The sequence below is a fragment of the Actinomadura sp. KC06 genome (assembly GCF_004348735.1).
Classification (GTDB): Bacteria; Actinomycetota; Actinomycetes; order Streptosporangiales; family Streptosporangiaceae; genus Spirillospora.
The window spans coordinates 1-50872 of sequence record NZ_SMKT01000052.1 but is presented as its reverse complement, the minus strand read 5'-3'; the positions used below and the strand labels follow the sequence as shown (position 1 = coordinate 50872).

The window sequence follows — 50872 nt, the reverse complement described above, 5'->3', positions numbered from 1 at the left end:
CCCCCGACCCCGTTCCCAGGGATGACCGGCGGCTCCACCCGCACCGGAGCCGGCCCGGTACCCGCCCGCATCTGCGTCTCCACGAACGTGATGTTGACGAACTCCACCGCGACGAGCACCTGCCCCTCGCCCGGCACCGGATCCGGCGCCTCCCCCGGCACCAGAACCTCCGGCCCGCCGAACTCCTTCAACCACACCGCACGCATAAGAACCCCTCCCATCACGGCATTCACCTGAAGCCTGCTACCTCAAGCTCAGTAGAGGTCAAGCCGTCCCCAACGAATCCCTTTTCTCGCCACACGCGCCTCTGTAAGCTTCTGCGCGTATTCCGCCCCGTTGTCGGCTGCCGCTCAGGGATGGCGATGCGCGCCCGGTTGGTCAGAACCCCCTCGCTGGGACTCCTTCTGACCGCCTGCCTGGCCGCCGGGTGCGGTTCGTCCGGCTCGTCCTCCAGCGGCGAACTCGCCCCCAACGGCTCCCTTGACGACGGCGCCGCCCCGGCCCCCGCCGCCGCGGCCCCGTCCGGCATCCCAGAGAAGCAGCTCTACAAAACGGCCCTCAAGCGCTACCGCGACTACCAGGCCGCCTACATGAAGGCGTACGAGACCAACAACGCCGGTGACCTGCCCGCCGTCGCGATGGACCCGCTCCTCAGCCAGGTCACGAGGGACGTGGAGGCCACCAAGGCCAAGGGCGAGATCTGGCGCTTCACCAACACGCTCAACCCCCGCGTCTACGCTCGCGCGAGGGACAGCACGAAGATCTACGTCATCGACTGCGTCCGCACGCTCGCCGCCTACCGCTACTCGGCGAAGACGGGCAAGCGCATCGACGGAGGCCCGGGTACCGCCTACGTGTACCGAGCGACCGTCCAGTACGACTCCGGTGCATGGAAAGTCGCCGCCACCATCCGGGACAAGCCATGCTGACGGTCCGCAGGGAAGGGCACACGATGTCTCCCCACAGCACCAGCCGCCGCGCATCCTCCGCCGCGATCATCGCCGCGGTCCTCGCGACCCCCTTGCTCACCGCCGTCCCGGCCCTGGCGGCTCCCTGCAAGGGGCTCACGTGCAACTGGTCGGACAAGGGCGGCGGTGGGAGCGGCGGAACCGGCGGAGGCGGAACCGGCGGGAACTCCGGACCTGTGGAGCCCCCACCGCCCGAGGGCCTCACCGCGAACGAGGCACAGGGCTTCGTGCCCGTCGACAACGGTGGCGCGCCTCCGCCGGCAGCCGCCACCACCCTCGACTGGGTCGCGGTGGCGAAGAGTTCCGCCGTGCTGCCGACGCCGGTCGTGCACACCGCGCCGGACGGCAAGACCTACGTCCAGGTGCGGACCTCCCTCTGGGTCGAGGGCTTCGACGTCGTCCAGACACGCCCGATCGGCGAGCCCGGCCAGATGATGATCCAGGCCACCGCGCGGCCCTCGTCCGTCACCTGGAACATGGGCGAGACCCAGAAAACTTGCGTCACTGCGGGAAGCAAGGACGGCAAGACCTGCCATTACACCTACAAGCGGTCTTCGGCGGGCCAGCCTGGCGGCAAGTACGAGATCACCGCCACGATCACCTGGAACGTCACCTGGACGTGCGAGGGTCCCGCTTGCGATCCCCAGCAGGGCGACCTCGGAACCATGACCATGACATCGCCGCCCACGCCGCTCGTCGTCAGCGAGATCCAGACCAACACGGGCCAGTGACCTCGCGCGAGCATCGGCTGCCGGGATACGTCGAGCTCGCCGAACTGGGCGCGGGCGCGCAGGGAGAGGTCGTGCTCGCGCGCCACGAGTCCGGCGGCGGCCCGGTGGCGATCAAGTACCTCGCCGCCGACCTGCTCAGCGACACGGCGGCGCGGAACGTCTTCCGGGACGAGGCCGTGATGCTGAAGCGGGTGAACGACCTGCATGTGGCACGGCTGCTCGACTATTTGGAGTCTCCCTGGGGCGCGGCGATCGTCCTGGAGGCGGTGCCCGGCCGTTCGCTCCGCCGCGTCCTGGACGAGCACGACGGGCCGCTGGCGCCCGAAGCCGCGCTGACGACGCTGAAGGGCTCGCTGCTCGGGTTAGGTGCGGCACACGCGGCCGGAGTCGTCCATCGGGACTACAAGCCCGCGAACGTCCTCGTCCAGGACGACGGGCAGAGCAAGCTCATCGACTTCGGCATCGCGGTCCTGACCGGACAGGCCGGGCAGGCGGGGACGCCGTCCTACATGTCACCGGAGCAGTGGGCCGGTGAGCCCGCCACACCGGCGACCGACATCTACGCGGCCACCTGCGTCTTCGTCGAATGCGTCACGGGCGAGAGGCCCTTCCGAGGGACGACTCTCGCCGAGTTGAAGACCGCGCACACCACACGCCCGGCCCCCTTGGAGCAGGTGCCCGAGCCCCTGCACCCGTTGGTGCGACGCGGTCTAGCCAAGCGCCCGTCCGACCGTGTGTGGAACGCCTACGAGTTCGTCAGGGAACTTGAGGCGATCGCCGTCCGGACTTATGGGGCCGGGTGGGAGCGGCGCGGCCTGATCGCGCTCGGCGCCGTTGCCGCGACGGTGGCCACCGCCGTTCCCCTGGCATTGCTCGGCCTCGCACCCGGGGTCTCCTCCACGGCGGTCGGCGCCGCCGCTTCGGGCCTGGCGAAAGCCGGCATTCCCGTGTCCAAGGGTTTCCTGGCCAAGGCCGGCGGCGCGAAGGGAGCAGCGAGCCTCGGAGCCGTGGGGGCCGGCGCCGTGATGGCGGCATGGTTCTTCTGGCCCGGCCCGAGCGTCGGCGGGACGAGCACCACCGCGGTTCACGCGTACTTCACCAAGCCCGGCGTCCTCCTCGGCCAAGCCAACATGCCGGCCGCCGAGACCCCGTACATCGACTTCAAATACACACTCAGCCCCGCCAGAGCGAAAGCCGGGACGGAGGTGCGCCTGGTAGAGCGCTTCCGTGGACGCACGCCCGAAGGCGTCTACTACCCGCCCGGAGGCGGACGCCAATGCTTCGGCGAAGGGACCAGCTCACCCAAGACCCATTTCTACAAATGGAGCATTGGCCTCGGCAGTGGTTTCGAGGGCTCGCAGGCACTGGCCTTCTACCGGATGCCCCCGGTCAAGCGGAATGACATCCCGCAGAAGACGACGGACGCGGTCGTCCTTCCTGCAGGCAGCGAAAAGACGGGCGAGCACCAGCCGTTCGTCCAGGCGGAATGCGCCACCATGAGCAGTTGGACGACGACGTACAGGATCGTCCTCCCGGAGCGAGCGCAGCTGCCACCCGGCAAGTACCTGGTGACTCCGCGCGTACCCATGAAGATCACAACAGCGCTTCGGGAAGAGACCGCGATTCCGCCGGAGTCCGCCGGCGCCACCATCGACGGAACCCTCCCCATGCTCGAAATATTGGACGGGTGACCACGCGCCGCAGGCGGGCCAGCGTGGCTGTCTTAGACCCCGAACCCGGTCTACTGGCTTGCGCTGCTCGCCCTGGTGATCGCGCTGGTCGGGTACGCGCTGGAGATCCCATTGTCGCGCAATGTCGCGCAGATCGCCGATCAGCTTGTCCGCGGCTTCGCCGCCACGAATCCCGGCGGGCGGGTGCCCTGCGGCGGCACCGGGCGCCGGGTCGGATGGCCGGCGTGTGAGGCGCTGTGGCGCGGTCCTGGGGGCGGGGCCGGGACCGCGAGGGGGTCAGCGGAGGCCGTAGGCGCGGGTCACGGTCTGTTCCACCGCGTTTCCGGAGCCGTCGGCGGCCTTGAACCGCAGGGCCGCGTAACCGTTGTGCGTGGACGGATGAGCGACGTTGGCCGTCCACCGGTCGGTGCCGTTGGGGGTCAGCGCCACCGCGGTCCAGGTGGCGCCGTTGTCGAAGGACGCCTCCAGCGACGCCGAGGTCACAGCGGATCCGTTCGCGGCGCGCTCGGCGACCACGTCCAGCGGGAACGTGACGCCCGACGGGGCGCGTCCGGTGCTGTCGAAGGCGCCGGTGATCCGCGGCTGGAGGAGTCCGAGCTGGTCCTCGAACGGGTCGCCGGGACGTTCGGCGGACGGGAACGTCCAGCGCGCGTTGATGCTCGACACGTAGTTCGACCAGCCGACCGAGCGCTGCAACGACATGTCGAGCCGGAACGTGGCCGACTCGGCGGGCACGTCCCAGTTCCCGGCGAGCGGGTTGGTGCTCTGGCCGACGAGCTGGCCGCTGCGGTAGAGACGGACGGGTGAGGGGTCCCAGGTGCGCTGGTAAGATCTCGGCCGATGCGTGGGCGGTGGCGTACGGCGAGCCCAGGTTCCCCGCCCCCGGCGTGACGCGGCCGAGGTCCGGTCGGCACAGGATTCTGTCCGCCCGCACGTCCCACAGTTAGGGTCCCGGTGTTGCTCTCCCCTCTGCTCGACCGCCGTCCCACGGTTGGGGCCGTGGTGGACGCCGTGAAGGGGAACCGGCTGTTCGCGGTGGTGCTGGTCGCCGGCATCGTGCTCCGCGTGATCACCACGCTGGGCTTCCAGGGCGTGCTGTGGTTCAACGACAGTTACGACTTCGTGCGGATCGCGAACGATCCGTTTCCGCATCCGCTGCGGCCGTCCGGTTACGGGATCTTCCTGTGGACGCTGAAGCCCCTCCACAGCCTGGCGCTGGTGACGGCGCTGCACCATGCGGCGATCATCGGGCTCGCGGTGGTCGGCTACCGGATGCTGGTGCGCGACTTCGACGTGCGGCGGGCGTGGGCGGCGGTGGCCGTCGCGCCGATCCTGCTGGACTCCTACCAGATCGTGCTCGAGCACCTGGTGCTGTCGGACACGCTGTTCACCGTCCTGGCGTTCGGGGCGATGCTGCTGCTGGCGAAGCCGGGCGCGACGGGATGGCAGCGGGCGGCGCTGGTGGGTGCGCTTCTGGGCGTGGCGGCCGTCACGCGGACGGTCGGGGTGCCGCTCTTCCTGATCGCGGTGCTGTATCTGCTGGTGCGGCGCACGCGGTGGCCCGCGTATCTGGCGCTCGCGGCGATGTTCGTCCTGCCGGTGGGGGCGTACGCGACGTGGTACCAGCAGGAGCACGGCCGGTTCGGCATGACCGGGGTGGACGGCATCTTCCTGTGGGGACGGACAGCCGCGTTCGCCGACTGCGACGCGTTCACGCCGCCCCCGGACATCGCCAGGCTCTGCCCGCACGGCCCGAAGGACGACCGGCCCGCCTCGTCCCACCAGATCTGGGTGGAGGGCTCGCCGACCGGCTGGACGAACGGCGAGGCGTTCGACGAGAAGACCAACGCGGACGCGCAGCGGTTCGCCCTGTGGGCGATCCGGAACCAGCCCCTCGACTACGCGCGGGTGGTGTCGTACGACTTCTTCGTCCGGACGTTCTCGTGGAACCGCAGCCAGTACCCGACCGTGGGCACCGAGGCCAGGTATCACTTCCCGACGAAACCCACCGCGCGCAAGCCGGACCTGCCGGTGCTCGGCGGCGGCGACCGGCGGACGGTCGTCCGTGAGTATTCGCACGGCACGGGACGCACCCACATAGTGGAGCCGTACGCGGGCGTCATGCGCGGTTACCAGGAGCGTGTGAGAGTGCCCGGCACGGTGCTGGGGGTCGTCCTGCTGGCTGGGGCGGCCGGAATGGTGTGGCGGCGGGCGCGCGCGCGGACGGCCCTGTTCTGGACGTCGAGTGTGACGCTTCTGGCCGTCCCTCCCATCACCGTGGACTTCGACTACCGGTATCTGCTCCCCGCACTACCGTTCGCGTGTTTCGCAGCGGCGATGGCGTGGGGACGCAGCGTCCCATCCGGCCGGTCGAAGGCCAAGCCGGTCAGCGAGACGCCGGACGAGAAGGAACCGCAGCCCGCAACCGCGAATTAAGCACGAACGCGGATACCGCGCGGTGCGCTAAAGGCCGAGGCGGGCGGCGGCGACCTTCTTCGGGACGACCATGCGCCACGCGTCCACTACCAGTTCCCGCATTTCGGGCTCGTCGAGTGCGTCTGTCCAGGCGTGGACCCAGTTGAAGCGCAGGTCGGATTCGCGCGGGAGGTGGAATTTCGCGGGCTCCGACTCGATCAGCGCGGCGCGCTCCTCCTTGGGGAACGCGAAGCCCATCACGGTCTCGTCCTGGGAGAAGGCGACGTAGACGATCGAGCCGACGCGGAACTTCACCTGGTCCCTGATCAGGTGCTCGGACGTGCGCGGAAGCGTCAGCGCGAGCGCCCGCACCTGGTCGACGGTGATCATCGTGTCCTCCTGTGGCCGTGCCCGCGGGTCGCGAACCCCCGGCACAAGCATCACACACCGCATGATCTTGATAGATTTCCGTGACGAGGGGGCGGACGTGAACGAACTGGTGCGCTGGCAGACCGAGAACGGGACCATCGTCGTGGAGACCGACGACCGGGAGCCCGGATTCTCGTCGGTGTCCCGCACCGGCGGGATGATCCACGACGCCGCCGGCAAGTTCGAGGACGCGTTCCAGCACGTCCGGGACGCGGCGGAGACCGCGCTCGCGGCGCTGCGCGGCGGCGAGCTGAACCCGGACGCGGTCGAGCTGGAGTTCGGCGTCAAGCTGAACGCGGCGGCCGGAGCCGTGATCGCCAAGACGTCCGTCGAGGGGCATCTCAAGGTCAAGATGATCTGGGGCCGGCCGGCGGCGGGGCCGGGAACCGGAGCCCCGGAGGAGGCGTGACCGGACGTGGACGACTGGCAGTGGCGCGCCTGGGTCGGCCATCCGGCGGGCGGGAAGCTCGGCGCCGCGTTCCTCGTCACTGAGAAGCGGCTGCTGACCTGCGCGCACACCGTCCACGGGCTGGACGAGGCGCGGGTCGGGTTCCCCGGGCTCCGCGAAGGGCTGACGGCCAGGGTCGTGTGGCGCGGCGGCTGGCTGCGGGAGGGCGACACCGGCGACGTCGCCGTCCTCGAACTGGACGAGCCGGTTCCGTACGCGCCCGCCCGGCTGGCCGCCCCCGACGACCTGCACGAACGCACCGTCGGCGGCCGGACGTTCGGCGTCTGCGGCTTCCCGCGGCGGCACGACCAGAACGAGCGGCACGCGGCCGTGACGACGTCCCCGCACCGCGGCATGCGGCAGGAGTGGTGGGAGCTGAAGACGGGCGCGGGCGAGTGGCTGGAGGAGGGTTTCAGCGGGTCCGCCGTGTACGACACGTCGTCGGGCGAGGTCATCGGCATGGTGACGAACGCCGAGCTCCGGCACGGCGACCGCGCGGAGCTCGGCTGGATGCTGCCCGTCACCAGCCTCCGCGCGCACTGGGAGGAGCTGGACGACCGGCTCCCGCTCCGGTGGGCGACGGCGGAGGCGCGGCGCGAGCTGCGGGAGCTGCTGGACGGCGTGCGCTTCACCGAACCGCTCGGCGCCGACCTGGAACGGGCGGTCGGCCGCCCCCCGCTTGGCGAGTTCCGATCCGCTTGGGCGTCGGTGCGGTATGTGGCGGAAGGGCTCGCCGAGGAGCGGCTCGTCCGGTATCTGGCGGCGCTGGGACGGCGTCTGCCCGAGGCGCGGCGGCAGCGGCTCGCCGCCTGGTCGGTGCGGCATCTGGCCGGCGCCGCGCCCGCCGATCCCGGCCCGGCGCGTCCGGGGCCCGCGTCGGTGATCGTCCGGTTGGAGCGGGTGACGTTCGACAACGCCTTCGACGTCACCGTGCACACCTGGACGGACGGGGCCGAAGGGCCGTCCAGGCCGACCGTGCGCGTCCCGGAGCGGCGGGTCAGGGCGGCGGTCGAGGAGGGCGTGGCCGCGCTCGCGCCGGCGCTGTTCGGGCACGAGTGGATGATCGAGTTCGCGGTGCCGGAGAGCTGGCTCGGCAAGCCGTTCGAGCAGTGGTACGTCGACCCCCGCAACAAGATCCCGATGCGCCGGTATCCGGTCGTCGTGCGGGACGTCGAGCGCCTGCGCCCCGACTCGATCCGCCGCGACCAGGCCCACCATCGCTGGAAGCTGCTGAACGCACGCGGCCGCAGCGATCCGCACCCGATTCCCTGCGACGAACCACGCAAGGGCAGCGAATTCCAAGACTGGCTGGAAGCGCACGTCGATTTCTGCGTGCTCGTCTATGGGTCGCGTCCGGTGAAGAGCCGGTTGACGGCCGCGCTCAACAACGGCATCCCCGTCATGCTGTGGACGCGTACGCCGTGCGACGCGCCGGCCCACGGCGACTGCCGCGGGCATCGGGTGCTCGACGAGCTGACCGCCGCCGTGGGCGACAAACACCCCGGCGACCTGCCCCAGGTGGCGCTCGCCCTGCGCAAGGAGGCGCTCGTCGCCCCCAAGGACAAGCCGCACTGCGGACGCGACCTCACGCTGCTATGGGACGATCCGTCCCGGCTCCCCGATCCCCCGCTCGCCATGGAGGTTTAGGTGCCCGACTGGCTGCTCTACACAGGGAGCCGTCTCCCGCACGACGGCATCGACCGGTTGCCTCCGCCGCCGCCTTGGCGCGCGTTCGACGGCGAACCCGTCCTGCCGCCCCCGCCCGGCTCTTCCGGTAACGCGCACCAGGCGACGACGTACCGTCCGTCGGACGACGCCGTGCAGCAGGTCAATGCCGCGTTGTATTTGCGTCGTCCGCTCCTGGTGACGGGCCCGCCCGGTACGGGGAAATCGACGCTCGCCTACGCGGTGGCCCACGAACTAGGGCTCGGACCCGTCCTGCACTGGCCCATCACCAGCCGGACGACGCTCCGCGACGGCCTCTACCAGTACGACCCCCTGACCCGCCTCTACGCGGCCGGACAGAACAGTCCCCCCGGACAGGGCACTGGGCCCGCCGAGGAAGACATCGGCCGCTACATCCGCCTCGGCCCCCTCGGCACCGCGCTGCTCCCCTTCGGGCGTCCCCGCGTCCTGCTCGTCGACGAGATCGACAAGAGCGACATCGACCTGCCCAACGACCTGCTCACCATCTTCGAGAAGGGCGAGTACGAGCTGCCGGAGCTGACCCGCCGCGCGGACCCGTCCGCCGACGTCATGACCGCCGACGGGCCCGGCTCCCGCGTCACCGTCACCGCCGGGACGGTCCGCTGCCGCGCGTTCCCGCTCGTCGTGATGACCAGCAACGGCGAGCGCGAGTTCCCGCCCGCGTTCCTGCGCCGCTGCGTCACCGTCGAGCTGCGGCAGCCCTCGGGCGAGGCGGAGCTGGCGGCGATCGTCCGCGAGCACCTCGGGCCGCTCGCCGACCAGAGCGAGGACCTCGTCCGCCGGTTCTTCGAGCGCGCCGCGTCCGGCACCCTCGCGACCGATCAGCTCCTCAACGCCGTCTACCTGTGCCGCCACGCCGACACCGAGGACCGCGGGGCCCTGGCCGACCGGGTCATGCCGTACCTGTCGGAGCCCATCGATGACGATTGACCGCCTCCGGGAGGCCCTCTCCGCCATCGGGCCGCCGCCGGACGCGCGCGAGCTGAGCGAGATACTGTGGCTCGCCTGCCACATCTCGCCTCCCGAGGCCGCCCGGCCCGCCCCGCCGGTCGTGGCGGCGGCGCCCGAGGAGCCCGCCGAGCTTCCTCGTCCGGCCGCTCCGTCCGTCCCGGATCCGCGGCCGCCCGCTCGGGAGCCGCTCTCCCGGCTCCATCCGCGACCCGCGCCGGGGGCCGCCGGGCCGGTCGGCGAGGCGTCGGAGGTGCTCGTCCCGACCGCGCCGATGCTGGCGGACCCGCTCGGCGTGCAGCGGGCGCTCCGGCCGCTCAAGCGCCGCGTCCCGTCCAGGCACCGCTTCGAGCTGGACGAGGACGCCACCGCCGCGCGCATCGCCGAGACCCGGCTGTGGACGCCCGTCCTCGTCCCGTCGCCCGAACGCTGGCTGAGCCTGAGCCTCGTCGTCGACACGGGCCCGACGATGCGGCTCTGGCGTCCCCTCGCCCGCGAACTGACCGAGACGCTCCTCCGCCAGGGCGCGTTCCAGGACGTCCACCTCGGCTACCTCGACACCACCGGCGGCATCACCGCCACCCCGGACGCCCCGCGCCAGGCCCCCGGCACGCTCCTGGACGCCTCCGGCCGCCATGCAGTGCTCGTCCTGTCCGACTGCTCCGGGCCACACTGGTGGAACGGGCGCGCCGCGCAGGCCGTCCGCCGCTGGGCGCAGACGGGACCGACCGCGATCCTCCAGCCCCTCGCCGAACGCCTCTGGCGGCGCACCGCCGCCCCCGCCACGCCCGGCATCGCCTCCCTGCCCCGCCCGGCCGCGCCGAACACCGACCTGCGCTTCACCCCGTACGACGGCGCCGCCGCGCCCGGGATCCCCGTCCCCGTCCTGGAGGCGTCGCCCCGCTGGTTCGGCGCGTGGGCCCGGCTCGTCTCCGGTTCGGACCCGCAGCCCGCCGCCATCGCGACGATCCCGTCCCGCCCTGCCGGGACGGCTCCGGTGCGGCGCGAACGCGAACTGGCGATCGGCGAACGCGTCCGCCGCTTCCTCGCCACGGCCTCCCCGGACGCCGCCGAACTCGCCGCCCACGTCGCGGTCTCCGTCCCGTCCCTGCCGGTGATGCGCCTCATCCAGCACCGCGTCCTCGGCGGCTCAGGCCCCGGGCAGCTCGCCGAAGTGCTGCTGAGCGGTCTGCTGCGTCCGGCCGGGGGCGTCCGCTACGAATTCGTGCCCGGCGCCCGCGAGGCCCTCCTCGACACGCTCCCGCGCCCCGAGGCCCTGCACACCCGCCGTGTCCTCGAAGCCGTCTCCGCCGAGATCGAACGCCGCGCGGGAACGTCCGCCGACCAGTTCCGCGCCCTCCTCCCCACCGAAGGCGGCCCGGTAACCCTCACCGCCGACACCGACCACTTCGCCCTCCTCACCCCCCAGACCCGCGCCCAGCTCGTCCCGGAACCACCGCACTCAGATGCCCCCGACCTGCTGGAACTCATCGGCATCCCGGTCGACGAACTCCTCGGCGACGAATGGGACCACCGCCCCCCGAGCCCCATCCCCATCGGCGTGGACGGCAACGGCGACACGGTCTCGATCGACCTCCTCTCCGGCGCGCGGCTGCCGCGCGGAACGATCCTCGGGCCGCCAGCCGCCACCCACCGGATGCTCCGAACCATTCTTCTGAGCCTGGCACTCAACCACTCACCGGAGCGGGTCGCCTTCGCTCTCGTCAACTGCTCCGACTTCTACGAGAGCGACTCCTCTCTCGGGCTTAACCTCCTCCCGCACATCGCCGCCACAGTCCACAACTGGCAAGACCTGGACGTTGACGCGGTCACGTCGATGCTCAGACACGAAAGCCAGCGCCGCGAGAAGCTCCTCAGGGAGGCCGACGTCCAGTCTTGGGACGAGTACCAGGCCGCCATCGCTCGCGGACGCCGGCTCGGCCCGCTGCCCGCACTGGTCGTCGTCCTCGGCCTCAACCGCCCGCTCCCCGGCGCGGAGCGGGACCTGACCGACTACATTGCCCGGGCGTCCGCCAGGAGACAGGACCTCGGCTTCCGGTATGTGTTCTACCCTGCGGAAGCAGGAGGGTTCGACTTCCTGCCCAGATGGCGAATCGCCTTCACCGACGACGATGCCACACTCCAGGACGAGAGGCCGGAGCCCACTCGCTTCCGTCCCGCCCAGATCCCGTCCACGGTCATCGGCCCCCTCCTGACATCCATGGATCGGCGCGGACCGCGCGCCCGCGGACTCACCGTTCACCCGCCCGCGTCCGCGCTCGACGTGCTCGGGCTCAACGGCGCATTGGACGGAGGGTTCGAGGAGGGCTGGGGCCTTCCCGCGTTCACGCCGCGGAATCCGGCTATCGGCCACGACGCTGATGGAAACGTCGTCACCCTGTACCCGCTCGACCTTTCGTCGGGTCTTCCGCATGGGCTGGTCGTGGGCGAGACCGAGGCTCGCCAGCGCGCCGTCCGCGCTACCACCCTCGCGCTCGCCGCGAGTTACTCCCCCCGGGACTTCACATTGATTTTCGCTGGGTTGGGTGAGCATCCGCTCGGCGAAGAACTCGATCTCCCGCATGTCCGCTTCTCTGAAGACGAATTGCTCGGTCAGCCGGAAAGGCTCAGCCAGTTCATCGATTTCCTGTCGGCGGAATTGGACTTCCGGGCGCGCGCATCGTCCGCTGACGTCCTGTCGCGGCTGCTCGTGGTGGCGGATCTGTCGCTGACCTTTCCGTCCAGCAGGCGGGAAGTGGGCGAGACGCTCCTCTCGCTTGCCCAGCGGGGCAGGGCGCTCGGGGTGCAGCTACTGCTCAGCTCTGCCAGCGTGGAGAACACCACGACGTGGAGCCGGTTCCTGCCGCTCCTCGGATGGCGGATCGCGGCGAGCCGCCTGCCGCCCGCCGAACTCCAGCGCGTCCTCGGACGCGCGAACCTCCCGTTCGCGGACGACCAAACCGCGTACCTCCTCGCGGGAGGCGGCACACCGCGTCCTTTCACGGTGGCGCCGGAGCCGCCCGAAGCCGCGCTCGACGACTTCCTCGAACGTGCGAGGAGCCGGTCGGAGCCCGCCCTGCCCACCGACCGTTCGGACGAGTTCGCCGAACTCCGTCGCCGACTCAGCAGCATGATGGCCGAAGCCCGGGACGCGAATGAGGGTCTGCCGGCTCGGCCAGGCGGCGAGCATGAGGTCATCGCCACGTTCCGAGAACTCATGGAGGAGGAGATCGAGTCCCGGCGGATGGGCAGGCGCCCGGGACCGCATCATCTGGTGTTCGAGGGGTCCCATTCCATGGGGGCGATGGCGGCGTCCGCTTGGCTGTACGCGGCGTTGCTCGGCGAGCTGGGCGTGGTATCGCGGGGCAGGCCGAGATCGGCGACCAGCGAGGACTCGCACGGGCTCGACCTGATGAACACCACGGGGGCGGTCCTGGACACGTTCGAGTCGGCTACCGGCTCCGTGCTGTATTTCCACGTCACGGAGTACCGGTCGCCTCGGGAGGGGCCCGACCGCTCGACCATCGGTACCGCGCTGAACACGGCCATGACCGAGTTCGGCGACGATCCGGTGGTCATCCTTTACGGCGAGTCCCCGGTTCTCGAACGCCTCTGGGAACGCACTCCCGGCCTCCGTGACCGCTTCCGCCGCACGATCACCTTTGCCGACGACGAGGCGCGGCCCGAGCCGGACGCCGCCCCGTCCGCGACGGTCGCGGGCACACGAGTCCCCATCGGCGTGGACGCCGATACCGATGAGCCCGTCCTGCTGGACTTCACGGCCGACCGGCATTTGCTGATCGCGGGCCCGTCCGGCTCCGGAAAGGGCGCGCTGATGAGCTACTTGCTGACGCAGCTCACCACGGGCGCCCCAACCGCCGAACGCATCGTCAACGCTTTCGACAGCGATGAATTCTTCTGGACGGACGGAGGGGGCACTTCCTCGGCCGGCAGCGAGCAGGTGTCCTCCGCCGAGCAACTCCGCCGCCGCATCAGAGCGGCAATTGCGAGGGTCGAGCAGCGGCAGCTGACCGGCCAGGGCCCGGACAACTACCTTTTCGTCAGGAACCGCAGACGGTTGCTGGAGGACGATCCCTACCTGCCGCTTGCGCCCCTGCTTCAGTGGAGTCTGGTGAACGGTCTTCATCTGGTGCTGGCGCGTCACCAGATCAGCTTCGGCGAGCCCGCCGACCCCCTGGTCGAGGAGATGCGATCAGCCGGAGGCTCGCTCCTGCTCACGGGGTACGCGGGCGGGCAGGAGGCCGATCTGTGGGACGTGCCGTCCACGCTGCGCGGTCCGATCCGGCGAGGTCAGGCATTGCTGGCGCAGCCCGGCCGGCACAGGATCGTCCAGTTGCCCGAGCTCTCCTGAGCCGTATTGGATCGGACGGTCCATAACGTGTTAGCGTGGGCGCATGGCGCGGCCGAGGAAGTTCGAGGAGGAGCGGGCGGTCGAGGCCGCCATGCGGGCGTTCTGGACGGACGGCTACGAGGCGACCTCCACCCAGGAGCTGTGCGACGCCACCGGCCTCGGACGAAGCAGCATCTACAACACGTTCAGGAGCAAGCACGACCTGTTCGAGAAGGCCCTCGCCCACTACATGGACGTCAAGACGGCCAACATCGTCCAGGTCTTGGAGGACGGTAGCCGTCCGGTACGGGAGCGTCTGCGGACGATCCTGGGGTGGGCCGTCGAACCCGAGCCCGGCGATCCGGCCGGTTGCCTGGTCGTGAACACGATGGTGGAGCTGGCGCCGCGCGACGAGACGATCGCCGAGCGGCTGAAGCGGGACGAGCGGCGGCGGCTGACGGCCCTGACCGCGGCCATCGAGGAAGGGATCCGGTCCGGGGAGATCGACCGGAGCAAGGACGCGAAGGCGCTGGCGCATTTCGTCGTCTCGACGGTCAGCGGCATGCGGGTCGTGGCTCGCGGCGGCGCCGACGGGCGCACGCTCGCCTCGATCGCAGACACCGCCATGAACGCCATCTAAGCCAACAGCGCATATGCCCGTCCGTCCGCACGACCAAGTTTTGAACTGAACCATCCAATACAGAGGAGCGAGACCGATGCCACTGGCCGTCTTCGTGCTCGGGCTGGCGATCTTCGCGCAGGGGACGTCGGAGCTGATGCTGGCGGGGCTGCTGCCCGGCATGGCGGACGATCTCGGCGTGTCCGTGCCGGCGGCGGGGCTGCTGATCTCGGCGTTCGCGATCGGGATGCTCGCCGGCGCGCCGGTGCTCGCCGTCCTGACGCGGCGCTGGCCGCATCGGCGGGCGCTGCTGGCGTTCCTCGCCGTGTTCACCGCGACGCACGTGATCGGCGCGCTGACGTCCGACTATGGGGTGCTGTTCGCGACACGGGTCGTGGGCGCGTTCGTCTACGCCGGGTTCTGGGCGGTGGCGGCGGCGACGGCGATCGGCCTCGTCCCGGCGAACGCGCGCGGGCGGGCGATGGGGATCCTCGCGGGCGGGCTCACGGTCGCGGCGATCGTGGGGCTCCCGGCCGGGACGGTCATCGGGCAGCATCTCGGCTGGCGGGCCGCGTTCTGGACGGTCGCGGCGATGTCGGTGGTCGCGATGGCGGGGGTGGCGGCAACGATCCCGGCCGGACGCTCGTCCGGCGAGGTCCCCCGTATGCGGGACGAACTGCGCGCGGTGGCCGTCCCCAGGCTGTGGCTGCTGTACGGGACGATCGCCCTGGCCACGAGCGGGCTGATGGTCACGTTCAGCTATCTGGGCGCCTTGCTGGAGGAGACGACCCGCGTCGCGGAGGCGTGGGTGCCGGGCGTGCTCGCCCTGTATGGGCTGGGCGCGCTCATCGGCATCACGGCCGGCGGCCCGACGGCCGACACGCGAGGCGTCCAGACCCTGTACGTGGGTTTCGGCGGGCTCGTCCTGGTGTCGGTGGCGCTGGCCCTGACGGCCGGGTCGCCCGCGCCCGCGGTGGCGCTGGTGTTCCTGCTGGGCCTGGTCGGATTCGGGACGAACCCGACGCTCAACTCGCGGGCGTTCGGGATCGTGGAGGGTTCGGCGACGCTGGTGGCGGCCGGGAACGTGGTCGCGTTCAACGTCGGGATCACGGCGGGCCCGTGGCTCGGCGGTCTCGCGATCGACGCGGGGGCCGGGCTCGCGTCCACGGCCTGGATCGGGGCCGTCCTCGGCCTGCTGGCACTGGGCGCGGTCGCGCTCGGCCACGGCCGCGACCGGACCGCGAAGGCGGCCGGAGTCACGCCCCGGACGAAGGTGAACGCATGACCGGAGGGCCGGCGCGCGGAGCTCGGCGCGCCGACCCGGTTCGTGGCGGTCAGCCGCAGGAGTCGGCCCGGAAGCCCCACAGGGCGCGCTTGCGGGCGTGTTCGGCGATCGTCCAGATGCGGTGCTGGCCGCGGTAGCAAGACAGATCCTCGGGCCCGTGCGAGATGGTGCGGCGGGTGACGCGGTTCCACCCGTCCCAGTCCCGGGACGTCATGAGGAGCCGTCCGCGCTTCTGGCCCCTGCCCTGGGTGAACCACCAGCGGCCGTGCGTCCTGACGCCGCCCTGGATCCTGTCGCCCGGCAGGGCGGCGGCCCAGTCGGCGTGGGCGACGCCGCCCCCGGAAAGCGCCCACAGCGGCCAGGTGACCACGCGTCCCTGCGGCGCCTTCGGCTTGCAGTACTCGCCCGCGATGAGGGCGTGCCGCCACGTGGTGCGGTCGACCGCGATCCAGGACATGCGCAGCGGGCCCGAGCCGTGGCATTTGCCGCTGGTGCTGCCGCGAGTGAAATGCCAGCTGCCCGTCTGCGCCATGACGTAGCGGTGGCCGTGGCCGTAGTACTTCTTGCCGTGCAGCCCGACCCGCCCCGCGTGGCCCGTGGACCCGGCCTTGCTCTTGCTCAGGTCGTAGATCTGCCGGATGTCGAATTCGCGGACGCCGTGGCGCGTGTCGGCCACGTACAGCTTGGAGCCGTACCAGGCGATGCCCCCGGCGTGGATGCCGATGTCGGTGTAGGTCGGCCGTCCGCGCTTCATCGTCGGGTAGACGAGCAGGACGTGCCGGTACGTGCGCCTCGCGGGGTTGACGAACGTCAGCCTGACCCTGCCGCTGTCGTGCCACGACACGAGCAGGGGCCTGCCGCCGCCGGGCAGCCGCTCGTTCGCCATCGCGTCCGAGACGCTCGTGACGCCCTGCGGGACCCACTTCCCGGTCGCGCTGTCCGCCCTGTCGAAGCAGTAGACGAGCGAGCGGGCGGGCACGGCGGCCGGCTTCCCGCAGCCGTGGCCGAGCCTGCGCTGCCCGGACGCGGTGAGCAGCGCGTCCACGCTGCTGCGTTCGAGCCTGCCGCCCAGCGTGCGGAGCGGCCCGCCGCGGTCGGAGACCCGGCGCAGATCGAAGTCACGAAGGTTCGGGGCCGCCACGGCCGCCTGCGCTGACGCCTGCGCCGACGCCTGCGCAGGCAGTGCCTGGACGGCGCTCGCCACGAGCACGGCCACCGCGACGGCCACGCCGTCCCGCCGGCGAAGCCCGGTCACTGTACGCTGCAAGATGATCACATTCCGCAACGTATCCCGATCCGGGGCCACCAATGGTGAAGAGATGACATTGGGAGATGCAACTTAGTTTTCGCGCCTCATTACGTCGCGCGAGTGAACCACCGGCCCGCCCCGGGCGTCGCGGACGGGACGGCCCGCGGGAACGACGGACGGGACGGCCCGGAGACCGTCCCGCCCGCGAATCCCCCTTATCAGCGGAGCTTGCACGTCCCGGTGCTGGACTTCGACGGGTCGCTCTCCGAGGTCGCCGTCACGGGCAGGTCGGCCTTGCGATGGCCGCGGCGCGCGGCCTTCGCCCACACCTCGACCTCCGTGCTGCCCTTCGCCTGCGCGGTGGCCAGCTCGTTCGGGAGCCAGGTCGTCCAGCCGCTCGGCGCGCCGGCCTTGAGCCGGAACACGTCGGAGCCGTGGTGGCCGGTGCCGCCCTTGCCCTTGTTCTGGAGCGTCAGCGTGCACTTCATCCAGCCGGCGCCGGTCGGCTGCCCCTGGGCGTTGCCGAGCTGGACGCCGCGCGTCTGCGGTCCGGAGCCGTCCAGCGACCGGATCGCGACCGTGTACGCCAGGATGCCCTTCTGGTCGCGCTCCACGTCCAGGACGTAGAAGTGCAGCCGGTTGGCCTGGTCGACGTACTCGTACTCGCTGCCGGAGTTCGTCCCGGCGTGGAACAGGGCGTCCGAGAGCTGCCGGTAGTCGCCGATGGTCATCTTCACCGGGGTGCCGTCCGGCAGGACGAAGTCGACCTTGTCGATGTCCTGCGGGTTGGCGTCCTTGACCCAGATGAACGGGGCCTTGTCCTCGTTCTTGGTCTTCGCCAGCAGGACGCCTGAGTCCGGGGTGAAGGAGTCGGTGCCCATGCGGTCGACGACCTCAAGGGTGTAGTTGTCGTAGCCGCCCTCGTCGCACAGCGGGTCGGTCTTGGGGTCGCACTTCGGGCTCTTGTCGCCGCCCGGGCCGAGCTTGAGGTTGATGCCCGTGAGGCCGCCCTTGCCGGGCACGACGGACCGGGCCGTCACCCGCGCCACGACGGCACCGGACGCGGCCAGCCTCTCCCGGTCGAGTTGAAGCACGTGGTCCGGGTCGACCATTTCGAGCTTCAGCTTGTTGCGCAGCATGTGCTGCGCGCCCATGGAGCCGCCGCCCGTCGCGGGGATCGTCCACCGGCTGTGGGGGCCGCCGGGCCCGTTGAACGTGCCGCGGCTCAGCATGTCCCAGATGCCGCTGTAGGCGCGGCGCGGCGGGTTGCTGTACGGGTTGTTGTAGTTGTCGGCGATGCCGAGGATATGGCTGAACTCGTGGGCGAAGACCGACATGCCGGAACTCTCGGCCTGGGTGGACGACTCGCCGAAGATGGCGTTCGGCCAGATGGTGGAGCCGGCCTGCCAGGACGTCCACGGGACGTACCGGGTCCGCACCCAGTTCGTCAGGCCCGGGTCGCCGGGACCCCATTCCGCGGGCACGTTCTCCTTAGTGCCGAACTTCATCTCGCCGAACTCCTGCCAGGTGGACGACTCGTCCTGCCCGGCGCTGAGGAAGAACACGAAGTCGAACTTCTTCGCGGTCTCCTCGCCGACGTCGGCGACCCAGGCGGCCCGCGCGTCCTTGCGCAGGTCGCGGTTGCAGGTGTCGCCGGCGGGGCAGCCCGTCCCGCCCTGCATGCCGTCCACGCCGTACTCGTGGTCCTTGGCGGGCATCTTGTAGGCGCCGAAACCGGTGAGGTTCACCCCGAACCGGCCGCCGGAGTCCTCCATCCAGTACTCGTGGAGGGTGTGGCCGCGGTTGAGCTCACCCGGCTTGTTGAGGAACTCCTCGTAGAACTTGGCGACCTTGTCGCGCGGGACGTCGCCGACCCCGACCGGGTTGCCGAAGATCGAGGAGTTCTTCGGCTGCGTCACCACGAACGGCTGGTTGGCGTAGTCGACCAGCACGACGGCGCCGTTGAAGGTCTTGACCGAGCCCTTCTTCGACGGGTCTGCCCAGTTCGTGTCCGGGATCTGCTTGTAGTCGTCCCAGGTCATCGTCTCCGGCATCTCGAAGTTCTGCGGATCGATGGGACGCGGCGCGCCGTGCGCGAAGCTCTGCGGCGAGGGCTGGGCGCGCTGCCACGGCTGCGTCTGCGGCCAGTGCTTCATCTGCCATGGGTTGGCGGTGGGTTTCGGGATGGGCGGACTCGGCGGCGCGGCGGCGGCCGGGAAGGCCGCGAGTCCCACGACCAGCCCCATCACCGCCGCGGGCACCACCAGCATGTTCTTGGCGCGCATGTCTCCCCTGCCTCAAGGTGGGTTGCGGGGAGAAAGTAAAGAAAGGGGGATACGCCCGGCTACGGCCGACTTAGCCGATCTATTGCCGTTTGGCATGGCATGTCGGACGATGCGACCAGGTCAGCCCCCGGATGCGCCCGTGGAGCCGGCGGGTGCCAGGTCAGGCCAGCAGGTCACGCTCGGCCACGACGATCCCGTCCTCGTCGCTGTAGAGCCAGTCGCCCGGACGGAACTCCACGGCGCCGAACATCACCGGCACGTCCACCGCGCCGACGCCGTCCTTGGCGCTCTTGCGCGGATTCGACCCGAGCGCCTTGGCGCCCAGGTCCAGTTCACGGAGCGCCGCCACGTCCCGGACCGCGCCGTTGATCACCACCCCGGCCCAGCCGTTCGCCACCGCGGCCGCCGCGATCATGTCCCCCATCAGCGCGGACGCCAGCGACCCCGCGCCGTCCACGACGAGCACCCGGCCCTCGGACGGCGTGTTGAGCAGCTTCTTCACCAGCCCGTTGTCGCGGTTGCAGCGCACGGTCGTCACCCGTCCGGCGAACGACAGGCGCGCACCGTACTGCCGGAACTGCGTCCGGCAGCTGCGCAGCTCGTCCCCGAAATCGTCGACGAGGTCGGCGGTCGTGAACTTCATGTCCGGCACCCTAGCGACCCCGGCACCCCCAGCGACATCGGAGCACCCCGATGGCTCAGCGGGACGGCGCGTCGATGGGGCGGCCGATCAGCCGGGACAGGACGATCGCAGTCTTCGTCGCCGTGATGTTGTTCTCGCGGCGCAGCCGTTCGAGCGCCTGCTCCAGGTGCTGGATGTCGCGGGCCCGCACGTGCACCAGGGCGCTGGCGTCACCGCTGATCGTGTACGCCGCGACCACCTCGGGATGCCCCCGGACGCTTGAGTAGATCTCCTCCGGGGACGTCGCACCCGTGCAGAAGATCTCGATGAACGCCTCGGTCGTCCAGCCGAGCGCGGCCGGGTCGACGACGGCCGCGAAGCCGGTGATGACGCCGTCCGCGCGGAGCCGGTCGACGCGCCGTTTCACCGCCGGAGCCGACAGCCCGACCTTGTCCCCGATCTGCGCGTACGAGGCGCGCCCGTCCTCAAGAAGCCGTGCAACGATTCGACGGTCGAGCTCGTCAAGACGCAACAAATAACACCCCCAAAGTCGGTTTTCGTCATTGGTCGACGGTCGATCCCGAACATACGCTGGATATCGGACCGGCGGCCACCCGACCCGCCCGGCCCTTCCTCCCCGGCACCGGACGCCGTCCGGTGTCCCAGCCATGCCCGGGTAGACCTGCCGGGCCGAGCCGCGAAGGAGCGTCGTGACGCCGACCCAGAAGCCGCGCGCGGTGTCCACCAGGGAGCTGCGCGCGATGTCCGACGAGCACAGCGCGCACAACTACCACCCGCTCCCCATCGTGGTCGCCGAGGCCGAGGGCGTGTGGATCACGGACGTCGAAGGACGCCGCTACCTCGACATGCTGGCCGCCTACTCCGCGGTCAACTTCGGGCACCGCAACCCGCGCCTCACCGAGGCCGCGAAGCGGCAGATGGACCGCGTCACGCTGGTGAGCCGCGCGTTCGACCACGACAACTTCGGGCCGTTCGTCACCGAGCTCGCCGAGCTGTGCGGCAAGGACATGGTGCTGCCGATGAACAGCGGCGCCGAAGGCGTCGAGACCGCGCTGAAGACCGCCCGCAAATGGGGATACGAGGTCAAGGGCGTCCCCGCGGACCAGGCGAACATCATCACGTTCGAGGGGAACTTCCACGGCCGCACCACCACGATCGTCAGCTTCTCCACCGACGCCGACGCCAAGGACTCCTACGGCCCCTACACGCCGGGCTTCCGCACCGTCCCGTACGGGGACGCCGAGGCCCTGAAGGCCGCGATGGACGGCTCGACGGTCGGCGTGCTGATCGAGCCGATCCAGGGCGAGGCGGGCGTGAACGTCCCGCCGAGCGGGTTCCTGCGCGCGGTGCGGGACCTGTGCACCGCGGGCGGCGCCCTGATGATCGCGGACGAGATCCAGTCGGGCCTCGGCCGCACCGGCGCCACCTTCGCCTGCGAGCACGAGGACGTCGTCCCCGACATCTACATCCTCGGCAAGGCCCTCGGCGGCGGGATCATGCCGGTCTCGGCCGTGGTCGCGGACGCCGACGTCCTCGGCGTCTTCCGGCCGGGCCAGCACGGCTCCACGTTCGGCGGCAACCCGCTCGCCTGCGCCATCGGCCGCGAGGTCGTCGCGATGCTGAAGACGGGCGAGTACCAGGAACGTTCCAGGACGCTCGGCGCGCACATGCACGAGCGCCTCGGACGGCTGCCCGGCGACATCGCTCGCGAGGTGCGGGGGCGCGGGCTGTGGGCGGGCGTCGAACTCCACGGCAAGGCCCGTCCGGTCAGCGAGCGCCTCATGGACCTCGGCGTCCTCGTCAAGGAGACGCACGAGACCACCCTCCGCCTCGCCCCGCCCCTGACCATCGAGCGTGAAGACCTCGACTGGGCCCTGGACCAACTGGACATCGCCCTCAAGGGCTGAGCCGTGTCGGCCCAGGGGGGCGACCCCCTGGAACCCCCGTTGCGAGCCGGTCGATCCTCACGCCACGGTGCGGGTTTCCGCGACCGTGCGGGTCTGTGACGTGGCGCTGCGGTCGCCCGGCTCGGCGGGTCGTGCGACCTCCGGCGCTGGCCGCCTCCGGCCGCACGACCCGTGACCCTCGGCTGAGGTCCCGGCTAGGGGAGCGTGGGGTCCGGTCCGTTTGGTCAGGGCAAACTCCAATCTCGTCAAAGACTCGCCCGTCCGCCCGCATGGTGCCGGGACGGGCCCGCCCCCGGCATGCAGGGTGGGCGCATGCTGCGGAACAGGAGTAGGCGCCAGGTGATCATCGGATGCGGTGCGGTGGCGCTGGGCCTCCTGCTGCTCGTCGGAGGCGGCCTCTACCTGCTGCAGCGCACCTACGACGGGGACGTGCGGCGCATCGCCGGGGCGCTGCCGTCGCCGGGCGGGCGTCCCGCGCCCGGCGGCGGCGGCGAGAACTGGCTGCTGATCGGGTCCGACCGGCGGGCGGACATCCCGTCGATGGGCGCGCGGGCCGACGCGATCATGCTGGTGCACCTGTCCGGGCGCGGCGACCGCGTGTCGGTGATCGCGATCCCGCGGGACGGGTGGGTGCCCGTCCCCGGGCACGGCACCACGAAGATCAACGCCGCGTTCGCGCACGGCGGGCCCGCGCTGCTGATCAGGACGGTGGAGCAGCTCACGGGCGTCCGCGTCGACCACTACGCCGCGCTCGACTTCGGCGGGTTCGTGCAGATGACCGACGCGCTCGGCGGCGTGGACGTCACCATCACCAAGAAGACCCACGACCCGAAGCACGACCGCACCTGGCAGGCCGGCCGCCAGCACCTGGACGGCGTCGAGGCGCTGGACTTCGTCCGGCAGCGCTGGAACCTCCCGGACGGCGACCTCGACCGGATCAAGCGGCAGCAGGCGTTCCTGCACGCCCTGGCGGAGAAGGCGCTCGACACCCGCAACCCGATCAAGATCGACCGGTTCATCCGGGCGGCGACGCGGTCGGTGACCGTGGACGACTCCGTGACGTCCGGCACGCTGCGCGGGCTCGCGCACCGCCTGCTGCGCACGTCGCTGCGGGAGTACCTGACCACCCCGGTCGCGGGGACGGACCAGCGGGAGGGGCAGAGCATCGTGCTCCTGGACGACGGCCGCGCGCGGGCGCTTTTCACGGCCGTCCGGGACGACCGGGTCGGCGAGTACGTGACCCGAAACGGCGCGGGGAACGCGGTCGACGCCGTGCGCTGACATGGCGAGTGCTCGTAGAAAACGGTTGTAACGGACTCATCTACATGGATTAGTCTAAGCGGACTAATCCGTCCAACCATGAGGCCGTTCCATGTCCCGACCCCTCACGCCGCTCGCGCTGACCGTGCTGCGCATGCTGTGCGACGGGCCCATGCACCCGTACGAGATGCAGCAGCGCATCCGCGACCACGCCTACGACCAGGCCGTCAAGATCACGCACGGCGCGCTGTACCACTCGGTGGAGCGGCTCGCCGGGGCCGGGCTGATCGAGCCGCTGGAGACGAGCCGCGAGGGCCGCCGTCCCGAACGCACCGTGTACGCGGTGACCAGCGCCGGACGCGACGCCGCGCACATCAGGCTCGCCGAGCTCCTCGCGCGTCCCGACGAGGAGTTCCCGCTGTACGGCACCGCGCTGGCGTTCATCAACCTGCTGCCGGAGACCGAGGTCGCGCGGCAGCTGCGGCATCGCGCGGTCGCGCTGGAGGCGCTCCTCGCCGGGCACCAGACGGCCCATGAAGCGCTCCTGAAGACCGGGCTGGAGCGGTACAAGCTGATCGACCAGGAATGGCTGATCAACCGGGTCCGCGCCGAGCTCGACTTCACCCGGAGCCTGGCGGACGACCTGGACTCCGGCCGCCTCACCTGGAAGGACGACGACGCCACCCGCCCGGCGAACATGACGGGGAGCACCTCATGAGCAGATGGCGCGGGAATCCCTGGGCGATCCTCCTGACGCTCTCGCTCGGCTTCTTCATGACGCTGCTCGACCTGACGATCGTGAACATCGCGATCCCGAGCATCACCGAGAAGCTGGACGCCTCGCTCGACCAGGTCCTGTGGGTCATCAACGCCTACGTCCTGGTGCTGGCCGTCCTGCTGATCACCGCGGGCCGGCTCGGCGACCTGTGGGGCAAGAAGAACCTGTTCATCGCCGGTGTGACGCTGTTCACCCTGTCCAGCCTGGTATGCGGGATCGCGCAGGACCCGGCGCAGCTCATCGCGGGCCGCGCCCTCCAGGGCCTCGGCGCCGCGCTGCTGATGCCGCAGACCATGTCGATGATCATCGCGGTGTTCCCGCCGGAACGGCGCGGCACCGCCCTCGGCGTCTGGGGCGCGGTGGCCGGGGTGTCCACCATCGCCGGGCCGACGCTCGGCGGGCTGCTGGTCACCCACCTCGACTGGCGGTGGATCTTCTTCGTGAACCTGCCGATCGGCGTGCTCGTGCTGTGCATGGCCGTGCCGATCCTGCCCGGCCACATACCCGGCTTCCGGCACAAGTTCGACCTGACGGGCGTGCTGCTGGCGTCCGCCGCGCTGTTCTGCGTGACGTTCGCGCTCACCGAGGGCCAGAAGTTCGAGTGGAACGCCGTCATCTGGGGGCTGATCGCCGCGGGCGCCGTCCTGTTCGCGGTCTTCGTCGCGCAGCAGCGCACCCGCCAGGACGCCGAGCCGCTCGTCCCGTTCTCACTGTTCAGGGACCGCAATTTCACGATCCTGAACCTCGTCGGCGCGGCCGTCTCGATCGGCATGATCGGCATGATCCTGCCGCTGACGATCTACATGCAGTCGGTGCTGGGGTTCAGCGCCCTCAAGGCGGGGCTCGTCCTGGCGCCGTCCTCGGTCATGTCGATGTTCCTCGCGCCCGTCGCGGGACGGCTGTCGGACCGCATCGGCGGCAAGTACATCCTGATGGCGGGCCTCGTCCTCTACGCCGCCGGGATGCTCTGGGTCGCCGCCATCGCCCAGGTAGGGACCGACTGGACCGCCTTCATCGCCCCGCTCGCCATAGCCGGGATCGGCATCGGCGGCGTGTTCGCCCCGATGGCCACCGAGGCGACCAGGAACGTCCCGCCGCGGCTCGCGGGCGCCGCGTCCGGGGTCAACAACACGATCCGGCAGGTCGGCTCCGTGCTCGGCGCGGCGGCGGTCGGCGCGCTCTTGCAGAACCAGCTCGCCTCGTCGCTGCGGGACGAGGCGACGGCCCGCTCGTCCGCCCTGCCGCCCGATGTGCGCCCGAGTTTCGTCCGGGGCTTCGCGGAGGCCGCCAAGGGCGGGCTGGAGGTCGGCGCCGGGCAGAGCGGGGCGAAGGAGCAGCTCCCGCCCGGCATCTCGCCGAGCGTGGCGGACCGCCTCCACGAGCTGGCCGCGCAGGTGTTCTCGCACGGGTTCGTGCACGCCATGAAGCCGGCCATGTTCCTGCCGATCGGCGTGATGTTCCTCGGCGCCGCGGCCTGCCTGGCACTGAGGGGGCACCGGTCCGGGAAGCCCGCCGCCGCCGACGCGGAACCGGCGCACGTCACCACCTGAAACCGGCCGGGGCCTTACTGGCCGGTGCGGCCCGTCCGGCCGGCTCGGCCGAGGAGCCACTGCCCGGACGGCCCGGCGGGACGGACGCGCAGCACGGCGAGCACCGCCGCGGCCAGCCCGCCGATGATGTAGACGTACCCGGCGTAGTTGGTCTTGTCGCTCAGCTCCGAGGGCATGACGAGATCGCCGCCTGGCCCCTCGTTCGACAGGATGAACACGACGATCAGCCAGGCGAGCACCATGATGACGGGGCCCGTCCGGCCGCCCATCCCCCAGCCCGCCAGCCGCACCACGGCGAACAGCACCAGGGCGAGGACGATCGACGCGACCGGCACCCGGTCCACCGTCCAGTCCTGGACGAACGAGCCGACCACCCCGTACACGGCGCCGAGCAGCCCGAGCACCGCGTAGGCGGCGCCGGACACGACCGCGTCGAGCGGGGCCTCGCCGTCCGGCACGGGCGGCACGGAATGCCCCGGCGGCACGGAATGCCCCGGCGGCACGGGATGCCCCGGCGGACCGCCGTGCGCGGGAAGGCCCTGCTTGGCGAGGCTCACCCGGGTCTCGTCATCGTGTTCGTCCACGGACTCCAGGGTATAGAGGCGCTCAGCCGCGCGGGTCCGCCAGCCCGGCGAACAGGTCGCGCTCGCGGCGCCCGGCGCCGACCGGGCCCGGCTCGCCCGCCTGGAGGATGAAGTACTCGGTGCCGAACGCCTGCTGGCCCAGGTTGTTCGACAGCGCGAAGAACGGCCCGACCTGCTCGGGCGCCACGACGATCTGGGTGCGGTGGGCGCGCAGGGCGCTGAGCTTGGCGGCCAGGTGCGCGCGGGCGTCCACGACCGTGGTGACCTGCCCGTCGGGGACGCCGGACCCGAGCTCGTCCAGCCCGGCGACGCGCGCGAACGGCAGCTTCGCCTCCCGCATCACGGCGATCGCGCGGGCGAGGACGGTCCGCGGCGTGGCGTAGGCGTAGAACTTGGCGGCCCGCCACGGCTCGGCGCCGTCCTCGTGGGCGGGGTCGGCGGCAAGCTCGAACGCCCGCCACGCGACGCGGTGCGCCTGGATGTGGTCGGGGTGGCCGTAGTTGCCGCGCTCGTCATAGGTGACGATCACCTGCGGCCGGACGTCCCGGATCACGGCGACGAGGTCCAGCGCCGCGGTGTCGACGTCGGCGCGCCAGAAGCAGCGCGGGTCGTCGTTGGTGGGCGCGCCCATCATCCCGGAGTCGCGCCAGCGGCCCGGGCCGCCGAGGAAGCGGTGGTCGCGGACGCCGAGCGCCGCGCACGCCGCCGCGAGCTCACCGATCCGGTGCTCGCCGAGGCGGTCCTCCTTGTCGGAGGCCAGATGGCGCAGCTCCTCGGGGATGACCTCGCCCTCCTCGCCCAGCGTGCACGTGACGAGACAGACGTGGGCGCCCTCGGCGGCGTACTTGGCCATGGTCGCCCCGGTCCCGATGGACTCGTCGTCCGGATGGGCGTGGACGAACAGGATCCGCGGCTCCTTCATAGGAAACGAGCCTACTCAGGGGCCGGAGCACGGTGGTCGACCGCCCTGCCCGGGCGGGTCCCGCGGCCCCGCACCAGCGGCTCAGGGAACGGCGGGCGGCGGCTGACCGCCGGCACCACCGCCACCGCCGCCACCACCGTCGTCGGGCGGCGTGGTCGTCGGCGGGGTCGGCGTGTCGTCGTCGGTCGGGGTGGTCGGCGGCGTGCCGTCGTCGGTCGGGGTGGTCGGCGGAGGCTCGGTGTCCGGCGGGGGCGTGTTCTCGCGCGTCCGGGTGCGGGTCGGCGTCGGCTCTTCCTCCTCCTCCGTCGTCGGCGCCTCCGAGACGGACCCGGAGTCGGTGACCGACGGGGAGACGGGCGAGGACGGGTCGTTGCTCCCGCGGGTAGCCGCGTACACGCCCACGACCAGCGCCAGGACGAGGATCGCGGCGACGGCCGCGACGATCGGCCACTTGGACTTGCGCTCCGGCTCCCAGTCGTCGTACCCGGCGCGGCGGCCGCCGGGCGGCGGACCGGCCCCGTACGGGGAGCGCGCGGGCGGCAGGTTGCCGGTGTACTCGGCCGGGGACACGCGGCGTGTCGCCCCGCCCGGCGGCTGCGTCCGTCCGGCCGCGGCCGCCATCCCGGCGCCGGCGATGCCGCCCGCCGCGAGCGTGGAGCCCTCGGCGAGCATGGTGGTGGCCTGCGCGGGGTCGTCCATGCGGGTCGGCCCGCCGCCCGGGCCGCTGCCGATCAGCGCCATCATGAGCTGCTGCGCGGTCGGCCGCCGCTCCGGCTCCTTGACCAGGCACGCGGCGATCATCCGGTGCAGGTCGGCGGGCACGCCCTCCAGCGACGGCGGCTCGTGCATCACCCGGTTGATCACCGCGACGACGGTGTCGTCGCCGAACGGCGGGCGCCCGGTCGCGGCGAACACGATCGTGGTGGCCCAGGCCCACACGTCCACGGCCTCGGTGAGGGTGGCGCCCGCCACCTGCTCGGGCGCCATGTACGACGGGGTGCCGATCGCCTTCGTCGCGTTGGTCTGGTCGGTGTCGAAGGCCCGCGCGATGCCGAAGTCGATCACCCGCGGGCCGTCCGGCGCCATGATCACGTTGTGCGGCTTGAAGTCGCGGTGCACGATCCCGGCCTGGTGGATCGCGACCAGCGCGGTCGCGGTGCCGATCGCGAGCCGCTCCAGCGTCGCCCCGGAGATCGGGCCGCCCTCGGTGACCTGCTTGAACAGCGAGGGGCCCGGCACGTACTCGCTGGCGATGTAGGGCTGGTCGCCCGCGACGTCGGCCTCCAGGACCTGCGCGGTGCAGAACCGCGCCACCTGCTTGGCGGCCTGCGCCTCCCGGACGAACCGGTTGCGGGCCATCGCGTCGGCGGCCAGGTCGGCGCGCAGCAGCTTGATGGCGGCCTTGTTCCCGGAGGCGTCGAGGCCGGCGTAGACGACTCCCTGGCCGCCCTCGCCGAGCCGTTCGACGATCTCGTACGAGCCCAGCCGCCGGGGATCTCCCGGCTGCAGCTCCGGCATGGACCACTCCTCAGAGCGCGACGACAAATGTGCTTGGGGAAGCTTTGAGCTTACGCGAGGCCGGTACCGGGCACGTGACATTCCCGGCTCACCAGGCGACGACCCGTGATCATAGGGGTACGGGGCCGCCGCGCGCCGCACTTCCTCCGCCCGATTTCACCCGGACGCCGCTCGATTCCACCCAGACGCCCGCCCGATTCCGTCCGGCCGCTCTGCGGCGAGGCGATCCGCGGCTGGCAGACTCGGATTCCATGAGCATCAGCTATCCGCGGCAGAGCGCCCGCACGCGAAGGTTCAGCCTCGGCGTCCCGCGCGCCTTCCAGATCGCACCGGACGAGTCCCGGGTCGCGTTCCTGCGCACCAGGGCGGGCGACGACCCGGTGACCTGCCTGTGGACGCTGGACACCGGCACCGGCGAGGAGCGGTGCGTCGCCGACCCGGCGGCGCTCGACGTCCCCGGCGAGGAGAACCTGCCCGCCGAGGAGCGGGCCCGGCGCGAGCGCGCCCGCGAGCAGGCGGGCGGCATCGTCGGCTACGCCACCGACCGGGCCATGCGGCAGGCCGCCTTCACCCTGGGCGGACGCCTCTACGTCGCCGATCTCGACACCGCGATCGTGCGCGAGCTGCCCGCGCAGGAGCCCGTCTTCGACCCGCGCCCCGACCCCGCCGGGCGCCGGATCGCCTACGTGTCGGGCCGGACGCTGCGCCTCATCGAGATGGACGGCACGGACGACCGGGCGCTCGTCCAGCCGGAGTCCGACCAGGTCTCCTACGGTCTCGCGGAGTTCGTCGCGGCGGAGGAGATGGACCGGATGCGGGGGCACTGGTGGGCCCCGGACGGCGGGACGCTGCTGGCCGCCCGCGTCGACGAGACGCCCGTGCTGCGCTGGCACATCGCCGACCCCGCGAACCCGGAGGCGCCGCCCGCCGAGATCGCCTACCCGGCGGCGGGCACCCCGAACGCGCTGGTGGGGCTGGTGCTGTTCAAGATCGACGGCGGTCGTCCGGACGCCAGGACGGCGGTGGCGTGGGACCGGGGCATGTTCCCCTACGTCGTCACGGCCGCGTGGGACCGGCATGGGCTGCTGATCGTCGTCCAGCCGCGCGACCAGCGGTCCCAGCGGGTGCTGAGCGTCGACCCGGCGTCGGGCGAGACGACCCTCCTGCACACCGAGTCGGACGCGGCGTGGACCGATATCGTCGCCGGGCTGCCCGCCCGGACCGGCGACGGCGACCTCGTCTGGGTCACCGAGGACCGCGCGGCCGGCACCCGGCGGATCACCGTCGCCGGGGAGCCCGTCACGCCCGGCGGGCTGCAGGTCCGGTCGGTTCTAGGGGTGGACGGACGATCCATTCTGTTCACCGCGTCGGAGGAGCCCACCGAGGTCCACCTCTACACCTGGAACGACGGCGAGGTGGCCCGGCACACCGAAGGGCAGGGCGTCTTCAGCGGGACGGCCTCCGGCGAGATCACGGTGGTCGCGGGCGCGCGGCTGGACCGTCCCGGCACTGAGGTCGAGGTGCGGACGCCGTCCGGCACCCACCCGGTCGTGTCGCTCGCGGAGACGCCGGTGATCACGCCGCGGGTGGAGCTGCTGCGCTCGGGCGACCACGAGATCCGGACCGCGGTCCTGCTGCCCACGGGGTGGAAGTCCGGCGACGGGCGGCTGCCCGTCCTCATGGACCCCTACGGCGGGCCGGGGGCGCAGCGCGTCCTCGCCGTCCAGCGCATGTACTGCGAGGCGCAGTGGCTGGCCGACCAGGGCTTCGCCGTCGTGATCGCCGACGGCCGCGGCACCCCGGGACGCGGCCCTGAGTGGGACCGCGCCGTCCACGGCGACTTCACCGGGCCCGTCCTGGACGACCAGATCACCGCGCTGATCGAGGCGGCGCGCCGGAACCCCGCCGCGTTCGACCTCGACCGCGTCGGGATCCGCGGCTGGTCGTTCGGCGGCTGGCTCGCGGCGCTCGCCGTGCTCCGCCGCCCGGACGTGTTCCACGCCGGCGTCGCGGGCGCGCCGGTCACCGACTGGCGCCTGTACGACACCCACTACACCGAGCGCTACCTGGGCCATCCCGACGAGGAGCCGGAGAACTACGCCGCGAACTCCCTCATCGAGTCGGCCGGCGAGCTGAAGCGCCCGCTCATGATCATCCACGGCCTGGCGGACGACAACGTCGTCGCGGCCCACACGCTGCGCCTGTCGTCGGCGCTGCTCGCGGCGGGACGCCCGCACACCGTCCTGCCCCTGTCGGGCGTCACGCACATGACTCCGCAGGAAGTCGTCGCGGAGAACCTGATGCACTTGCAGGTGGACTTCCTCAAGACCGCCCTGGCGAAGTAGGCCGTCCGCGCCGCGCTCAGGCTCCGTGCCAGGACCGCCAGAGCGCGGCGTAGGAGCCGTTCGCGGCGATGAGTTCGTCGTGGGTGCCGAGTTCGGTGATGCGGCCGTCCTCCACGACGGCGACGCGATCGGCGTCGTGCGCGGTGTGGAGGCGGTGCGCGATCGCCACGACGGTCCGCCCGTCGAGGACGGCGGCGAGCGAGCGCTCCAGGCGGCGGGCCGCGCGCGGGTCGAGGAGCGAGGTCGCCTCGTCCAGGACGAGCGTGTGCGGATCCGCCAGGACGAGCCGCGCCAGCGCGAGCTGCTGCGCCTGGGCGGGCGACAGCGTCTCGCCGCCGGAGCCGACGACGGTGCCGAGGTCGGGCCCGTCCCAGTCGACCGCGGCGAGGACCCGCTCGATGTCGGCGTCGGACGCGCCCGGACGGGCCATCACAAGGTTCTCTCGGATCGTCCCGCGGAACACGTGATGCTCCTGCGTGACCAGGGAGACATGGCCACGCAGATCGTCCAGGGGAAGCTCGACCAGCGGCACATCGCCTCCGGCCTCGCCGATTGCGACCCTCCCTGAGCGCGGGCCGTCCACCCCGGCGAGCAGGCGGCCGAGCGTGGACTTGCCCGCGCCGCTGGGCCCGACCATCGCGAGCCGCTCACCGGGTCTCAGGTCGAGATCCACGCCGTGCAGGACGTCCTGCCCCGGGCGGTAGGCGTAGCGGACGTCGCGGGCCGTGAGCCGCTCCCCTTCCGGGCTGCGGCCGTTCGGCGTCCGGTCCGGCGGGACGTTGCCGACGCCGAGCAGGCGGGCCAGGGACGCGCCGCCGAGCTGCAGCTCGTCCAGCCAGGACAGCAGCGTGTCCACCGGCTGGATGAGCTGCTGCGCGTACAGGGTCGCGGCGGTGACCTGCGCGAGCGACGCCATGTCGTGGATGTAGAGGAAGCCTCCGGCCACCAGGGTCGTCACGACGGGCAGCACGAAACCGAACTCGGCCGCCGGGAACACCACCATGCGCAGCCGCAGCGTGTACCGCTCGGCCTTGTACGAGCGGGCGATGTCGGCGTCGCCGCGGGCGTGGCGGCGGCCGGCGAGGCCGAGCGCCTCGACCGTCCGGGCGCCCTGGACGGTCTCGGTGAGCCCGTCCGCGATCCGCGACCAGGACTCGTTCTCCCGCATGTAGCCGCCGTGCGCGCGGGGCAGGTACCAGCGCCACACCGCCCACAGCATCGGGACGGCGACCAGCGCGGGCAGCGCGACGAGCGGCCCGTTCAGCAGCAGCGCGCCGACCGTGAACCCGCCGACGACGATCGCGACGAGCGTCTCCGGCATCGCGTACCGGACGGACGTGCCGAGCGTGTCCACGTCCCGGGACGCGCGGGTGACCAGGTCGCCGGTGCCCGCCCGCTCGACCCGCGACAGCGGCAGGGCCAGGACGCGGTCGACGAACTCCTCGCGCAGCTCCGCCAGCACGCGCTCGCCCAGCTTCGCGGACGCGAGGTAGGCGAACCTGGTCAGCACGGCCTGCACGATCACGAAGGCGGCGATGGCCAGGCCGGTCGTGTCGACGTCGGCGCGGCCGTCGCGGACGTCCTCGACGAGCGCGCCGAGCAGGCGCGGCGTCACCAGGCCCGTCACGGCGGCGAGGGCGTGCAGGGCCAGCACGGCGGCCAGGTCGCGCGGGTGCCGCACGACGAGCCGCCGCGCGTACGCGCGCACCTGCGCGGGCGTCGCGACAGGCAGTGTCTCCGCGCTCACCGTCCTGCCCTTTCCGCTGGTTCCGTCGCTTCTCCTCTGGTGACGGTGGCCGCGTAGCGCGGCTCGGTCTCCAGCAGGTCGCGGTGCGTTCCTTCTGCGACGATCTGGCCGTCCTGGACGAAGGCCACGTGGTCGGCCCGGTCCAGCATGAGCGGGCTTGTCGTGCACACCACGGTGGTGCGTCCCGCCCGCGCTGGACGGAGCCTGTCGGCGATACGCGCCTCGGTGTGCGCGTCGACGGCGCTGGTGGGCTCCACTAGGACGAGGACGTCCGGGTCGGCGGCGAGCGCCCGTGCGAGCCGGAGCCGTTGCTGCTGGCCGCCGGAGAACTCCCGTCCGGCCTCTGCCACATAGGCGTCCAATCCGGAAGACGCGACGACGTCTTCGGCGCATGCGGAATGGATCGCGGCGCGCAAAGTGGCCTCGTCTTTGTCGGGCGCCAGTGACTCGCTCAATGGCCCGGCGAAGAGGCGGTCCTCGTTCACCGCGACCAGGATCCGCTTCCTGAGGTCCGCCACCGCGTACAGTGGGACGCCGCCGTAGTCGACCTCGCCGGGCGCGTACCGGCCGAGCCGGTCGGCGATCGCCTGCGCGTCGCGCGGGTCGGCCGCGGCGATCGCGGTGACCCGTCCCGGCCGCACGACCAGCCCGGACGCGATGTCGACCAGGTCGCCGCCCGCCGCCGGACGGGCGGTCCCGGCGTCCGGCAGCTCGGGGTCGATGGCCAGCAGCGCGGTGACCCGCCCCGCCGCCACCAGCCCCTTGGTGATCTTGCCGGCGGCCTCGCCCAGGGTCTTCAGCGGGACGATCAGGAAGACGGCGTAGCCGTAGAACGCGACCAGCTCGCCGACACCGATCGTCCCGTTGACGGCGAACCGGGCGCCGACCCACGTCACCAGCGCGATCAGCAGGCCGGGGAGCAGCACCTCGGCGCCGCTCAGCCGCGTCTCGGCCCGCGCGGCGGCGACCCCCGCCGCCCGCACCCGCTGTGACTCGGCGCGGTAGCGGCGGGAGAACAGCGGCTCGCCGCCGATGCCGCGCAGCACCCGCAGGCCCGCGACCAGGTCGGTGGCGTGCGTGCTCAGCTCGCCGACGAGCTCCCGGTGCGCCAGTTCCCGGTCCCGGTAGGGGCGCAGCAGCGGCGCCGCGATGGCGAGGATCAGCGGGACGCCCACCAGCACGATCAGCCCCAGCGGCGGCGACGTCGACAGCAGGATGCCCGCCACGGCGACGATCGCGACGACGGCGCCCGACCCGCGGGAGACGATGTCGAGGGTGTCGCCGATGTGCGAGACGTCCGACAGACCGATGCTGACGACCTCGCCCGCGCTCAGCCGCTTCGGCAGCGTCCCGCCGAGGCGGGTGGACTGGCGGGTGACGAGCTGGACCGTCCGGTACGCGGCCGACAGCCAGTTGAACACCGCGAACCGGTGCCGGAACGCGCCGGTCACGGCCGCCAGGACGCCGAGACCGAGCAGCACGCCGCCCCACGCCAGCAGGGCGCGCTCGTCCCGCGCCACGACGCCGTCGCCGATGGCGCGGCCGATCGCGGCGGGCATGAGGGCCTGGCTGAGCATCCACACGACGCCGAGAAGCGCGCCGGCGGTGCAACTGCGCCATTGGACGCGCAGCAGCCACAGGAGGTAGCGCGCTGGGGTTCTGTGGTCGGGGCTGCCAGGATCTTTTTCCGGCAACGGCTTCACGGACGAAGGTTATGCAGCCGATCGCCCTCAGTTCGACTGGTTTTTCAGCAGGCGGGTTCGGTTTCGGACCGTCCGTAAACAGCCCTGCGGGGGAGCCCCTAGGGTGCGCCGGGGCGTGCGGACACGCTAAGGTCGGATCGACGGAGCGCCCCCTCCCTCCGCTCCATGAGCCGGGAACCCGGCGGCTAGGCCAATGCCGCTCCCCCGGCGCGCCCGTACCGCTCCCCCCTGCGGCCGCAGGAATAAAGCGGAACGCGCAAGCCGTTGCCAGTGCCGTCGCAAGCCCGACTTCGGAAGCATTGTGAGCACCTTCAGTCATCAGACGCATCCCTTCACGCCCGGGGCAGAGGACAGGATCGAGCTGCTCCTCATCGACGACGACCCCTCCGACGTCCTCCTGGTCGAGAAGATGCTCGCCGAGAGCGGCCTGGACGTCGGGATCGAGGTCGCCGGCGACCTCGCCACCGCGCGGCGGGCGCTGACGCGGCGCACCCAGTGCATCCTCGTCGACCTGTCCACCCCCGGCATCGACCGGCTGGAGGGGCTGCGGCAGGTGCTCGCGCTGTCCGGGGCGGCCGCCGTGGTCGTCCTCACCGGGCTGGACGACGCGCACCTCGGCGTGCAGGCCGTCGCGGCCGGAGCCGAGGACTACCTGGTGAAACAGGAGGTCGACGCGCCTTTGCTGGCCCGTGCCGTCCGCTACGCCATCGAGCGCAAGCGGTCGGAGGAGACCGAGCGGCGGCTGGTCGAGGCCCGCATCCTCGGCCGCGAGAACGCCCGGCTGGAGCGCGGGCTGCTGCCCGTCCCGCTGATCGACGACCCGTCGCTGCGGCACCACACCCGCTACCGGCCCGGCCGGCGGCGGGCGCTGCTCGGCGGCGACTTCTACGACACGGTGCAGACCGAGGGCGGCGCCGTCCACCTGATGATCGGGGACGTCGCGGGCCACGGCCCGGACGAGGCGGCCCTCGGCGTCCAGCTCCGGATGGCGTGGCGGACGCTCGTCCTCGCCGGGCACACCGGCGAGCAGCTCCTCGGCACCCTCGACACCGTCCTCGGCCACGAGCGGCGCAACGAGGAGATCTTCACCACACTCTGCATGATCACGATCGCGCCGTCCCGGCGGACCGCCCGGATGCACCTGGCCGGGCATCCCGCGCCGCTGCTCTTCCGCGAGACGCCCGGCATCCCGGGAGCGGGCGGTTTCGAGGTCTCGGCGCTGCCGGAGTACGCGCACGGGCCCGCGCTCGGGCTGGTGCCCGGCGCGGAGTGGCCGACGACCGAGATCGACCTCGGCGAGTCCTGGAGCCTGCTGCTCTACACCGACGGCCTGATCGAGGGACGGGTCGGCGAGGGCTCCGAGCGGCTCGGCACCGATGGCCTGGTCGAGCTGGCGCACGCGGCGCGCGGCAAGGACATCGCCGGACGGTCGCTCATCGACGAGCTCGTCGGCGAAGTGGAACGTCTCAACGGTGGCGCGCTGACCGACGACCTGGCCGTCCTTCTCCTGTCCCGCCAGGTCTGAGGTGTTCTCTGGATCACTCCGGGACGGGTTCCCGGACGTCCTGTGAAGTCACTCACCTGCCCGTTTGTCGCCGAAGACGCTTAATGCCCGTTCTGCTCGCTTCATAGCCTGCGGCTATGAAAACGAGTGCCCTGATGACTTGGAACTCTTGCCCAAGGCAGACGTAGCGTCCGCGGTGTGGCTATAGCGATACCCGCGATCTACCGGTCGACCGTCGGCAAGAAGGCCGTCATGGCGGTGACCGGCGGCATCCTCGTGCTGTACCTGATCGCGCACATGGTCGGGAACCTGAAGATCTTCATGGGCGCGGAGGACTTCAACCACTACGCGCACTGGCTGCGCACGATCGGCGAGCCCGCGGTGCCGCGCCGGACCGTCCTGACGCTCATCGAGGTCGTGCTCGGGGTGTCGATCGTCCTGCACATGTGGTCGGCGGTGTCGCTGGCCCGGCGCGCGTCCGCCGCGCGTCCGGTGAAGTACCAGTCGAAGAAGAAGTCGCATGCGCAGGGCTACGCCGTCCGCACGATGCGGTACGGCGGCGTCATCATCGCCGTGTACGTCGTCTGGCACCTGCTCGACCTGACGTTCTTCGTCGTCAACCCCAAGGGCTCCGACGCCACGCCCTACGAGCGGATGGTCGCCGACTTCGACCCGGCCCGCTGGTACATCACCGTCTGGTACGTCCTCGCGGTCGTGCTCGTCGGCCTGCACCTCCACCACGGCATCTGGAGCGCGTTCCAGACCCTCGGGCTGCGCACGCCGCGCCGCGAGCGCGCCCTGCGGGGCCTCGCCGCGTCCGTCGCCGGGCTGATCACGCTCGGCTTCGCCGCCGTCCCCCTGTCCATCACATTCGGGTGGGTGAGCTGATCATGATCGACGCCTTCTACCAGTCCGGCGAGCCGATCGCCGACTCCAAGGCCCCGGGCGGGCCGATCGAGGACCGCTGGACGACCCGCAAGTTCGAGGCCAGGCAGGTCAACCCGGCCAACAAGCGCAAGAAGAAGGTCATCATCATCGGCACGGGCCTGGCGGGCGGTTCTGCCGGCGCGACGCTCGGCGAGGCCGGGTACCACGTCCAGCAGTTCTGCTTTCAGGACTCCCCGCGCCGCGCCCACTCGATCGCCGCGCAGGGCGGCATCAACGCCGCCAAGAATTACCGCAACGACGGCGACAGCGTGTACCGGCTGTTCTACGAGACGGTCAAGGGCGGCGACTTCCGCTCCCGCGAGTCGAACGTGTACCGGCTCGCCGACATCTCCCGGAACATCATCGACCAGTGCGTCGCGCAGGGCGTCCCGTTCGCCCGCGAGTACGGCGGCCTGCTCGACAACCGCTCCTTCGGCGGGACGCAGGTGTCCCGCACCTTCTACGCGCGCGGGCAGACGGGCCAGCAATTGCTGCTCGGCGCGTACCAGGCGTTGATGCGGCAGGTGGACGCGGGCAACGTGGAGCTGTACCCGCGCCACGAGATGCTCGACCTCATCATGGAGGACGGGCGGGCGCGGGGCGTCGTCGTCCGGAACCTCATCAACGGCGAGATCAAGCACTACACGGCGGACGCGGTCGTGCTGGCGTCCGGCGGCTACGGCAACGTCTACTTCCTTTCGACCAACGCGATGGGCTCGAACGTCACCGCGTCCTGGCGCGCCCATAGGCACGGCGCGCTTTTCGCCAACCCGTGCTACACGCAGATCCACCCGACGTGTATTCCGGTCAGCGGCGACCACCAGTCCAAGCTGACGCTGATGTCGGAGTCGCTGCGCAACGACGGGCGCGTCTGGGTGCCGAAGAAGCACGGCGACACGCGCCAGCCTTATGATATTCCGGAGGACGAGCGCGACTACTACCTGGAGCGCATTTACCCGTCGTTCGGCAATCTCGTGCCGCGCGACATCGCGTCCCGCGCCGCCAAGAACGTGTGCGACGAGGGGCGCGGCGTCGGCCCCGGCGGGCTCGGCGTCTACCTCGACTTCGCCGACGCCATCGAGCGGCTCGGCCGGGACAAGGTCGAGGCCAAGTACGGCAACCTCTTCCAGATGTACGAGCGCATCACCGGCGAGAACCCGTACGACACGCCAATGCGCATCTACCCGGCCGTCCACTACACGATGGGCGGCCTGTGGGTGGACTACGACCTGGAGTCCACCATTCCGGGTCTGTTCGTCATCGGTGAGGCGAATTTCTCCGACCACGGCGCGAACCGCCTCGGCGCGTCCGCGCTGATGCAGGGCCTGGCGGACGGCTATTTCGTCCTGCCGAACACCATCGGCGACTACATCGCCCGCAACCCGCTCCCGCCCGTCGCCGGCACCGCCGTCACCGAAGCGGAAGAACGGGTGAGGACGCGCATCGACAAGCTCCTGGCGGTCGACGGCGACCGCTCCGTCGACTCCTTCCACCGCGAACTCGGCCACATCATGTGGGAGTACTGCGGAATGGAGCGCACCGAGGAAGGGCTGCGCAAGGCGCTCGACCTCATCCCCGCCCTGCGCGCCGAATTCTGGGAGCGCGTCAAGGTCACCGGCAAGGGCGAAGAACTGAATCAGCAACTGGAGAAGGCGGGACGCGTCGCCGACTTCTTCGAGCTGGCCGAGCTGATGGTCATCGACGCCCTGCACCGCACCGAGTCCTGCGGCGGCCATTTCCGTGCCGAGAGCCAGGACGAGGACGGCGAGGCCAAGCGCGACGACGACAACTTCAGCTATGTCGCCGCCTGGGAATGGGCCGGGGAAGGCGAACGGCCCGTCCTCCACAAAGAGTCCCTCAACTTCGACTACGTCAAGCCGACTCAGAGGTCGTACAAGTGAAGCTCACACTGCGCATCTGGCGCCAGAGCGGCCCGGAGGACAAGGGCGGGATGGTCGAGTACAAGCTCGACGACATCTCCCCCGACGCGTCGTTCCTGGAAATGCTGGACGTCCTCAACGAGAAGCTCATCGCGTCCGGCGAGGAGCCCGTCGCGTTCGACCACGACTGCCGCGAGGGCATCTGCGGCATGTGCTCGCTCGTCATCAACGGAACCCCGCACGGCCCGGAGCGCAACACCACCACGTGCCAGCTCCACATGCGCAAGTTCCGCGACGGCGAGGTCATCGACGTCGAGCCGTGGCGCGCGGCCGCGTTCCCCGTGGTGAAGGACCTGGTCGTGGACCGCTCGGCGTTCGACCGGATCATCCAGTCGGGGGGCTTCATCACCGCCCCGACCGGCACCGCACCGGAGGCGCACGCGACGCCCGTCCCGAAGCCGGACGCCGACCGGGCCTTCGAGGCCGCCGAATGCATCGGCTGCGGCGCCTGCGTCGCGGCCTGCCCCAACGGGTCCGCCGCCCTGTTCCTCGGCGCCAAGGTCACCCACCTCGGCCTGATGCCGCAGGGGCAGCCGGAACGCTGGGACCGAGTCGTGTCCATGCTGGACACCCACGACGAGGAGGGCTTCGGCGGCTGCACCAACACGGGCGAATGCACCGCCGCCTGCCCGAAGGGCATCCCGCTGGACGTCATCGGCCGCCTCAACCACGACTACCTGAAGGCGACCGCAGGCGGCAAGCAGCGCTGACCCCGCCTTCTACTGTGATCGCATGACAGTCACACTCGTGCCCTACCACCAGGACGAACTGCTGCCCGACTCGTCCTTCCCCCTGCCCCGCCCCGACGTCGTCCAGGTGACGCGCGACCTGCCGGAAGGCGACGTCTGGACGCGGCTCGCCGCACTGTACGAACTCGTCTCCGCCGAGGTCGCCGACCAGGTCACCGGCGGGACGGTGCCGTCGGTGGTGTCCGGCGACTGCCTGATCGCCGAGGCCGTCCTCGCGGGCGTGCAGCGGGCGGGCGTGGACGCGTCCGTCATCTGGTTCGACGCGCACGGCGACATCCACTCGCTGGAGAGCTCCACGTCCGGGTACCTCGGCGGGATGCCGCTGCGGCAGATCATCGGCGACCACCCCGAACTGCTCGCCGACCGCATCGGGCTCCGGCCGCTGCCCGAGGAGCGCGCCGTCCTGGTGGACGCCCGCGACCTCGACCCGGGCGAGAAGGACTTCCTGGCGACGTCGAGGGTGCGGCAGTGCCCGGTGGACGACGTCGTCCTCCCCGGCGGTCCGCTCCTCCTCCACATCGACGTGGACGTCATCGACAAGGACGAGCTGCCCGGCCTGAAGTACCCCGTCGGCGACGGCCCGTCGACCGACGCAGTGCTCGCGTCCGTCCGCCGCATCATGGCCACGGGGCGCGTCGCCGCTTTGAACATCGCCTGCCCCTGGCACCCGCCCCAAGGAGGCGACGACGCCTCCACCCGCGCCCGCCTCCTCAAGGCCCTCCTGTCCGACTGAGCGCGGCCGGCAGCGCTAGTCGTGGACGAGGGTTTCGACGCCTGCGGGAAGGCTTCCGGCAAGGCCCGCCTCTACCAGGAACGTCTGCAGGGTGTCTTGGAAGGCGCGTGCCGCGTGGGTCAGTTCGACGTCCTTGCGGTGGGCGAGCGCGATCGTCCGGAGGAGGCCGGGGCCGTGATGACCGCGCCGCGCCTCCTCGTCGGGCAGGACGAGGGGCGTCCCGCGCAGCCCGGGCCGTCCGGACAGGACCATGCTCGGGACGACCGCGATCCCGAGCCCGACCTCGACGAACCGCAGCACGGCGTCCATCTCACCGCCCTCCACCGCGAACCTGGGCTCGAACCCCGCCTCGCGGCACGCGCTGATGGTCGCCTCACGAAGGTCGTAGCCCGGACGGAACATCACCAGCGGACGGTTCCGGAGATCCTCGATCCGCAGATACGGACGGCGCGGCAGCGTCGCCGCCTTGAGCGACCGCTCCGGGACGCCGTGCTCAGTATCGGACGGGCGACCGGCCGGAGAAGCCACGACGAGGTATTCACGCAGAATCGGCGTCGTGTCCAGGGGCGGGTCACCGTGCAGCGGAAGAATGACCAGGGCCATGTCGAGTGACCCACGCGTCAGCTCCCGGACGAGATCCCGCGAGCCTCCCTCTTCGACGATGAGCTGAATACCTGGGTAGGTGTCGTGGAAGCGGCGCAGAACGTCCGCCAGCAGGCCCGCGCAGAGGGACGGTGTAGCGCCCAGCCGTACCCGCCCACGCCTCAAGCCCGCCAGCTCCTGCACTTCCAGGCGGGCGGTGTCGACATCGGCCAAGATGCGCTTGGCCAGTGGCAGCAGGGCCTCGCCGGCGGGCGTCAGAGTGATGTTGCCCCTGGCGCGGCTGAACAGGGAGACGTTGAGTTCCGTCTCCAGCGCACGGATCTGCTTGGACAGCGAAGGCTGCGCCACCCGCAGGAGCTCGGCGGCCTGCGTGAAGTGGCGTACCTCCGCGACCGCGACGAAGTAGGCGAGCTGCTGCAACTGCATCCAGCACAGATTACGTGCCGCCCCTCCAACCGCCCGCAGCCGCAGTGCCGCTAGCGGCCCTTCCCGTCGGCGGGCCGTCCCGGTCAGCGGGCGTGGCGGCGCAGGGCCTGGAGGTCGTGGACGATCAGCCGCCGCCGTCCCGTCTCGATCCAGCCGTGCGCGCGCAGCGTCCGTAGCGCCTTGCTGACCGCCTCCCGGGACGCGCCGACCCAGCCCGCCAGCTCCTCCTGCGACAGGTTCAGCGTGATGCGGACGCTCTGCCCGCCCGCCCCGGGGCCCGTCCGCCGCTCGTACGGGACGCCGAACCGCTCGGCCAGCTCCACGAGCCGCTGCGCGACGCGTCCGGTCGCGTCGAACATGCCGAACTCGGCGCGCTTGCGGTCGGCGTCGCGCCAGCGCTGGCACAGCATCCGCATGATGATGATGGAGACGCGCCCGTGGGCCTGCAGGAACGCCATGAACTCGTCCGCCCTGACGGCGAGCGCCCGCACCGGCTCCAGCGCCGCCACCGACGCGGAGCGCGGCTGCCCGTCGATCGCGGCGACCTCGCCGAGCAGCGCGCCCGGTCCGCGCACCGCGAGCAGCGCCTCACCGCCCTGCTCCCGGTAGGAGAACGCCTTCACCCGGCCCCTCAGCAGGACGGCGACCCAGCCCGGCTGCTCCCCCTCCACGAAGAGCGTGTCCCCTCGTTCGAAGTCGCGGACGCGGCCACGTGACTCCAGGTCCTCGCGTTCCGCCCGAGTGAGATCGGCAAGGAACGAGCCCGGTTCGAGGGCGCTCATGCCCACCACGCTAAAGGGACCTGGGCTTCCCCGGGTCCCGGAAAACAATCACGGTTCAATCACGCGTTGTGTGCACTAATCCCTACTCGAACGGCCGGGCGTGGGCGAGGGTTGCTCATGGCGTGTGCGGCCGGGAGGCCACCCAGCGTCCACCGCGTTCAGGGGAACGGCGGTACGACGGGCGGCGGCCCGGGGGCACGCCGCCCGTCACGAAACGGGGACGCCGCGTGCCAGAGCGTCGTTCTCGCGGGACGGAAACGCGAGCGCCCCCCGTCGCGCGGGGCGGCGGGGGACGCTCGCGAAACCTCGGCCCGCAGGTCACCGGGCCCGTGCCCGTCAGGCGGACGGGGTGTCCTGGCCCTTCTTGACGATGCCGAGCTTGCTGCCGAGCCACACCACCGGGTCGTACTTGCGGCCGACGACCCGCTCCTTCATCGGGATCAGCGCATTGTCGGTGATCTTGATGTGCTCGGGGCAGACCTCGGTGCAGCACTTGGTGATGTTGCAGAACCCGAGCCCGTGGTCCTTCGCCGCGATCTCGCGCCGGTCCGCGACGTCCGCCGGGTGCATCTCCAGCTCCCCGATCCGCATCAGGAAGCGTGGGCCGGAGAACTCGGCCTTGTTCTCCTCATGGTCGCGGATGACGTGGCAGACGTTCTGGCACAGGAAGCACTCGATGCACTTGCGGAACTCCTGCGAGCGCTCGACGTCCACCTGCTGCATGCGCAGCTCGCCGGGCTTGGCGTCGCCCGGGTCGAACGACGGGATCTCCCGCGCCTTCTGGTAGTTGTACGACACGTCCGTCACGAGGTCGCGGATGACGGGGAACGTGCGGACCGGCGTGACCGTGACCGTCTCGTCCGGGTCGAACGTCGACATCCGGGTCATGCACAGCAGCCGCGGCATGCCGTTGATCTCCGCGGAGCAGGAGCCGCACTTGCCCGCCTTGCAGTTCCACCGGACGGCGAGGTCGGGGGCCTGCGTGGCCTGCAGCCGGTGGATGATGTCGAGGACGACCTCGCCCTCGTTCACCTCGACGGTGTAGTCGGTGAGCTCGCCGTCCCCGTCGTCGCCGCGCCAGACCTTGAATTTGGCCTCGTAGCTCATCGGCCGTCCTCCTCGTCGTCCTTGGCCCCTGCGCCGTCCTTGGCCTTCGCCGAGGTCGCGCCGGACCCCGCCGCGGCCTCCGCCTCCTCGGTCTTGGCCTCCTCCGCCAAGCCCGCCGGCAGTTCCTCAGCGGTCAGGTACTTCTTCAGCTCGTCGTTGTCGAACAGTTCGAGCAGGTCGTCCCGCATCGGCGTCATCGCCTGCCGCTTCAGCTCGACGTGCGGGGACGCCGGGTCGCCGGCCAGCGAGCAGACCAGGTTGATCTTCCGCCAGTCCGCGGACATCTGCGGGTAGTCGTCGCGGGTGTGGCCGCCGCGGCTCTCCTGCCGCTCCAGCGCCGCCTTCGCGACGGCCTCCGACACCAGCAGCATGTTGCGCAGGTCGAGCGCGAGGTGCCAGCCGGGGTGGTAGCCGCGGCCGCCGTCGCCGACCGCGACCGGCTCGACGCCGACGTTCGCGATCCGCTCGCGGAGCTTGCCGAGCGACGCGATCGCCTGCTCCAGCTCCCCCTCCTTGCGGATGATGCCGACCAGCTCGTTCATCGTCTGCTGCAGCTCGGCGTGGACGGCGTAGGGGTTCTCGCCGCCCTCCCGCTCCAACGGCGCCAGCGCCTCGGCCGTCGCCGCGTCGACCTCCGCGTCCGGGACCGCGGGACGCGCGTCCAGCCCGTCGATGTACTCGGACGCGCCGAGCCCGGCCCGCCGCCCGAACACCAGCAGGTCGGACAGCGAGTTGCCGCCGAGCCGGTTCGAGCCGTGCATGCCGCCGGAGACCTCGCCCGCCGCGAACAGCCCCGGCACCAGCGCGGCGCCGGTGTCAGGGTCGACCTCCACGCCGCCCATCACGTAGTGGCAGGTCGGGCCGACCTCCATCGCCTCCGCGGTGATGTCGACGTCCGCCAGCTCCTTGAACTGGTGGTACATCGACGGCAGCCGCCGCCTGATCTCCTCGGCGCCGCCCGGCATCCGGTCGACGACGGTGAGGAACACCCCGCCGTGCGGCGATCCCCGTCCCGCCTTGACCTCGGAGTTGATCGCGCGCGCCACCTCGTCGCGCGGCAGCAGCTCGGGCGGGCGCTTGTTGTTGTCGGGGTCGTCGTACCAGCGGTCGCCCTCCTCCTCGGTGGTCGCGTACTGGTGCTTGAACACCTCGGGGATGTAGTCGAACATGAACCGCTTGCCCTCGGAGTTCCGCAGGACGCCGCGGTCGCCGCGCACCGACTCGGTCACGAGGATGCCCTTGACGGACGGCGGCCAGACCATCCCCGTCGGGTGGAACTGCACGAACTCCATGTTCAGCAGCGTCCCGCCGGCCAGCAGCGCCAGCGCGTGCCCGTCCCCGGTGTACTCCCAGGAGTTGGACGTGACCTTGAACGCCTTGCCGATCCCGCCCGTCGCGAGCACCACGGCGGGCGCCTCGAACACGACGAACTTGCCGGTCTCGCGGACGTAGCCGAACGCGCCGCAGATCTTGCCGTCGCCGTCCTTGAGCAGCCGCGTCACGGTCGTCTCGGCCCACACCTTCAGCCGGGCCTCGTAGTCGCCGTGCTCGGCGTGGTCCTCCTGCTGCAGCGCGACGACCTTCTGCTGCGTGGTGCGGATCAGCTCCAGGCCCGTCCGGTCGCCGACGTGCGCGAGCCGGGGGTACTCGTGCCCGCCGAAGTTGCGCTGGCTGATCTTGCCGTCCTTGGTGCGGTCGAACAGCGCGCCCCAGTGCTCCAGCTCCCAGATGCGGTCCGGGGCCTCCTTGGCGTGCAGCTCCGCCATCCGCCAGCTGTTCATGAACTTGCCGCCGCGCATGGTGTCGCGGAAGTGGACCTGCCAGTTGTCGTTGGAGTTGATGTTGCCCATCGCCGCGGCGGCGCCGCCCTCGGCCATCACCGTGTGCGCCTTGCCGAACAGCGACTTGGAGATGATCGCGGTCTTCTTGCCCTGGAGGCGCGCCTCGATCGCCGCGCGCAGCCCGGCGCCGCCGGCACCGATGACCACGACGTCGTACGAGTGCCTCTCGATCTCAGTCATGATTCCTTGGCCTCAGTTGAAGATACGCAGGTCGGAGATGGTCTCGCTGGCGACGAGCGCGACGTACAGGTCGGCGACCACCAGCGAGCCCAGGGTGATCAGCGCGTACATGCCGTGCCGCTCGTTGATCTTGGACACCCAGCCCCACATCCGGTACCGGAACGGGTGCTTGGAGAAGTTCTTCAACCGTCCGCCGACGATGTGCCGGCACGAGTGGCACGACAGGGTGTACAGCCACAGCAGGACCACGTTCGCGACCAGGATGAGCGTGCCGAGCCCGATGCCGAACCCGCCGTCCTTGCCGTGGAAGGCGAGGATCGCGTCGTAGGTGTTGACGAGCGAGATGAGGACGGCCGCGAGCCAGAAGTAGCGGTGCAGGTTCTGCCCGATGAGCGGGAAACGCCGCTCGCCGGTGTACTTGCCGTGCGGCTCCTTCACCGCGCACGCGGACGGCGACGCCCAGAACGAGCGGTAGTACGCCTTCCGGTAGTAGTAGCAGGTGAGCCGGAACAGCAGCAGGAACGGCAGCGAGATCGCCGCGAACGGGATCCAGCCCCGGGTGGACTCGGGCAGGAACGTCCCGAATTCCGCCGCGTTCCCGGTGTGGCCGTTCACCGTCACGTTGTTGCAGATCTCGTTGAAGCACGGCGAGTAGAACGGCGTCAGGTAGTGAAATTCCGGGACGTAGAACGCCGAGCCCCAGAAGGCCCGGACCGTCGCGTACACCACCCATGCCGTGAAGATCACGAAGGTCGTGACCGGATACAGGCGCCAGTTGTCCTTCCGGAGCGTGCGTTCCTTGATCTGGGCGCGCGACTTAGCCGGCGCCTCCACAGTGCTCATCGATCGCTCTCCTGAGCTCGGGTCGTCATGTCCCCGTATCACGGTCTGCGCGCACCCACGCGTCCGTCGCGCCCGGCCGTCGCCCCTGGGTCAGAACCCTCGGCCCTTTGGTCGAGCGCCCCTTGCCGGGGCCGCGGACGGCGGCCGGAGGCCGTGCCGCATGCGGGCGGTGACGCCTCGTGTGCGCTTCTAGCGAAGCGACCTTACGCCACCTGACGGGAGCTGTGACATACATAACAGGGAGAACCCATATGTGAGTCTGACCACAGACTTTATCCGCCGAAGGCCCCCTCGGCACCGCCCGTCATCCATAACCAGTTGTTATTGCCCAGCGGAATGGAGACGAGCACGCAAAGGCATGACCGATCCGGACGCCGCCTCCTCGGCGCAGGTCACCCGGCCCCCGAGGACCCTCCCCGTCCCGATCCGGGTGATCATGGCGAACCGGAGCCCGATCATCCGGCCCGCGTTCACGGCGCCGGCCGCACGGAAAGCCGCGAACCGGCACCGCACCGTCACGACGCCAGGTTTTCCGCGCACTTGTCAACAGAACGGACGTCTCGCGCATCAAATAAGTGGAGGTGCACGCTCCCCCGTGGCTCCCGCCGCCTTCCTGAACTGACGGACTACGTAAATCACGCGCCCTGACCAGGGCCCGCGCCGAGACGGGACCGATGAGCGACAACGACCCCGGCCGCGACGACCTCGCGGGGGACCAGGCCGCACCCAGCACCTCAGCCGATGACACCGCGACCGACCCGCGCGCGTCCGGCCAGAAGGACACCTCACCGACCGCCGGCGTCGTCTTCGACGAAACCCGACTACGCGGCACCACACCCGCCGAAGCACCAGCCGAGACGCCGCCGGACAGCGCCGAAAGCGCACCAGAACCGGAGGAAGCCGCTTCGGGTGACGCGGGGTCGGTGAACGTGACGCGGGCGGACGGCCCCACGGACGACACGTCAGCCGCGTCCGGCCAGGACACGTCCGAGGCTGCTGAAGCCGAAACGCGGCAGGACCGTGCCAAAGACGCGCCGGCCCCTGAGGACGGGGAGAAGGGCGCCGCGGATGGTGGAGGCAAGCGGCCGCGGAGGGTGCTTCGGCGGGTCGCGTTCGGCCTGGTCGTCGTCATGCTTCTCGGGGGCGCGGGAGCGGCGTGGCTGTATCACGATCTGGTCGGCGGGATCAGGACGAAGCACGTCACCGATCAGCTCGGCGCCGACCGTCCGAAGAAGCTGAACAAGTCGCTCAACATTCTGCTGATCGGGTCCGACACGCGTGAGGGCGACAACGCCGAGTACGGCGGGTCGGCCGAGTTCGCGGGGGCGCGGTCGGACACGGCGATCCTGCTGCACCTGTCGCCCAACAGGGACCAGGCGGTCGGGATCAGCTTTCCGCGTGACTCGATGGTGAAAATCCCCGCGTGCGAGAAAGAGAAGGGCGGGACCGTTCCGGGGCGGTTCGGGATGCTGAACTCGGCGTTCGCGTTCGCGGGGCCGACCTGCACATGGAAGATGCTGGAGTCGCTCACAGGCATCCACATCGACCATTTCGTCCAGGTGGACTTCTCGGGCTTCAAGCGCATGGTGGACGCATTGGGCGGCGTCGAGATCTGCGTCGACAAGCCCGTCAACGACCCGCGGGCGGAGCTCTATCTGAAGGCCGGGAAGCAGACCGTCAAGGGCGAGCAGGCCCTCGGCTACGTGCGGGCCCGGTACTCGCTCGGGAACGGGTCCGACCTCGAGCGGATCGAACGCCAGCAGAAGTTCATGGCCGCGGTCGTCGACAAGGCGACCAGCGGCAAAGTCCTCACCGACCCGGCGAAGACGTACAAGTTCCTCAAGGCCGCGACCAAGTCGGTGACGACGGACGACGAGCTGGACCTGTCCGCGATGCGGAAGCTGGCCGACGGTCTCAAGGGCATGAGCGCTGGTCAGGTGCGGTTCGTGACCGTCCCGGTCGAGCGGTACGCGCCGGACCCGAACCGCGTCCAGTGGAACCAGGAGCTGGCCAAGCCGCTGTTCGACGCGGTCCGCCACGACAACGACCTGCCAGCGGAGCCGGCCGAGCCAGTCAAGGCGAAGCAGGCGCCGCCGGCCCCCGGCAAGGTGAACGTCACGGTCGTCGCCGCGGGTGGACGGGACCAGCTGGTGAAGCGCGTCGTGAAGCAGCTCCGCCAACGCGGTTTCAAGGTGGCGAAGAAGGTCGAGAAGGGCGCCGCCGCGCCCGAGAGCCGCATCGTCTTCGCGCCGTCCGCGGAGGCGCAGGCGTCGGCGCTCGCGCGAGACGTCCCCGACGCGCTGCTCACCCCCGACGCCGCGGCTCCGGCGAACGGCGTGCGGCTCGTCATCGGCCGGAACGGCCTGCGGCTCGCCCCGCCGACGATCCACAAGATCGGCGGAGGGGTCAAGGGCGGCGAGAAGCTGTGCGGCTGACGTCCGTGTGGAGTTCAGGTCGTGGGCGCGGAGAATGAGAGGAGTGCGAGCAGCGCCCCCGCGAGCATGAAGGGGCCGAACGCGAACTCGCCTTTCCGGGTACGGCGGACGATCATGATGCCGACACCGGCCGCCCCGCCGAACAGGTACGTCGCCAAAAGGCCCAGTATCCAGGCGTCCTGCCCGAACCAGCCGAGGTAGAGGCCGAGCACACCGGACAGCTTGACGTCCCCCATGCCGATACCGGACGGAACCAGGAACGCCTGGACGAAATAAAGCCCGAACAGCAGCGCCATTCCGATGAGCGCGTGCTCGAAACGGCGCAGGCCGTCGTCGGTGAAAGGCGCGGCCGCGGCGAGGAGCGCCGCCGCGATGCCGTAGGACGGCAGGGTGAACCGGTCGGGAAGCCGCTTGGCCTTGATGTCGATGAACCCGAGGAGTGTGCCGACCGCAGCGAGGTAAAGCAGCGCGGGCAGGACGGGCTCGGGCCCGACACGCCATCCGAGCACCCCGTAGACGGCGGCCGTGACCAGGCCCATCATGACGCGGCGGCGGCGCCGGACGTCGCCGGCGAACGGTGCCGCCAGCGGCGCCAAGAGCAGGCCGACGACGAGCCCCACGGGAAGCAACACGAACGCGACCACTGAACCTCGCCCTGATCCGGCCTCGCTTCGACCTCGGCACCCCAACGGTACGGGGACATGCGCCGTCCTTCCACGGCGCCGGACGGGCGGCGGCGCAGTTCGTCCCGGGCGCGGGCGGGGCGCAGGCTCTAGAGTCTTCCTGTAGGCGGCCTCACACTGGAGACGACGGCGATGACGCACCCCTCGGACCCCGGTCAACCACCGCGCCCGCAGGCTCCCGGCCAGCCCGGTGCCGGGCACCCGGGAGCCGGTCACCCGGGAGATCCTTACGGCCCGCCGCCGCAACCCCAGCAACCGGCCCCACCTCAGCAACCAGGTCCGCCGCAGCAACCGGGCACCGTCCCCGGGCCTCGCCCGCCGGGCCCGGAGTACGGGCCGCAGAACGCGCGCCAGGACTGGACGCCTCCGTATCCCCGCGATCGGGCGGGCAAGGGCGTGGTCGGGACGCTGTTCGACCTGAACTTCGACTACATGATCACCGCCAAACTGGTCAAGATCATCTATGCCCTGTCGCTGCTCCCGATCACCCTCGTCTCGCTGGTCCTGGCGTGGTACGGGCTGGCCTACCTCGAAGAGGGCTCGTCGATCGGCCTCGTCGTCCTGGTCGCGGCTCCGTTCATCTGGCTCCTCCAGGTGCTCATCACGCGCATCGTCCTCGAATTCGTGATCAATCAGTTCAAGATCAGTGAGTATCTGCGGGCCATCAAGGACAAGGACTAGACGGGGCTGCTGGTGGGCGAGTTCGACGAGACCCGGCCCGGCGGCGGGACGCCGCCGCAGGACACGCGGCGCGACATCGCAGGTCCCGCGTCGGACGCGGGGTCGACCCGGCGCGACGCGCGGGTCCCGGCGCCCCGCCCCGGGTCGCGTCCGCCGTCGGAGACGCGACGGGACGGCGAAGCGGCGACCGGCAACGAATCGCTGATGCGGCTCCCGGCCGTGCTGGGCGAGCGGTACGAGGCGATCGCGGAGCTTCCCGTCCAGGGCGCCGAGTCGGACCTGCTCCTGGTACGGGACGCGCGCGGCGACGAGCACGTGGCGAAGATCTTCCGCCGCGGGTACAGCGCCGACCGGGAGGTCTGGGCGAAGCTGCCGGCGCTGGACTCGCCGCACGTCCTGCGGATCCTGGAGACCGGCCACGCCGACGGTCGCGACTACGAGGTCGCCGCCTACGCGCCCGACGGCAACCTGCGATCGCTGCTGCGGGACGGGCCGCTCCCCGCGGAGACCGCCGCCGAGTTCGCCGCGCAGCTCGCGGACGGCCTGACGGCGCTGCACCGGGCGGGCATCGTCCACCGCGATCTCAAGCCGGAGAACGTCCTGGTGCTGGGCGCGGACCCGGTGCGCCTGGCCATCGCCGACTTCGGGCTGAGCAAGGTGCTCGATCAGAGCGTGGTGTTCGCGTCGTCGTCGCGGACGCTGGCCTACGCCGCGCCGGAGTCGCTGTCCGGACAGGTGTCGCCCGCCCGTGACTGGTGGTCGCTCGGCATGATCGTCCGGGAGATGGCGACGGGCCGGGCCCCGTTCCAGGGCCTGAGCGAGACCGTGGTGGTCGACCATCTGGCGACGCGGCCCGTGAGCGCGGACGACGTCCCCGACCCGAGCCTGCGGCTGCTGTGCCAGGGCCTCCTGACCCGCGACCCCCGCAAAAGATGGACGGGCGCCCAAATAAAGGAATGGCTCGACGGCGGTTCCCCACCGGTAGCCGAAGAGAGTCGGCAACCTGAGACAAGCAGCGGGCTCCCGTTCAAAGGCCGCCGTTTCACCCGCCGGGACGAACTGGCGCGCGCGCTCATCGAAGACTGGGATCACGCCGCCCAATACTTTTTCGCACGCGGCGAGTCCGGGGAGGCGTGGCGGAGCCTGCGCGACTGGCTCGCGGAAATGCCCGACGACGATGGCCGCATCGACCTCGTCGACGGCCATCTCACCACGCGCCTGCCGTCCGACGTGAAGCTGCTGCACCTGGTCCGGTGGCTGGACCCCGAGCTCCCGCCCCACTACCTGGGCCGCCGGACGACGGCCGACGATCTGCCGAACCTCGCCGTCCTCGCCGAGGACCGCCGCCACCCCGA

The 50872-nt window shown here is 71.1% G+C and carries 40 protein-coding genes and 1 pseudogene; 23 read left to right on the top strand and 18 right to left on the bottom strand.

Annotated elements, in window-relative coordinates; translation table 11 throughout:
- A pseudogene (locus E1287_RS18570) lies at positions 1–206 on the bottom strand (NADPH:quinone reductase); the annotation flags it as partial.
- A gap of 156 nt (positions 207–362) precedes the next feature.
- On the opposite strand from E1287_RS18570, the gene E1287_RS43815 reads away from it, so the two are divergent.
- From E1287_RS43815 to E1287_RS43805, 3 genes are read left to right on the top strand one after another with little or no spacing between them, the layout of a single operon-like run.
- Positions 363–929, top strand: a complete 567-nt coding sequence (locus tag E1287_RS43815; RefSeq protein WP_165969081.1) for a hypothetical protein — start codon at positions 363–365, stop codon at positions 927–929.
- Positions 930–952: 23 nt separating this feature from the next.
- Complete coding sequence (locus E1287_RS43810) at positions 953–1699, top strand: hypothetical protein (protein WP_165969080.1); 747 nt, start codon at positions 953–955, stop codon at positions 1697–1699.
- The gene (locus E1287_RS43805; RefSeq protein ID WP_165969079.1) at positions 1696–3390 is read left to right on the top strand and encodes a serine/threonine-protein kinase; all 1695 of its coding nucleotides are present in this window, start codon (positions 1696–1698) and stop codon (positions 3388–3390) included. The genes E1287_RS43810 and E1287_RS43805 overlap by 4 nt, the downstream gene beginning before the upstream one ends.
- Before the next feature lie 276 nt (positions 3391–3666).
- On the opposite strand, the gene E1287_RS18560 is transcribed toward E1287_RS43805, so the two are convergent.
- Positions 3667–4125, bottom strand: coding sequence for a hypothetical protein (locus E1287_RS18560; protein ID WP_131966215.1), 459 nt, complete (start codon positions 4123–4125; stop codon positions 3667–3669).
- Positions 4126–4347: 222 nt separating this feature from the next.
- On the opposite strand from E1287_RS18560, the gene E1287_RS18555 reads away from it, so the two are divergent.
- Positions 4348–5826 (top strand): hypothetical protein, encoded by a 1479-nt coding sequence (locus tag E1287_RS18555; RefSeq protein ID WP_131966214.1) that lies wholly within the window; start codon positions 4348–4350, stop codon positions 5824–5826.
- Positions 5827–5853: 27 nt separating this feature from the next.
- Here the strand turns inward: E1287_RS18555 and E1287_RS18550 are convergent, their stop codons facing one another.
- Positions 5854–6195 (bottom strand): MmcQ/YjbR family DNA-binding protein, encoded by a 342-nt coding sequence (locus E1287_RS18550; RefSeq protein WP_131966213.1) that lies wholly within the window; start codon positions 6193–6195, stop codon positions 5854–5856.
- Positions 6196–6256: 61 nt separating this feature from the next.
- Here E1287_RS18550 and E1287_RS18545 point away from each other — a divergent pair, with 61 nt between their 5' ends.
- From E1287_RS18545 to E1287_RS18520, 6 genes are all read left to right on the top strand, one after another.
- On the top strand, positions 6257–6643 hold the full coding sequence (locus E1287_RS18545) for a CU044_2847 family protein (RefSeq protein ID WP_243719171.1): 387 nt from the start codon (positions 6257–6259) through the stop codon (positions 6641–6643).
- Positions 6644–6649: 6 nt separating this feature from the next.
- Positions 6650–8329, top strand: a complete 1680-nt coding sequence (locus E1287_RS18540; RefSeq protein WP_131966212.1) for a trypsin-like peptidase domain-containing protein — start codon at positions 6650–6652, stop codon at positions 8327–8329.
- On the top strand, positions 8330–9319 hold the full coding sequence (locus tag E1287_RS18535) for a MoxR family ATPase (protein ID WP_131966211.1): 990 nt from the start codon (positions 8330–8332) through the stop codon (positions 9317–9319).
- Entirely contained in the window at positions 9309–13709 is a 4401-nt protein-coding gene (locus tag E1287_RS18530; protein ID WP_131966210.1) for an SAV_2336 N-terminal domain-related protein, read from the top strand. Before E1287_RS18535 ends, E1287_RS18530 begins: the two co-directional genes overlap by 11 nt.
- A 43-nt stretch (positions 13710–13752) precedes the next feature.
- Positions 13753–14328 (top strand): TetR/AcrR family transcriptional regulator, encoded by a 576-nt coding sequence (locus tag E1287_RS18525; RefSeq protein ID WP_131966209.1) that lies wholly within the window; start codon positions 13753–13755, stop codon positions 14326–14328.
- Between the two features lie 76 nt (positions 14329–14404).
- Positions 14405–15592 (top strand): Cmx/CmrA family chloramphenicol efflux MFS transporter, encoded by a 1188-nt coding sequence (locus E1287_RS18520; RefSeq protein WP_131966208.1) that lies wholly within the window; start codon positions 14405–14407, stop codon positions 15590–15592.
- 49 nt (positions 15593–15641) lie between these two features.
- Here the strand turns inward: E1287_RS18520 and E1287_RS18515 are convergent, their stop codons facing one another.
- The 4 genes from E1287_RS18515 to E1287_RS18500 all read right to left on the bottom strand — a co-directional run bounded on the left by E1287_RS18515 (position 15642) and on the right by E1287_RS18500 (position 20280).
- Entirely contained in the window at positions 15642–16847 is a 1206-nt protein-coding gene (locus tag E1287_RS18515; protein ID WP_131966207.1) for a hypothetical protein, read from the bottom strand.
- A 212-nt stretch (positions 16848–17059) separates the two neighbouring features.
- Positions 17060–19126: a M6 family metalloprotease domain-containing protein gene (locus E1287_RS18510; RefSeq protein WP_243719170.1), complete on the bottom strand. Its 2067-nt coding sequence runs from the start codon at positions 19124–19126 to the stop codon at positions 17060–17062.
- A 160-nt stretch (positions 19127–19286) separates the two neighbouring features.
- The gene (gene rraA / locus E1287_RS18505) at positions 19287–19769 is read right to left on the bottom strand and encodes a ribonuclease E activity regulator RraA (RefSeq protein WP_131966206.1); all 483 of its coding nucleotides are present in this window, start codon (positions 19767–19769) and stop codon (positions 19287–19289) included.
- A 55-nt stretch (positions 19770–19824) separates the two neighbouring features.
- Positions 19825–20280 carry an Lrp/AsnC family transcriptional regulator gene (locus E1287_RS18500; protein ID WP_131966205.1) on the bottom strand — a complete coding sequence of 152 codons (456 nt, stop codon included), beginning with the start codon at positions 20278–20280 and terminating at the stop codon, positions 19825–19827.
- A gap of 229 nt (positions 20281–20509) precedes the next feature.
- Between E1287_RS18500 and rocD the strand changes: the two genes are divergently transcribed.
- The 4 genes from rocD (at position 20510) to E1287_RS18480 (ending at position 25264) form a co-directional block, all read left to right on the top strand.
- The gene (rocD, locus tag E1287_RS18495; RefSeq protein WP_131966219.1) at positions 20510–21676 is read left to right on the top strand and encodes an ornithine--oxo-acid transaminase; all 1167 of its coding nucleotides are present in this window, start codon (positions 20510–20512) and stop codon (positions 21674–21676) included.
- Between the two features lie 312 nt (positions 21677–21988).
- Complete coding sequence (locus E1287_RS18490; protein ID WP_165969078.1) at positions 21989–22957, top strand: LCP family protein; 969 nt, start codon at positions 21989–21991, stop codon at positions 22955–22957.
- Positions 22958–23048: 91 nt separating this feature from the next.
- Positions 23049–23654: a PadR family transcriptional regulator gene (locus E1287_RS18485; protein ID WP_131966203.1), complete on the top strand. Its 606-nt coding sequence runs from the start codon at positions 23049–23051 to the stop codon at positions 23652–23654.
- Entirely contained in the window at positions 23651–25264 is a 1614-nt protein-coding gene (locus E1287_RS18480) for a DHA2 family efflux MFS transporter permease subunit (RefSeq protein WP_131966202.1), read from the top strand. The genes E1287_RS18485 and E1287_RS18480 overlap by 4 nt, the downstream gene beginning before the upstream one ends.
- Positions 25265–25278: 14 nt before the next feature.
- Here E1287_RS18480 and E1287_RS18475 read toward each other — a convergent pair whose 3' ends face one another.
- From E1287_RS18475 to E1287_RS18465, 3 genes are all read right to left on the bottom strand, one after another.
- A complete protein-coding gene (locus tag E1287_RS18475; protein WP_131966201.1) occupies positions 25279–25848 on the bottom strand; it encodes a DUF6113 family protein in 570 nt (189 codons plus the stop codon).
- A gap of 22 nt (positions 25849–25870) precedes the next feature.
- Positions 25871–26770, bottom strand: a complete 900-nt coding sequence (mshB, locus tag E1287_RS18470) for an N-acetyl-1-D-myo-inositol-2-amino-2-deoxy-alpha-D-glucopyranoside deacetylase (protein ID WP_131966200.1) — start codon at positions 26768–26770, stop codon at positions 25871–25873.
- 81 nt (positions 26771–26851) lie between these two features.
- Complete coding sequence (locus E1287_RS18465; protein ID WP_131966199.1) at positions 26852–28288, bottom strand: serine/threonine-protein kinase; 1437 nt, start codon at positions 28286–28288, stop codon at positions 26852–26854.
- A 251-nt stretch (positions 28289–28539) separates the two neighbouring features.
- Here E1287_RS18465 and E1287_RS18460 point away from each other — a divergent pair, with 251 nt between their 5' ends.
- Positions 28540–30633 (top strand): prolyl oligopeptidase family serine peptidase, encoded by a 2094-nt coding sequence (locus E1287_RS18460; RefSeq protein WP_131966198.1) that lies wholly within the window; start codon positions 28540–28542, stop codon positions 30631–30633.
- A gap of 16 nt (positions 30634–30649) precedes the next feature.
- Here the strand turns inward: E1287_RS18460 and E1287_RS18455 are convergent, their stop codons facing one another.
- The gene (locus tag E1287_RS18455; protein ID WP_131966197.1) at positions 30650–32380 is read right to left on the bottom strand and encodes an ABC transporter ATP-binding protein; all 1731 of its coding nucleotides are present in this window, start codon (positions 32378–32380) and stop codon (positions 30650–30652) included.
- Entirely contained in the window at positions 32377–34083 is a 1707-nt protein-coding gene (locus E1287_RS18450; protein ID WP_131966196.1) for an ABC transporter ATP-binding protein, read from the bottom strand. Before E1287_RS18450 ends, E1287_RS18455 begins: the two co-directional genes overlap by 4 nt.
- 301 nt (positions 34084–34384) lie before the next feature.
- Between E1287_RS18450 and E1287_RS18445 the strand changes: the two genes are divergently transcribed.
- The 5 genes from E1287_RS18445 to E1287_RS18425 all read left to right on the top strand — a co-directional run bounded on the left by E1287_RS18445 (position 34385) and on the right by E1287_RS18425 (position 39936).
- Positions 34385–35608 carry a SpoIIE family protein phosphatase gene (locus E1287_RS18445; RefSeq protein WP_243719168.1) on the top strand — a complete coding sequence of 408 codons (1224 nt, stop codon included), beginning with the start codon at positions 34385–34387 and terminating at the stop codon, positions 35606–35608.
- 177 nt (positions 35609–35785) lie between these two features.
- The gene (locus tag E1287_RS18440) at positions 35786–36475 is read left to right on the top strand and encodes a succinate dehydrogenase cytochrome b subunit (RefSeq protein ID WP_131966194.1); all 690 of its coding nucleotides are present in this window, start codon (positions 35786–35788) and stop codon (positions 36473–36475) included.
- A 2-nt stretch (positions 36476–36477) separates the two neighbouring features.
- Positions 36478–38415 (top strand): fumarate reductase/succinate dehydrogenase flavoprotein subunit, encoded by a 1938-nt coding sequence (locus tag E1287_RS18435; protein ID WP_131966218.1) that lies wholly within the window; start codon positions 36478–36480, stop codon positions 38413–38415.
- Positions 38412–39164, top strand: coding sequence for a succinate dehydrogenase/fumarate reductase iron-sulfur subunit (locus E1287_RS18430; protein ID WP_131966193.1), 753 nt, complete (start codon positions 38412–38414; stop codon positions 39162–39164). The genes E1287_RS18435 and E1287_RS18430 overlap by 4 nt, the downstream gene beginning before the upstream one ends.
- Positions 39165–39186: 22 nt before the next feature.
- On the top strand, positions 39187–39936 hold the full coding sequence (locus E1287_RS18425) for an arginase family protein (RefSeq protein ID WP_131966192.1): 750 nt from the start codon (positions 39187–39189) through the stop codon (positions 39934–39936).
- Positions 39937–39951: 15 nt separating this feature from the next.
- Here E1287_RS18425 and E1287_RS18420 read toward each other — a convergent pair whose 3' ends face one another.
- From E1287_RS18420 to E1287_RS18400, 5 genes are all read right to left on the bottom strand, one after another.
- Positions 39952–40965, bottom strand: a complete 1014-nt coding sequence (locus E1287_RS18420; protein ID WP_131966191.1) for a LysR family transcriptional regulator — start codon at positions 40963–40965, stop codon at positions 39952–39954.
- An 83-nt stretch (positions 40966–41048) separates the two neighbouring features.
- Positions 41049–41747 carry a Crp/Fnr family transcriptional regulator gene (locus E1287_RS18415; protein WP_131966190.1) on the bottom strand — a complete coding sequence of 233 codons (699 nt, stop codon included), beginning with the start codon at positions 41745–41747 and terminating at the stop codon, positions 41049–41051.
- 336 nt (positions 41748–42083) lie between these two features.
- Positions 42084–42854: a succinate dehydrogenase/fumarate reductase iron-sulfur subunit gene (locus tag E1287_RS18410; RefSeq protein WP_131966189.1), complete on the bottom strand. Its 771-nt coding sequence runs from the start codon at positions 42852–42854 to the stop codon at positions 42084–42086.
- Complete coding sequence (locus E1287_RS18405; RefSeq protein WP_131966188.1) at positions 42851–44875, bottom strand: fumarate reductase/succinate dehydrogenase flavoprotein subunit; 2025 nt, start codon at positions 44873–44875, stop codon at positions 42851–42853. Before E1287_RS18405 ends, E1287_RS18410 begins: the two co-directional genes overlap by 4 nt.
- 12 nt (positions 44876–44887) lie before the next feature.
- Positions 44888–45718: a hypothetical protein gene (locus E1287_RS18400; protein ID WP_131966187.1), complete on the bottom strand. Its 831-nt coding sequence runs from the start codon at positions 45716–45718 to the stop codon at positions 44888–44890.
- A 674-nt stretch (positions 45719–46392) separates the two neighbouring features.
- Between E1287_RS18400 and E1287_RS18395 the strand changes: the two genes are divergently transcribed.
- Positions 46393–48153, top strand: a complete 1761-nt coding sequence (locus tag E1287_RS18395; RefSeq protein WP_131966186.1) for an LCP family protein — start codon at positions 46393–46395, stop codon at positions 48151–48153.
- 14 nt (positions 48154–48167) lie between these two features.
- Here the strand turns inward: E1287_RS18395 and E1287_RS18390 are convergent, their stop codons facing one another.
- Positions 48168–48785, bottom strand: coding sequence for an A24 family peptidase (locus E1287_RS18390; RefSeq protein WP_243719166.1), 618 nt, complete (start codon positions 48783–48785; stop codon positions 48168–48170).
- A 447-nt stretch (positions 48786–49232) separates the two neighbouring features.
- On the opposite strand from E1287_RS18390, the gene E1287_RS43800 reads away from it, so the two are divergent.
- Together E1287_RS43800 and E1287_RS18380 are read left to right on the top strand one after the other, a co-directional pair.
- Positions 49233–49517, top strand: coding sequence for a DUF4282 domain-containing protein (locus tag E1287_RS43800; RefSeq protein ID WP_165969077.1), 285 nt, complete (start codon positions 49233–49235; stop codon positions 49515–49517).
- Between the two features lie 12 nt (positions 49518–49529).
- Positions 49530–50872: serine/threonine-protein kinase (locus E1287_RS18380; RefSeq protein ID WP_243719164.1), on the top strand; the 1343-nt coding region annotated here is incomplete at its 3' end.

Bases quoted from the DNA above. Each gene is read 5' to 3' on its own strand.
- rraA (WP_131966206.1), bottom strand. From the start codon at position 19,769: ATGAAGTTCACGACCGCCGACCTCGTCGACGATTTCGGGGACGAGCTG.
- E1287_RS18490 (WP_165969078.1), top strand. From the start codon at position 21,989: ATGCTGCGGAACAGGAGTAGGCGCCAGGTGATCATCGGATGCGGTGCG.
- E1287_RS18400 (WP_131966187.1), bottom strand. From the start codon at position 45,718: ATGAGCACTGTGGAGGCGCCGGCTAAGTCGCGCGCCCAGATCAAGGAA.
- E1287_RS18415 (WP_131966190.1), bottom strand. From the start codon at position 41,747: ATGAGCGCCCTCGAACCGGGCTCGTTCCTTGCCGATCTCACTCGGGCG.
- E1287_RS18465 (WP_131966199.1), bottom strand. From the start codon at position 28,288: ATGCCGGAGCTGCAGCCGGGAGATCCCCGGCGGCTGGGCTCGTACGAG.
- E1287_RS18545 (WP_243719171.1), top strand. From the start codon at position 6,257: ATGATCTTGATAGATTTCCGTGACGAGGGGGCGGACGTGAACGAACTG.
- E1287_RS18530 (WP_131966210.1), top strand. From the start codon at position 9,309: ATGACGATTGACCGCCTCCGGGAGGCCCTCTCCGCCATCGGGCCGCCG.
- E1287_RS18420 (WP_131966191.1), bottom strand. From the start codon at position 40,965: ATGCAGTTGCAGCAGCTCGCCTACTTCGTCGCGGTCGCGGAGGTACGC.
- mshB (WP_131966200.1), bottom strand. From the start codon at position 26,770: ATGAAGGAGCCGCGGATCCTGTTCGTCCACGCCCATCCGGACGACGAG.
- E1287_RS43810 (WP_165969080.1), top strand. From the start codon at position 953: ATGTCTCCCCACAGCACCAGCCGCCGCGCATCCTCCGCCGCGATCATC.
- E1287_RS18435 (WP_131966218.1), top strand. From the start codon at position 36,478: ATGATCGACGCCTTCTACCAGTCCGGCGAGCCGATCGCCGACTCCAAG.
- E1287_RS18405 (WP_131966188.1), bottom strand. From the start codon at position 44,875: ATGACTGAGATCGAGAGGCACTCGTACGACGTCGTGGTCATCGGTGCC.
- E1287_RS18525 (WP_131966209.1), top strand. From the start codon at position 13,753: ATGGCGCGGCCGAGGAAGTTCGAGGAGGAGCGGGCGGTCGAGGCCGCC.
- E1287_RS43815 (WP_165969081.1), top strand. From the start codon at position 363: ATGCGCGCCCGGTTGGTCAGAACCCCCTCGCTGGGACTCCTTCTGACC.
- E1287_RS18485 (WP_131966203.1), top strand. From the start codon at position 23,049: ATGTCCCGACCCCTCACGCCGCTCGCGCTGACCGTGCTGCGCATGCTG.
- E1287_RS18510 (WP_243719170.1), bottom strand. From the start codon at position 19,126: ATGCGCGCCAAGAACATGCTGGTGGTGCCCGCGGCGGTGATGGGGCTG.
- E1287_RS18460 (WP_131966198.1), top strand. From the start codon at position 28,540: ATGAGCATCAGCTATCCGCGGCAGAGCGCCCGCACGCGAAGGTTCAGC.
- E1287_RS18395 (WP_131966186.1), top strand. From the start codon at position 46,393: ATGAGCGACAACGACCCCGGCCGCGACGACCTCGCGGGGGACCAGGCC.
- E1287_RS18410 (WP_131966189.1), bottom strand. From the start codon at position 42,854: ATGAGCTACGAGGCCAAATTCAAGGTCTGGCGCGGCGACGACGGGGAC.
- E1287_RS18425 (WP_131966192.1), top strand. From the start codon at position 39,187: ATGACAGTCACACTCGTGCCCTACCACCAGGACGAACTGCTGCCCGAC.
- E1287_RS18480 (WP_131966202.1), top strand. From the start codon at position 23,651: ATGAGCAGATGGCGCGGGAATCCCTGGGCGATCCTCCTGACGCTCTCG.
- rocD (WP_131966219.1), top strand. From the start codon at position 20,510: ATGTCCGACGAGCACAGCGCGCACAACTACCACCCGCTCCCCATCGTG.
- E1287_RS18550 (WP_131966213.1), bottom strand. From the start codon at position 6,195: ATGATCACCGTCGACCAGGTGCGGGCGCTCGCGCTGACGCTTCCGCGC.
- E1287_RS18520 (WP_131966208.1), top strand. From the start codon at position 14,405: ATGCCACTGGCCGTCTTCGTGCTCGGGCTGGCGATCTTCGCGCAGGGG.